The sequence below is a fragment of the Pseudomonas sp. stari2 genome, assembly GCF_040760005.1.
GTDB lineage: Bacteria > Pseudomonadota > Gammaproteobacteria > Pseudomonadales > Pseudomonadaceae > Aquipseudomonas.
Map to the genome: position 1 here is coordinate 1,447,813 of NZ_CP099760.1, position 57,671 is coordinate 1,505,483.

Below are 57,671 nucleotides of genomic sequence, written 5' to 3' on the forward strand. Positions count from 1 at the left end.
GCCACTTGGCGGATCGACAATCGAATCTCCGCAGGCAACACCCGTTTCGCTGCACCTTCAGCCAGTTCACCGAGCAGTTCGTGATAACTCAACTTGCCCGCTTCGTCGCGACGCAGAACGTCAAGATCAAGCATCGTCTGGATAAAGTGACGGAACAGGCTCTTGTCGAAAAATTCCGGCGCATTCAGGCCATGCAGGATCGACAGGCGCTGGGCCATGACCGTGCACAGGTCTTCCAGTTCTTCGGCGCTGATGGTGTTCTGGCCAGCGTTGAGCAGTAACGACACGGTCATGTAGAAGCGTTGCAGGGTCTGGGCGATGCTCTTCGACAGCAGAGTCAGCAGCACGAAATGCCGTGAGCTCGGCGCCGGGCGCAGGAACACGTCTTTCTCGAAACGCAGCAGGCCTTGTTCGACGAACGCCTCCAGCCACTGGTCGATAACCGCATCCAGCTCGTCCAGGTTCCAACGGATGAACAGTTCCGCCTGCAGATACGGATACAGCGCACGGGTGTAGCGCAGGATCTGCTCGCGGCTCATGCGCGAAGTGCTTTGGAAGAAACTCGCGAGCAACGCCGGAAGGGCGAAGATGTGCAGCACGTTGTTGCGGTAGTAGGTCATCAGGACGGCGTTCTGCTCGTCCAGATAGAGAATCTTGCCCAGTGCATCATTCTGCTCGGACAGCAGATCCATGTCTTTGACGTGTTCGATCAATGCCCGGCCATCGCCTTCCGGCAGGGTGGTGTGCGGCGAGTACGGAACCTTGCGCAACAGCGCCAGATACAGATCCAGCACCCGCGCCATGGCGCGATCATCCAGCGCCAGACGAGTGGTCGACAGCAACGCCAGCGCCACCAGATTGACCGGGTTGATCGCCGCCGCTTCGTTCAGATGCTGTGCGACTTTCTCGCCGAGGCGATTGGTGGTTTCGTTGAGCCACGCCGGTTTGAACTGCGGGCCGAGTTCCTGCTGGCGCCAGCCCGGCTGTTCACTGTCGAGGAATTCCGCGAGTTTGATCGGCTCGCCGAAGTTCACCGCCACCTGGCCGAAACGCTGCTTGAGCGCGCCGATGACTTTGAAGATGTCGAAGATCGATTCTTTCTTCTTGCTCGCGCCACGCAGCTCGCCGAGGTAGGTCCGCCCTTCGAGCACGCGCTCGTATCCGATGTACACCGGCACGAACACGATCGGCATCCGCGACGAACGCAGGAAACTGCGCATCGTGATCGCCAGCATCCCGGTTTTCGGTTGCAGCATGCGGCCGGTACGCGAGCGACCGCCCTCGACGAAGTATTCGACCGGGAAGCCTTTTGTGAACAGGGTGTGCAGGTATTCGTTGAACACCGAGGTGTACAGCGGGTTGCCCTTGAACGTGCGGCGCATGAAGAACGCACCGCCACGGCGCAGCAGGCTGCCGATCACCGGCATGTTGAGGTTGATCCCGGCGGCGATGTGCGGCGGAGTCAAGCCGTTGCGGAACAGCAAGTACGACAGCAGCAGATAGTCGATGTGGCTGCGGTGGCACGGTACGTAGATCACTTCGTGACCCTGGGCGACCTTCTGCACGCCCTCGATGTGATTGACCTTGATCCCGTCGTAGATCTTGTTCCAGAACCAGCTCAACACCACTTCCAGAAAACGGATCGCGGTGTAGGTGTAGTCCGAGGCGATCTCGTTGCCGTAGCGCAGGGCCTGGGCCTTGGCTTTTTCCGGGGAGATGTTTTCGCGCTCGGCTTCGTCGAGGATCGCTTGCTTGACCAGCGGCTGGTTGAGCAGGCCCTTGACGAGGTTACGGCGGTGGGAGATGTCCGGGCCGATCACTGCGGCTTTGAGATTGCGGAAGTGCACCCGCAGGATCCGCTGGGCCATGCGCACGGTGCGCTCGTGGCCCTTGTTGTGTTCGATCAGTTCGCGCAGATGGATCGGCGCGGAGAACTGCACGCGGGTCTTGCGGCCCAGAATCATGATGCTCAGCAGCCGACGCAGACGCCCGGTGACGGCCCAGCTGTCGGCGAACAGCAATTTCCACGGGCTGTTCTCGCTGTCCGGCGACTGGCCCCAGAACACGCTGACCGGAATGATCTGCGCGTCTTCGGCGGCATTCTGGGTGAGGGCGCTGACCAGTCGGGTCAGGGTCGGCGGCGCACCGCGCTTGTCCTGGCGGCCGAGCCAGTCCGGGTCCGGCGTCAGGTAGAAGAACGCCGCCGGTTCGATCAGCGAACCCACTGACACCGGCAGCACCGGGCGCGGCAGGCCGGCCTTGGTGCACTCGGTGTCGACCACCGCCAGATCCGTCAGCGATGGGTTTTGCAGGACGTAGAACACCGGACGACTGCGGTCGAGGTTGAGGGTGAACGACGACTGGTTGATCGTCTCGGAGCGAACCCAGAGATACAACAGTCGGCGCAAGGTGCCAAACACAAGACGGCGGAACGGGGAACGGGTCATACGGCTTCTGCATGAGTGGATAAACCGAGCGTTTGCTCGGGCGGTCGATAGTGTGCCGGATTCATGGAAAATCGGCAAAAAAGCGGCGAAGTAATCTCCTGTTGAGAGTTTTGTTGCCTGTCATATACTCGGCGCTCTGTCGCCGGGGCCCTTTTATGGACGTCGGACGCAGGCTGACGTTCCGCAAAGGCTTTCCTGCGAAAAGCCTGTTCAATAATAAAAAAGGAGTATGAACAGATGGCAACACGTGAAACCGGCAACGTGAAGTGGTTCAACGACGCCAAGGGCTACGGCTTCATTCAGCGCGAAGACGGGGTGGACGTATTCGTGCACTACCGCGCGATCCGCGGTGAAGGCCACCGTTCGCTGACCGAAGGTCAGCAGGTTGAATACGCGGTGGTGGAAGGGCAGAAGGGGTTGCAGGCCGAGGATGTTGTAGGCCTGTAATGATCGTTCCCGCGTTCTGCGTCCACCGTGGGGCACAGAGCGCGGGAGTGTTCAGCGTCAGGCCGTTTTCCAGGTGATTTCTTCTTCACCGTCTTCGCTGATCCGGATCCAGCGGTCCGCCGTTTCCTCACCTTCTTCCTCGACCCACGTCCCCGGCGCGCAGCGCACTTCGACGTTCAGCGCGGCGAACGCGGCGCGGGCGCAGGCAATGTCGTCGTCCCATGGTGTCTGGTCGCTTTCCAGGTACAGGCTGTTCCACTTGCCCACAGCTTTCGGCAGCCAGGTGACCGGGATGTTGCCGGCCTTGCATTTGTAGGTCTGACCTTTCTGTACCCAGTCGCTGCACGGGCCGAGGGCGGCGCCCAGCCAGGCGGAAATGGCCTTGTGGTCGACGTCGGCGTCTTTCAGGTAAATCTCGATGTCCGGTTGGCGCATGGATATCCTCACTGCGGGTCTGAAAAATCCATTCGCGGATTTAGCCGGCCCCGGGCTGCTTGCCCGAGTCCAAAAGTTATTGAAGAACGAAATAATCGTAGCGCATCGACACGGTGGTCACGAACGGCTCGGCCTGTTCGATCACCGCCGCACGGCGCTCGGCACTGGCTCGCCAGCCGTGGGGTGTCATCGCCAGCAGGTTGGCGCGATCCTCGGGCTTGTCCAGCGTCAGCTTGAACTCCAGGGTTTCACTGTGCGCCAGCGCCATGCCTTCCGGCACCAGGGCCAGATGCTTGTCGTCGGTGTATTCGCGCACTTCATCGTACAGGCGTTCGCGCAGTTCCATCAGATGGCCGCTGGTCGGGCCGACCTTCATCAGACCACCACCGACGCTGAGCAGGCGCTTGGCTTCTTCCCAGTCCAGCGGACTGAAGACACTGGCCAGAAACTGGCAGCTGCCGGAAGCCAATGGCACCCGGGCCATGCTGGCGATCAACCAGGTCAGCGCCGGATTGCGTTTGCAGGCGCGTTTGACCGCTTCCTTCGAGATGTCCAGCGCGTAGCCATCGGCGTCCGGCAAGGCGTCGGCGATCTGCGCGGTGTAGTAACCCTCGCCGCAACCGATATCGACCCAGCGCGCCGGCGCATAACTGGCCGCCAGTTCCGCCAGACGCTTGGCTACCGGCGCGTAATGGCCGGCGTTGAGGAAGTCGCGGCGGGCCTCGACCATCGCCTGATTGTCGCCAGGATCGCGGCTGTTCTTGTGCTGCACCGGCAGCAGGTTCAGGTAACCCTGACGCGCACGGTCGAAGCGGTGGCCGGCAGGGCAGACCACGCCGTTGTCCACCGCGTTCAGCGGTTCACTGCAGATCGGGCACGCGAGCATCAGGCGAGCAACTTGATCAGGGTCTGGTAGTAGATCTCGGTCAGCACGTCGAGGTCGGCCGCCAGTACGCGCTCGTTGACCTGGTGGATGGTCGCGTTGACCGGGCCCAGCTCAACAACCTGCGTGCCCATGGTCGCGATGAAACGGCCATCGGAGGTGCCGCCGCTGGTGGACGCCTTGGTCTCGCGACCGGTGATCTGCTTGATGCTCGACGACACCGCGTCGAGCAGCGCGCCCGGCTCGGTGAGGAACGGCAGACCGGACAGTGCCCAGTCGATGTGCCAGTCCAGGCCGTGCTTGTCGAGGATGTCGGCGACGCGTTTCTGCAGGCCTTCGACCGTCGATTCGGTGGAGAAACGGAAGTTGAACACCGCTACCAGATCGCCCGGAATCACGTTGGTCGCGCCGGTTCCGGAGTTGACGTTGGAAATCTGGAAACTGGTCGGCGGGAAGAAATCGTTGCCGTGATCCCAGTGCTCGGCGGCCAGTTCGGCCAGGGCCGGGGCAGCGAGGTGGATCGGGTTCTTCGCCAGGTGCGGATAGGCCACGTGGCCCTGCACACCGCGCACGGTCAGTTTGGCGCCGAGGGAGCCGCGACGACCGTTCTTCACTACGTCGCCCACCAGCGTGGTGCTCGACGGTTCGCCCACGATGCACCAGTCCAGACGCTCGTTGCGGGCTGCCAGACGCTCGACGACTGCCTTGGTGCCGTGATGTGCCGGGCCTTCTTCGTCGCTGGTGATCAGGAACGCGACCTTGCCCTTGTGATCCGGGTAGTCGGCGACAAAACGCTCGGCGGCGACAGTCATCGACGCCAGGCTACCTTTCATGTCCGCCGCGCCACGGCCGCAGAGCATGCCGTGTTCGTCGATCACTGCGTTGAACGGGTCGATCTGCCAGGCGGTCACCGGACCGGTCGGCACCACGTCGGTGTGACCGGCGAAGCACAGCACCGGGCCGTCGCTTTTGCCGTGAGTCGCCCAGAAGTTATCCACATCTTCGATGCGCATCGGTTCCAGCTGGAAACCGGCATCGCCCAGGCGCTGCATCATCTGCTTCTGGCAATCGGCGTCGACCGGCGTCACGGACGGACGGCGGATCAGGTCGATGGCGAGTTGGAGGGTCGGCGAAAGGTCGGCGTGGGCCGTCATGGAAAACTCCGGATGCTTGAAATTGGGCAAGGGCCAATGGGGAGCCAGCCTGCTGGCGATGGCGGTGTGTCAGTCAACATAAAGGCTGATTGTTACATTGCCATCGCGAGCCAGCTCGCTCCCACAGGGTTGGATATCACGCCAAGCCCCGCAAAATGGCGGTTATCTTAAAGCAAAACGGCGACCATTGGCCGCCGTTTAGTGCTTCGTCGAGGAATTAGACGACAGGTGCCGGCTCAGGCGCCGCCGAAGGTTTTGGCAGCGACGACAGGAACGCCATGATCAGCGCCGCCACGTACGGCAGCGACTGCACCAGCAGCATCGCCACCCAGAAGCGCATGTCGTTGCTCGGAATCCCCTGCACCAGGAAAATCCCCAGCGCCGCGCCCCACAACAGCAGCATGATGAACAGCTCTTCCCGGGCCTCGGAAATCGCCACCCAGAAGCCATGGTTGTCGGCGTTTTTCGGGGTACGGAAGAATGGAATGCTGCTGGTGAAGAAGCCATACAGCACCGCTTTGGCGATGGTGTGCGACAACGCCAGGCCGGCCAGTGCCGCGCAGAACGCATCCTTGAGGTTCACGCCCACGGCGCGACGGTACAGGAAGATGATCTTGCCGACCTTGAACACGAACAGCGCCAGCGGCGGGATCGCGAAGATCAGCAGCGGCGGATCGACCCGCTGCGGCACGATGATCATCGCCGCCGACCACAACAGTGCGCCGACGGTGAAGAAAATGTTCATGCCGTCTGCCACCCACGGCAGCCAGCCCGCGAGGAAGTGGTAACGCTGGCCGCGGGTGAGCTCGGTGTCCTTGCCGCGCAGCAGGCTGCGGGTGTGGCGCTTGATGATCTGGATCGCACCGTAGGCCCAGCGGAAACGCTGCTTCTTGAAGTCGATGAAGGTGTCCGGCATCAGACCCTTGCCGTAACTGTCGTGGTAATACGCCGCCGACAGGCCTTTCTCGAACACCCGCAGACCGAGTTCGGCGTCTTCACAGATGCACCAGTCGGCCCAGCCCAGTTCTTCCAGAACCGAGCGACGGGTCATGGTCATGGTGCCGTGCTGGATGATCGCGTCGCGGTCGTTGCGGGTGACCATGCCAATGTGGAAGAAACCTTTGTATTCGGCGTAGCAGAGCTTCTTGAAGGTGCTTTCGTTCTGGTCGCGGTAGTCCTGCGGCGACTGCACCACGGCGATTTTCGGGTCGGCGAAGTGCGGCACCATGTGCTTGAGCCAGTTCGGGTGCACGCAGTAGTCGGAGTCGATCACCGCGATGACTTCGGCGTCCTTGGCGGTGTGCGGGATCAGGTAGTTCAGTGCACCGCCCTTGAAGCCGGCCAAGGGCGAAACATGGAAGAACTTGAAGCGCGGGCCGAGGGTTTCGCAGTAGTCGCGCACCGGTTCCCAGACCGCCGGGTCCTTGGTGTTGTTGTCGATGATCAGTACTTCGAAGTCCGGGTAATCGAGGTTGGCCAGGGCGTTGAGGGTCTGTTTGACCATCTCCGGCGGCTCGTTGTAGCACGGTACGTGGATCGAGACTTTCGGGCGGTAGTCCGAATCGCCGACCACCGGCAGGAATTCACGGCGACGCTTGTGAATCCACACCGCCTCCGCCAGTTCGTGGGCCTCGGTCAGCAACACGATGAACACCCCGAGCGCACCGAGTGCCAGCAGGAAGCCCACGGTCAGGCTGAACCACGTGCTGTATTGCTGGCTGTAGTCGTAGCCGATCCACACCAGCACCGAACCGCACAGGAACGCGATAAAGGTCAGGAAGGTACGGCCACGCTGGCGCAGGGCCGAGCCGTCGATCATCAGCAGGGTCAGCGACAAGAGTGCCAGCACCACCGAACCGATGGCCAGCACGCGCCATTGCGGGATCGCCACCACCGGGCCTTCGAAGTTGAATTTCTGCTGGCGCGCGGCATTGAACACGCCCCAGTAGGCGCCGACCGAACCTTCGTCGCTGGCTTTCCACGGCTGGTCAAACGCTTCGATCACGAAGTAGTTGAAGCCCTGGCGATTGAGTTTGTTGACCAGCGTGCGCAGGTAGATCGCCTGATCCGCCGGCGACGCATCGGCGCCACCGCGCATGCGGCCGTTGCTCGGCCAGCCCACTTCGGACAGCAGCAGCGGCTTTTTCGGGAACATCTTTTTCAGGTCGCGGGCGCGGTCGAAAACGAACTGCCCGGCCTTGTCCACCGGAATGAATTCCCAGTAAGGCAGAACGTGCGCGGCGATCAGGTCGACGTGCTTGGCCAGTTCCGGGTGTTCTTCCCAGACATGCCACTGTTCGGAGGTGGTCACCGGCACTTTCACCGCAGCACGCACGCGGTCGAGCAGCACGCTGAGTTCTTTGGCGGTGATTTCCTTGCGGAAGATCGCTTCGTTACCGACCACCACACGAACCACGCTGCGTGAGGTGTTGGCCAGTTCGATGGCGCGGGTAATTTCCCGTTCGTTGCGTTCCTGGTCGGGGCTGATCCAGATCCCCAGGGTCACGCGCAGGCCGAACTCTTCAGCCAGTTTCGGGATGTCTTGCAGGGAACCGTCGACCGAGTAGATGCGGATGTTGTCCGTCAGCTTGCTCATGATCTCAAGGTCGCGGCGCATTTCGTCGTCAGTCGGATACTGATCCTTCTGCGGGAACTGTCCTTGCTGGAACGGTGAATAGGAGAAACCGGAGATCTGCTCCGGCCAGTTCGGCGCGGAGACGGGGCGGTTGATCAGCGCCCAGAAACCGGTGAACAGGGCGGCGATTGCCAGAACCACCACCAGGTTGAGTCCAAATTTACGCGATGACATAGCTGTGTCGGGTTCCAAGGTCTGTGGAACGAAGGGTCGGCTGGTTGACGCCTGAGGGCGCGCATCCTACACCGGCAGTTCGCCGAGTCCTACAACAGACAGGGAAATGCCGGACGTTGGGCAATCCAACCCGACTTAAGTTCTTTCGTTTCAGCATGTAAGGCAAATCTTTGTTACGTGCAGCTTTAATTAAAGCAGGCAGGTTCGCCGTTCATAGCGCAAAGGTGCTCTTGGCCGCCGACGGCCCTATAATGCGCGCCGGTTTTTGGGGTAATGGTCATGAGTACAGAAGATCCGCGGTTTGCAGGCATCGCCCGTTTGTATGGCATTGAAGGGATGGAGCGTTTGCGCGCCGCCCACGTGGCGATTGTCGGCGTTGGCGGCGTCGGTTCCTGGGCGGCGGAAGCCATGGCCCGTTGCGGAGTGGGCGAGATTTCCCTGTTCGACCTCGACGACGTCTGCGTCAGCAACGCCAACCGTCAGTTGCACGCGCTGGACAGCACGGTCGGCAAACCCAAGGTCGAGGTGATGGCCGAGCGTCTGCGTGGGATCAACCCGGACTGCAAGGTGCACGCTGTGGCGGACTTCGTCACCCGCGACACTATGGCCGAATACATCACGCCGAACATCGACTGCGTGATCGACTGCATCGACGCGGTCAACGCCAAGGCGGCGCTGATTGCCTGGTGCAAGCGCCGCAAGATCCAGATCATCACCACCGGCGGTGCCGGCGGGCAAATCGATCCGACGCTGATTCAGGTCTGCGACCTCAACCGCACCTTCAACGATCCACTAGCTTCGAAAGTGCGTTCTACGTTGCGTCGCGACTACGGCTTCTCGCGCACCGTGACCCGCCATTACAGCGTGCCGTGCGTGTTCTCCACCGAACAACTGCGCTATCCGAAACCGGACGGCAGCATTTGCCTGCAGAAGAGTTTTGTCGGCGACGGCGTGAAGCTGGACTGCGCCGGCGGGTTTGGCGCGGTGATGATGGTGACGGCGACGTTCGGCATGGTCGCGGCGACCAAGGCTGTGGACAAGATTGTCGCGGGCGTCCGGCGCCCGGCGGATCGGGTCAAACCTCAGGCCTGAAGCAGAGGGCTGCGCAGCAGCCCTTTAATGCGCCAGCTCGTTCATCCGCTGCAGCACGGCATTCAGGCCATTGCTGCGCGATGGCGACAGCTGCCGCGACAACCCCAGTTGATTGAACCACTCCGGCAGATCGACCTGCTGTAACTCGCCGGCGGTCAAACCGTTGACCCGCAACAGCAACAACGCCACCAATCCGCGAATCATCCGCGCATCGCTGCTCGCCGCGAACTGCCATTGGCCATCGCGCAATTCGCCCACCAGCCACACCTGGCTTTCGCAGCCATGCACACGATTGGCCTCGCACTTGTCTGCATCGCTCAAGGGCGGCAGACGATCCCCGAACTGCATCAACAGCCGCGCCCGTTGTTCCCAACCGGCGGCGTTCTGAAAGGTTTGCAGCGCTTCGGCGGCCTCGACCGGCAGGCTCATCGCAATAACTCCAGCGCCTGATCCAGCGCTTCAAAGAACCGCTCCAGGTCTTCGGAATCGTTGTACAGCGCCAGCGACACACGGATCGCCCCGGCCAGTTCAAAGCGTTTGAGTAGCGGCATCGCGCAGTGGTGCCCGGCGCGTACGGCGATGCCCTGTTCGGTCAGCAAGTGCGCCAGATCGGCGTTGTGCACCCCTTCGACGACAAAACTGGCCAGCGCCAGTTGCGGCTTGCCCAACAGACGAATGCCGTTGCGGGCGGCGAGGCCACGCAACAGATAATCGTGCAATGCGGCTTCGTGGGCGGACACGGCACCCAGATCCAGACCCGCGAGGTAGTCGAGCGTCGCACCGAGGCCGATCACGCTGGCAATCGGCGGCGTTCCGGCTTCGAAACCCAGTGGTGCCGGGCGGAAACGTGCGTCGTGGTAATTGGCCTCCAGCACCATCTCGCCACCGAACTGCCATGGGCGCAGTCGCTCGAGCGCTTCGTTGCGCCCGAACAGCACGCCGAGGCCATCGGGGCCGTACAGCTTGTGGCTGGAAAACACATAAAAGTCACAACCCAGTGCCTGTACGTCATGCCGGCCGTGAACCACGCCTTGAGCGCCATCGACCACGGTCAGCGCGTTCTGCGCCTTGGCCATCGCCAGCAGGGCCGGCAAGGGCTGCCAGGCACCGAGCACGTTGGACAACTGACTGACCGCCAGCAACCGTGTACGCGGGCTGATCAGGTGAACCGCGGCGGCGAGGTCGATCACCCCGTCATCGTCCAGCGGCAGGATCACCAGTTGCAGGTCGCGACGTTGTGCCAGTTGCTGCCACGGCAGCAGATTGGCGTGATGCTCCAGGGCGCTGATGACGATTTCATCGCCCGGATGGAAAAGATGTTCCAGGCCGTTGGCCAGGAGATTCAGCGCACTGGTGGCGCCGTGGGTGAAGATGATCTGCCCGCTGTCACCGGCATTCAGCCACTGGGCAACCTTCAGGCGACTGTCCTCGAACGCCTGTGTAGCGTGAGCGCCGGGCAGATGCTGCGCACGGTGCACGTTGGCCGCACCATTGGCGTAGTAATGCGCCAGCGCGTCGAGCAGGGCCTGGGGCTTTTGCGTGGTGGCGGCGTTGTCCAGGTAAGTCTGGTCTTGCCGTTGCAGGGCGGCGATGGCTGGAAAATCGGCGCGCCAAGGGGAGGGAATCATCATGCTTTCGAGCCCTGGTGAACTTGGGCGGGTGTACGCCAAACTTTGTGGAAGCGAGCAGACTCGCTCCCACAGAAGGATGACGCGGCGCTTAGTTGTGAGCGTGCAGCGCTTCGTTCAGTTCGATCGCCGATTTGTGGGTTTTGCATTCCACAGCGCCGGTTTCCGAATTGCGACGGAACAGCAGGTCGGTCTGACCGGCCAGTTCACGGGCCTTGACCACTTTGACCAGGTTGTTGTGCTCGTCCAGCAGCGCCACCTTGGTGCCGGCGGTCACGTACAGGCCCGACTCGACGGTGTTGCGGTCGCCCAACGGAATACCGATACCGGCGTTGGCGCCGATCAGGCAGCCTTCGCCGACCTTGATCACGATGTTGCCGCCGCCCGACAGGGTGCCCATGGTCGAACAGCCGCCGCCCAGGTCCGAACCCTTGCCGACGAACACGCCAGCGGAGACGCGACCTTCGATCATGCCCGGGCCTTCGGTGCCGGCGTTGAAGTTGATGAAGCCTTCGTGCATCACGGTGGTGCCTTCGCCCACATAGGCGCCCAGACGCAGACGTGCAGCGTCAGCGATACGCACGCCGGCCGGAACCACGTAGTCGGTCATTTTCGGGAACTTGTCCACAGAGAACACTTCCAGCAGCTCGCCGCGCAGACGGGCTTCGAGTTGCAGCTCGGCCAGTTCGCTCAGGTCGATCGCGCCCTGGCTGGTCCAGGCAACGTTTGGCAACAGCGGGAAGATCCCGGCCAGGCTTACACCGTGCGGCTTGACCAGACGATGGGACAGCAGGTGGAGCTTCAGGTAAGCCTCTGGCGTGGAGGTCAGTTGCGCGTCTTCGGCCAGCAGGGTGGCGACCAGCGGCTTGTGGCTTTCGGCCAGGCGGGTCAGCAGCTTGCCTTGTACCGCGTCGATGCCTTTCACGGCTTCTGCCAGTTGCGCAGCCTGGGCTGTGGTGAAGGTGATGGCCTGATTGCCTTCGGTGTAGCCGAGGATCGGTGCAACAGCGGCGACCAGCTCAGCCGAAGGATTGAGCAGCGGCTGGGCGTAAAACACTTCCAGCCATGCGCCTTGGCGGTTCTGGGTGCCGACGCCGAAGGCGATACTGAACAGAGAGTTGGACATGTGAATACCTCTACAAAAAGTGACGGGCTGCTTACTTGAGGGCGGCCGCGTAGATATCTGGCTTGAAGCCAATCAGGGTTCGGTCACCGAGATCGAGCACCGGGCGCTTGATCATCGAGGGTTGAGCGAGCATCAGTTCGATGGCTTTCGACTGGTCGAGATCGGCTTTGCGTTCGTCGTCGAGCTTGCGAAAGGTCGTGCCTGCGCGGTTCAACACCGTTTGCCAGCCGTGTTCGTCACACCATTGGGTCAGGTGTTCACGGTCGATGCCGGCGGTTTTGTAGTCGTGGAAGTCGTAGCTGACAGCGTGTTCATCGAGCCAGGTGCGCGCCTTCTTCATGGTGTCGCAGGCTTTGATGCCGAAAAGGTGCAACGTTTTGCTTGAAACGGTCAAGGAATCGCCCCCTTTACAGGTGCTGGAGAAAAATGGTGTCGGATTATGCCATGACAAGACGGTTTCGCGGCGCCGAGGTTGCTTCTGCTGTGGGCGCCTGCGACATAGGTGCAACGGTCAGTCACAGCCTAAGCGGCTAATATGGCAGTTCAACGCTGTCGATTGTCCGGGATTTCCGCTTTATGCAAACCGCTTATACCGTCCTGATCCTGCTGATGCTGGTCAGTGTTTCGCGCCTGGTTGGACGGGTGATTCCGATGCCGCTGCCACTGGTACAGATCGCCGCCGGTGCCTTGCTGGCCTGGCCGACCCTCGGTCTGCACGTGGCCCTTGATCCTGAACTGTTCCTGTTTCTGTTCTTGCCGCCGCTGCTGTTTTCCGATGGCTGGCGCATGCCCAAGCGTGAACTGTGGCGCTTGCGCGGGCCGGTACTCACGCTGGCGGTCGGCCTGGTGCTGTTTACCGTGGTCGGGGCCGGTTACTTCATTCACTGGTTGCTGCCGACGATTCCATTGCCGGTGGCCTTCGCGCTGGCGGCGGTGCTGTCCCCGACCGACGCCGTGGCGGTCTCGGCGATTTCGCAGAACCGCTTGCCCACGCCGCTGATGCACATGCTGCAAGGCGAGGCGTTGATGAACGATGCCTCGGGTCTGGTGACGTTCAAATTCGCGCTGGTAGCGGCGGTCACCGGTGCGTTTTCTTTGGCCAACGCCAGTCTGACGTTCGTGCTGGTCGCGGTCGGCGGGCTGGCGGTCGGTGTTGCACTCAGTTGGCTGGTGGGGCGGCTGCGGGCGTGGATGATCGCCCGGGGCTGGGACGATCCGGCGACCCATGTGGTGTTCATGTTGCTGCTGCCGTTTGCCGCTTACGTGCTGGCTGAGCGGCTCGGCGCGTCGGGCATTCTCTCGGCGGTGGCAGCGGGGATGATGCAGAGCTGGCTCGACCTGCTGCCGCGCCAGACCAGCACCCGTTTGCTCAACCGCAGCGTCTGGTCGTTGCTGGAGTTTGCTTTCAACGGTTTGATCTTCCTGCTGCTCGGCCTGCAACTGCCGGACATCATCAAGGCTGTGGTCAGTCACGAAACGTCATTGTGGCCGACGCTGTTCTACCGCTGCCTCGACGTGGTGGCGATTTTCCTGGCGCTGGTGCTGTTGCGTTTCATCTGGGTACAAAGCATCTGGCGTCTGTCGGTGCTGCTGCGCCGCTTGCGTGGCAAGGGTGAATTGACACAAGTGCCGACTGCCCGTTCGTGCTGGCTGCTGACCGTCGGTGGGGTGCGCGGTGCGGTGACGTTGGCGGGAGTGATGTCGGTGCCGATGCTGATGGGCAGCGAGGCCTTTCCCGAGCGTGACTTGCTGATCTTCATCGCCGCCGGGGTGATCCTGATGTCGCTGGTCGCAGCCTGCATCGCCCTGCCGTTGCTGCTGCGTGGAATCCAGAAAAGCCCCGACGACAAGCGCCGACAGGAAGTCCGCGATGCCTGGCGCAAGACCGCCGAAGCGGCGATCCATGCGTTGGAAGTCGAGGAGGTCAACCCGCAGGATGCTGCGCAAGCGGCACTGTCGGCGGAGCTCAAGGCGCGGATCATGTCTGAATACCGTCATCAGCTTGAGGTGTTCAACGATTCGGCCGAAGCCCAGGCGCTGGCGTTCCAGATGGATCTGCTTGAACGCCGTTTGCGCCTCAAGGCCCTGCGCGCGCAACGCCTTGAACTGTACAGCCTCAGCCGTCAGCACCAGATTGGCGATGACGTGTTGCGTGAAGTGTTGGGTGAGCTCGACCTGAGTGAGGCCAACCTGGGGCAGGTCAAATAGAAAAAACGTTACTTGGGATAGAGCAATCTCATCAGCCGTTTGTCTTTTTTACTGATCCGGCGGTTGATCGGTACCTCCCAGTTGCCCACCGTCAATGCGTTTGCCACCGGGTGGTGCATGATCGATTTCCGATCGTAGGAGGTGTAGATCGCGTCCAGTGTGTCGAAGGACGCGAACAGGTTCCTGTCGACCTGCTCCTCGGTCAGCGGGTTCATTTCGCGATTTTTGTAGAACTCATAAACCCTTGGCTTATCCCACGGAATATTGGCCTTGGGGTGCTGATGTTCGTGCATCGCACCCAATGCGTGGCCGAATTCGTGGACCACGATTACCTCAAAATCTTCATGCTCCGGTTTGACCCCCAGGTTCATGGTGGGATGGTCGGGGTGGATCAACAGTGCATCGGTGCCCAGCATCGAGCTGTTGTTATTGTTCTTTGTTGCAATCCGGATATCGCCTTTCAAATGTTCGACAAATTCAAACTTCAGGTTGATGTACGGCAACCATTGGTTGGCCGCAGCAACTATCTTGTTCTTGTGGTCGGCGTCAGGTGCATCCATGAAAGCTATTTTCAAGGTTCGGCCGTTGGCCCATAGCTTTGAGTAGTTAATGACGGAGCGTTTACGTCGGCTGCCAGTATTTGCGCCTGCATTGGCGGGGTTTTCATTGATGGCTGCCGTGTAGGCAGTTTGATCATCGGGCCATTGAACAAGTTGGCAATCCAGCAGGTCGTTCATGTTTACTTCTTCCTTGAAGTTAAAGTCTTGAGTTTGTTTTAGGCGCAGAGATATGCGCGGCTCAAGACTAACGTCTGACCGGCCGGCAAGTGGGGTAAATAGTTGGAGGATCTGTAACCCGATGTATGAGGCGCCCGTGCCGGATTGCCCGACACGAGCGTTCAGGCATTACTTGTGGCGCAGGACGAAATCGCGAATGCGCTCGGCCGCTTCCACGCATTCCGCCAGCGGCGCGACCAGCGCCATGCGCACACGGCCAGCCCCGGGGTTGACCCCGTCGACATCGCGGGACAGGTACGAACCCGGCACCACGGTCACGTGCTCTTCGGCATACAGATCACGGCAGAACACCGCGTCGTCACCTTGCACGTTTGGCCACAGGTAGAAGCTGCCGTCCGGACGCTGCACATCCATCACCGGGCTGAGGATCGCCAGTACGGCATCGAACTTCTCGCGATACAGCGCACGGTTGGCGCGTACATGCACTTCATCATTCCACGCGGCAACGCTGGCCAGTTGGGTCTGAACCGGCATCGCGCAGCCGTGGTAGGTGCGGTACAGCAGGAAACCCTTGAGGATATCGGCGTCGCCGGCAACGAAACCGGAGCGCAGACCCGGCAGGTTCGAGCGCTTGGACAGGCTATGGAACACCACGCAGCGCTTGAAATCCTTGCGACCCAGTTCGGCGCAAGCGCTGAGCAGGCCTGGCGGTGGCGTCTGTTCGTCAAAGTACAGTTCGCTGTAGCACTCGTCGGCGGCGATCACGAAGTCGTATTCGTCGGCCAGGGCGATCAGTTTTTTCAGGACGTCGACCGGAATCAGCGCGCCGGTCGGGTTGCCTGGCGAACACAGGAACAGGATCTGGCAGCGTTTCCAGATGTCTGGCGATACCGCGTCGAAGTCCGGGTTGAAGCCGTTCTCGTCCAGGCATGGCAGATAGTGCGGCTTGGCGCCGGCGAGGAACGCCGCGCCTTCGTAGATCTGATAGAACGGGTTCGGGCTGACCACCAGCGCGTCGTCGCCGCGGTTGACCACGGTTTGGGTGAAGGCGAAGAGCGCTTCACGGGTGCCGTTGACCGGCAGCACGTTGCGCGCCGGGTCGATCCAGCCGCTTGGCACGTTGAAGCGACGCTCGCACCAGGCGGCGATAGCTTCACGCAGGGCCGGGATGCCGAGGGTGGTCGGGTACACCGCCATCTGATCCAGATTGTTGGCCAGCGCCTCGGCGACAAAGCTTGGCGAACGGTGTTTCGGCTCGCCGATGGACAGCGCGATCGGGCGCTTGTCCGGGTTTGGCGTGACGCTGCCGAGCAGGGCGCGAAGCTTTTCGAACGGGTAGGGCTGGAGCTGGGACAGAGCGTTGTTCATCGGTGCTGGGTCTCGTGCAAAGCGGTTGAATCCGGGCGCTCAGTCAAATGCTGATGCGCGACAATTTGATATCGGGTTCCTGATTGACGCTGAGCTGCTCGACGATGGCATCCTGCAAACGGCTGCACAGCAGCGGGTCGGACAGCGGCTGATTGTGGGCGTCGGTGATGAAGAACACGTCTTCCACCCGCTCGCCCAGGGTGGCGATCTTGGCATTCTGCAGCGACAGATCGAACTCCAGGAAAATCCCGCCGATCCGTGCCAACAGGCCCGGACGGTCGGGTGCGGTCAGTTCCAGCACCGTCACCGGACGCTGGGCGTCGTTGTGGATCGTCACTTGTGGTGCGAACGCAAAGTGCTTGAGCTGACGCGGCACCCGACGCTGGATGATGGTCGGGTAGTCGTCCGGGTTGCGCAGGGCTTCGGTCAGGCCGTCGCGGATCTGTTTGACCCGGGTCGGATTGTCGCCAATGGATTCGCCTTCGGTGTCGAGCACGATGTAGGTGTCGAGGGTGAACTGGCTGCTGGAGGTGATGACCCGGGCGTCGTGAATGTTCAGGTTGAGCTGATCCATCGCGGCCACGGTCACAGCAAAGAAGTCATGCTGGTCCGGGGCATAAATGAAGATCTGCGTACCGCCCTCGAATTCACGCTGGGTGGTTTCCTTGATCAGCACCAGCGGTCCGCCGTCGGCCGGCTGCTGGAGAATCGCATCACTGTGCCAGGCCACGTCGCCGGCAGTGTGACGCAGGAAATAGTCATCGCCCAGTTGCGCCCACAACTGCTCGACATCGTCCGGGTCGGTGCCGCCGCGCACCAGAATATCCAGCGCTGCGCTCTGGGTCTGGCGGATCTGTTCTTCGCGATCTACCGGGTTTTCCAGGCCGCGGCGCAGGGCGCGCTTGGTCTCGGTGTAGAGCTGGCGCAACAGGCTTGCGCGCCAGGAGTTCCACAAGGTCGGGTTGGTCGCGTTGATGTCTGCCACGGTCAGTACGTACAGATAGTCGAGGCGGGTTTCGTCGCCGACAATCTGGGCGAAGTCATGGATCACCTGCGGGTCGGACAAGTCCTTGCGCTGGGCGGTGGTCGACATCACCAGATGGTTCTGTACCAGCCAGACGATCAGGCGACTGTCCCACACCGGCAGTTGATGGCGCTGGCAGAACGCCTCGGCATCCACTGCGCCGATATCCGAGTGGTCGCCGTGCCGGCCCTTGCCGATGTCGTGATACAGGCCCGCCATATAGATCAGTTCGGGTTTCGGCAGCTTGGCCATGAGCTTGGCGGCCAGCGGGAATTTTTCCGACACCTGTGAGTACTGCAATTTGCGCAGGTGTTTGATCAGATTCAGCGTGTGGGCATCGACCGTATAGATGTGGAACAGGTCGTGCTGCATCTGCCCGACAATGAAACCGAATTCAGGCAGGTAGCGTCCGAGAATGCCGTAGCGGTTCATCCGCCGCAGGTTGCGGTGGATGCCGATCTTGCACTTGAACAGTTCGATGAACAGGCTGGTATTGCGGATGTCGTTGCGGAAGTTGTCGTCGATCAGGTGACGGTTTTCCCGCAGCAGACGAATGGTGTCGGCGCGTACGCCTTTGATTTCCGGCTGCTGGGCCATCAATACGAAGATCTCGAGCATGGCGAACGGCGTGCGGCGGAACACGTTGTCGTTGCGTGCCTCGATGTAACCGTCGTGTAGCTGGAAACGCGAGTTGATCGGCTGCGGCGGCGCTTCGTCTTCCGGGGCGAGGATGACTTCCTCGAAGTGCTGGATGATCAGGTCGCTGAGCTGGGCGATGCTCATCACGACGCGGAAATACTGCTGCATGAAGTTTTCGACGGCCTGCTTGGCGTCGTCACCTTCAAACCCCAGCAACCCGGCAATGGTGCGCTGGTGATCGAACAGCAGGCGATCTTCGGAGCGGCCGGCCAGCATGTGCAGGGCGTAGCGCACTTTCCACAGGAATTCCTGAGACGACGCCAGCAGGGCGTTTTCACTCTCGACCAGGAAGCCCTCGCCTGCCAAAGCGCGCAGGTTCAGGGTGCCGTACTGGCGCCGGGCGACCCACAGAATCGTCTGAATATCCCGTAGTCCGCCGGGTGAGCCTTTGACGTTGGGTTCCAGGTTGTATTCGGTATCGTTGTACTTGTGGTGGCGGGCCTTCTGTTCGGCGCGCTTGGCCAGGAAGAACTCCTTGCTCGGCCACATGTGAGCGGTGCTGGTAACGTCCAGCATGCGCTGGCGAAGGCGTTCGGGGCCGCAGATGGTGCGGCTTTCCATCAGGTTGGTGACCACCGTCAGGTCGGCACGGGCCTCTTCGGCGCATTCGTCAACCGAACGAACGCTCTGACCGACTTCCAGGCCGATGTCCCACAACAGCGTGAGAAAACGCTCGATGGAATCGCGGAAGATTTCGTGATCGGCGCTGTCCAGCAGGATCAGCAGGTCGATATCGGAATAGGGGTGCAACTCACCGCGACCGTAGCCGCCGACCGCGACCAGCGCGATGTCGGCGTCTTCGCTCCAGTTGAACTGGTCCCAGGCCTTTTGCAGGATGTTGTCGACGAACCAGGCGCGATCCTCAATCAGTCGCCGGATGTCGCGGCCGCTTCGAAAGCGTGCATCGAGCACTTCGCGGGCCTGGCGGATCGCCTTCTTGAAGGCGGCGATAGGGCTCGCTTTCAGGGCCAGTTCAGCCTGGAACTGGCCGCGGTCGAAGAGTTCGGGATCCACCTGCGGCATCGATTGGCATTCCTTCTATAGGCTGGGAGCAGTTCCGGATCAGGCCGATACGCGCGGTATCGTGTCGTCGCTGCGCAGGGTGAAGATTTCGTAACCGGTGTCAGTGACAAGCAAAGTGTGTTCCCACTGTGCCGACAGCTTGCGGTCCTTGGTGATCGCGGTCCAGCCGTCGCCCAGCACCTTGGTATCGGCCTTGCCCTGGTTGATCATCGGTTCGATGGTGAAGGTCATGCCGGCTTTCAGTTCCATGCCGGTGCCGGCGCGGCCGTAGTGCAGGATCTGCGGCTCTTCGTGGAACACCTTGCCGATACCGTGGCCGCAGAACTCACGCACCACGGAGAAACCGTTCTTTTCAGCGTGCTTCTGGATGATCTCGCCGATGTCACCGAGACGGCAGCCGGGTTTGACGATCTCGATCGCCTTGTACATGCATTCCTGGGTAACCTGGGACAGGCGCTCGGCCCAGACCGGCACGGTGCCGACGTGGAACATGCGGCTGGTGTCGCCGTGGTAGCCGTCCTTGATCACAGTGACATCGATGTTCAGGGTGTCGCCGTTTTTCAGCGGCTTGTCGTTCGGGATGCCGTGGCAGACCACGTGGTTGATCGAGGTGCAGATCGACTTCGGGTAGCCCTTGTAGTTGAGCGGGGCAGGGATGGCCTTCTGTACGTCGACGATGTAATCGTGGCAGATCTGGTTCAGCTCATCGGTGGTCACGCCCGGCTTGACGTGTTCGGCAATCATTTCCAGCACGTCGGCGGCCAGTTTGCCGGCGACACGCATGCCAGCGATGTCCTCGGGGGTTTTGAGGGTGACGGTCATACAGGTTCTCTCTGCGCTCGGCGCTTGCTGATACGAACAGGGGCGCGGCTGTTGATTTGGCGGCCCCGAAAAACGCGATTCTAACAGACCAAAGGCGCAAATCCGCGCCTGCGTGCATCGCTTCTATCTATACAATGCGGTGCATTGTCCCGATTCCAAGGGGCTGGCGCCCATGTCCCTGACGCTATTACAGATTCCGGGTTCCGTTTGCGCCCTTCCTGTGATATAAAATGCGCCGCTTTCCGGGGATAGCCTCGAGAGCATTAACCCACACACGTGTCGACACGATGACCTGGGTGCCTTCGATCCTCGGATCAGGGGTTGGTCATTGGGATACGTGGAGGCCCAACCCGACTTATCAAGGAACTATCATGTCCCAAGTCAACATGCGCGATATGCTGAAGGCCGGTGTGCACTTCGGTCACCAAACCCGTTACTGGAATCCGAAAATGGGTAAGTACATTTTCGGCGCGCGTAACAAGATTCACATCATCAACCTTGAAAAAACCCTGCCAATGTTCAACGAAGCTCTGACTTTCGTAGAGCGTCTGGCCCAGGGCAAAAACAAGATTCTGTTCGTCGGCACCAAGCGTTCCGCTGGCAAGATCGTTGCTGAAGAAGCAGCACGTTGCGGTTCGCCGTACGTCGATCACCGCTGGTTGGGCGGCATGCTGACCAACTTCAAGACCATCCGTGCTTCCATCAAGCGTCTGCGTGACCTTGAAGTACAAGCCGAAGACGGTACTTTCGCCAAGCTGACCAAGAAAGAAGCGCTGATGCGCTCCCGTGATCTTGAGAAGCTGGATCGCTCCCTGGGCGGCATCAAGGACATGGGCGGTCTGCCAGACGCACTGTTCGTGATCGACGTTGACCACGAGCGCATCGCGATCACCGAAGCCAACAAGCTGGGCATCCCGGTCATCGGCGTTGTCGATACCAACAGCAGCCCGGAAGGCGTTGACTACATCATCCCGGGCAACGATGACGCAATCCGCGCTATCCAGCTGTACATGGGTTCGATGGCTGACGCTGTGATCCGTGGTCGCAACAATGTTGCTGGCGGCACTGTTGAGTTCGCAGCTGAAGAAACTCAGGCTGCAGCTGAGTAATTGACGCCCTGGCGTTGACTCAGTAAGCAAAAAGGGGGCTTGGCCCCCTTTTTGCCACCTCGAAAACCATCTGTCGGCAGCGCAGCTACAGCATCTGTAACGTGCAGCGGCTACAAACAGGTTCGGGAAGAATTGATCGCCCGTTCGATCGGGTGGAATGGTTGAAAACCTATCCAAGAGGAATTTGAAAATGGCAGCAATTACTGCAGCGTTGGTCAAAGAACTGCGCGAGCGTACCGGCGAAGGCATGATGGATTGCAAGAAGGCCCTGGAAAAGGCTGGCGGCGACATCGAAAAAGCCATTGATGACATGCGTGCTTCGGGCGCCATCAAGGCTGCCAAGAAGGCTGGCAACGTTGCCGCTGAAGGCGCTATCGCTGTCAAGGCTGACGGCAAGTCCGCTGTTCTGCTGGAAGTGAACTCGCAGACCGACTTCCTGGCCCTGCAGGACGACTTCAAGAACTTCGTCAGCGAAAGCCTCGAAGAAGCCTTCGCTCAGAAGCTGACCGACGCGGCTCCGCTGATCGCTTCGCGTGAAGCAGCTCGTGAAGCCCTGGTTGCCAAGTGTGGCGAAAACGTCAACATCCGTCGTCTGGCGCGTGTTGAAGGTGACGTTGTAGGCGCTTACCTGCACGGCAACAAGATTGGTGCAGTGGTTGTTCTGAAAGGCGGCGACGTCGACCTGGCCAAGAACATCGCTATGCACGTTGCAGCTTCGAACCCAGAGTTTCTGGACGCGTCGGAAATCTCCCCCGAGGCCATCGAGCGCGAGAAGAACGTATTCCTGCAGCTGAATGCCGACAAGATCGCCGGCAAGCCGGAAAACATCGTTGAGAACATGATCAACGGTCGTATCACCAAGTTCAAAGCCGAAGCCTCGCTGAAAGAGCAAGCCTTCGTCATGAATCCTGAAGTCAAGGTTGGCGAGCTGGCCAAGAAAGCCGGTGCCGAAATCGTTTCCTTCACCTACTTCAAAGTGGGCGAAGGCATCGAGAAGCCAGTTGATGACTTCGCTGCCGAAGTTGCCGCTCAAGTGGCTGCCGCCAAGCAATAAGACGGTTTTTCAACTGTCGCCCGAAAGAGGCTGCCCGCTCACGCGCGCAGCCTCTTTTCAGATAGGGTTACCAATTTTTAATTGGTTTCCCCTTGGAACTGACTTACAAAGCCATGTTCCGATGGCGCTGAAGCAGCGCCACGCTAGAGTGAACGCAGCTGCAAACAGCTCGCAAAGAATTTTTAAATACGCCGCAGGAGAGATTCGCAATGGCTCAGCAGGGCAGTGGTTATCAGGCTCGCTATAAACGCATTCTACTCAAGCTTAGCGGCGAGGCCCTGATGGGCTCGGAAGAGTTCGGGATCGATCCGAAAGTACTGGACCGCATGGCGCTGGAAGTCGGCCAACTGGTCGGCATCGGCGTTCAGGTTGGACTGGTGATCGGCGGCGGCAACCTGTTCCGCGGTGAAGCGCTGAGCAAGGCCGGCATGGATCGGGTCACCGGCGACCACATGGGCATGCTGGCCACTGTGATGAACGCCCTGGCCATGCGCGATGCGCTGGAACGTGCCAATATCTCGGCCATCGTGATGTCGGCCATTTCCATGGTGGGGGTGACCGATCACTATGATCGTCGCAAGGCCATGCGCCACCTGAACTCCAAGGACGTGGTGATTTTCGCGGCCGGTACCGGCAATCCGTTCTTTACCACGGATTCGGCGGCCTGCCTGCGTGCCATCGAGATCGATGCGGACGTCGTGCTCAAAGCGACCAAGGTCGATGGCGTCTACACCGCTGACCCGTTCAAAGACCCGCATGCCGAGAAGTTCGATCATCTGACTTATGATGAAGTACTGGATCGCAAGCTGGGTGTAATGGATCTGACGGCCATTTGCCTGTGCCGCGACCACAAGATGCCGCTGCGCGTATTCAACATGAACAAGCCTGGTGCCCTGCTGAACATCGTTCATGGCGGCGCTGAAGGCACCCTGATCGAGGAAGGTCAACAATGATCAACGAAATCAAGAAAGACGCTCAAGAGCGCATGAAAAAGTCGATCGAGTCGCTGAGCCATGCATTCGGCCAGATTCGTACCGGCAAGGCTCACCCGAGTATTCTGGGTAGCGTGATGGTTCCTTACTACGGTGCTGATACCCCTTTGAGCGGTGTTGCCAACGTCACGGTGAAAGACTCCCGTACCCTGCAAGTCGTGCCTTTCGAGCGCAACATGCTCACGGCAGTCGACAAGGCGATCATGAACGCCGGCCTGAACCTGAACCCGACCAACCTGGGTGAGTTGCTGCTGGTTTCCATGCCGGCTTTGACTGAAGAAACCCGAAAGGGCTTCACCAAGCAGGCCCGTGCTGCCGCTGAAGACGCTCGTGTCGCGGTACGCAACATTCGTCGCGATGCGCTGGGCGATCTGAAGAAACTGGTCAAGGACAAGGAAATCAGCGAAGACGAAGAGCGCCGTGCAGCGGCTGATATCCAGAAACTGACCGATAAGGCTGAAGCGGATATCGACGCGGCTACCAAGGAAAAAGAAGCGGATCTGATGGCCGTTTAAGGGTCGAGTTTTAATGGACAAGACCAAGCAGACTGCGCCGTCCGCGGTGCCGCGCCATGTCGCGATCATCATGGATGGTAACAATCGCTGGGCGAAAAAACGCTTTATGCCGGGTGTCGCCGGGCATAAAGCGGGCGTGGACGCTGTTCGGGCGGTGATCGAGGTGTGTGCCGAGGCCGGGGTCGAGGTGCTGACCCTGTTCGCCTTCTCCAGTGAAAACTGGCAGCGTCCGGCTGATGAGGTCAGTGCCTTGATGGATCTGTTCTTCAAGGCGTTGCGTCGTGAGGCCAAGCGCCTCAACGACAACAACATCAGTTTGCGCATCATTGGCGACCGCTCGCGTTTTCATCCAGAGCTTCAGGCTGCCATGCGCGAGGCTGAGGCCATGACTGCAGGCAGCAATCGCTTCATTCTGCAGATCGCCGCCAACTACGGCGGTCAGTGGGATATCGCGCAAGCTGCGCAGCGTCTGGCTCGCGAGGTTCAGGCCGGGCATCTGCGTCCGGAAGACATCACGCCGGATCTGCTGCAAACCTGTCTGGCGACCGGTGACCTGCCGCTGCCGGATCTGTGCATCCGCACTGGCGGCGAGCACCGCATCAGCAACTTCCTGCTGTGGCAACTGGCTTATGCCGAGTTGTACTTCTCCGACCTGTTCTGGCCGGACTTCAAACACGATGCCATGCGTACTGCGCTGGCCGATTTCGCTTCGCGTCAGCGTCGCTTCGGTAAAACGAGCGAGCAGATCGAAGCTGGAGCCCGGGTTTAATGCTTAAACAACGAATCATCACTGCGCTGATCCTGCTGCCGATCGCTCTGGGCGGTTTTTTTCTGCTTGAGGGCTCCGGTTTTGCGCTGTTTATCGGGCTGGTCGTGACGCTTGGTGCCTGGGAATGGGCGCGTCTGGCCGGTTTTACCGCGCAACCGTTTCGTGTCGGCTATGCGACGGTAGTCGCGCTGATGCTGTTCATCATGTACATCTTGCCGGGGCTGGCACCTTGGGTGCTGGGTGCCTCGGTGATCTGGTGGGCGGTAGCGACGTGGCTGGTGCTGACGTATCCGCGCTCCAGTGAGCGCTGGGCCAGTGCCGCCAGCAAGCTGGTGATCGGTTTGTTGATTCTTCTGCCTGCCTGGCAAGGTCTGATCCAGATCAAGCAATACCCGCTCGGCAACTGGCTGATCATGGCGGTGATGGTGCTGGTCTGGGGCGCTGATATCGGTGCCTATTTCTCCGGCCGTGCTTTCGGCAAGCGCAAGCTTGCCCCGCAAGTCAGCCCTGGAAAAAGCTGGGAAGGCGTGTATGGCGGTCTGGCACTGAGTCTCGTGATCACGACACTGGTAGCCCTGTTTCGTGACTGGACGGTGGCGCAACTGTTCAAGGGGCTGATCGGTGCCGCATTGATCGTGTTCATCTCGGTGGTGGGCGATCTGACTGAAAGCATGTTCAAGCGTCAGTCCGGTATCAAGGACAGCAGCAATCTGCTGCCGGGCCATGGCGGCATACTGGACCGCATTGACAGCCTGACGGCCGCGATCCCGGTATTCGCCGTGCTGTTGTGGATGGCAGCACCGTGAGCCGCCCACAGCAGGTCACTGTTCTGGGGGCGACCGGCTCGATCGGTCTGAGCACGCTGGATGTCATCGCTCGTCACCCTGAGCGTTATCAGGTGTTTGCGCTCAGTGGCTTTACACGTCTGAGTGAGCTGTTTGCCTTGTGCGTGCGCCATGTGCCGCAGTTTGCGGTGGTGCCAGAAGTCGCTGCTGCTCGTGGTTTGCAGGACGACTTGCGTGCCGCTGGTTTGTCGACTCGGGTGCTGGTGGGGGAGGAGGGGCTGTGCCAGGTCGCGGCTGCTCCTGAGGTGGATGCTGTGATGGCGGCCATTGTCGGCGCCGCCGGCTTGCGTCCGACCCTTGCGGCCGTCGAGGCGGGCAAGAAGATTCTCCTGGCCAACAAGGAGGCGCTGGTGATGTCCGGCGCCTTGTTCATGGAGGCGGTGCGCAAGAGCGGTTCGGTCTTGCTGCCCATCGACAGTGAGCACAACGCGATTTTTCAGTGCATGCCGCAGGATTTCGCTCGTGGACTGAGCAATGTCGGCGTGCGTCGGATTTTGCTGACAGCCTCTGGTGGTCCTTTCCGGCAGACGCCGATGGCTGAACTGGCGCATGTTTCTCCCGATCAGGCCTGTGCTCATCCTAACTGGTCCATGGGTCGCAAGATTTCCGTGGATTCGGCCAGCATGATGAACAAGGGGCTCGAGCTGATCGAAGCCTGCTGGCTGTTCGATGCCCGGCCGTCGCAAGTCGAAGTGGTGATCCATCCACAGAGCGTGATTCACTCTCTGGTCGACTACGTAGATGGCTCGGTACTGGCGCAGCTGGGTAATCCCGACATGCGTACACCGATCGCCAATGCGCTGGCCTGGCCTGAACGCATTGATTCTGGCGTGGCGCCACTGGACCTGTTTGCCATCGCACGCCTGGACTTCGAGGCGCCCGATGAGGAACGCTTCCCGTGTCTGCGGCTTGCCCGTCAGGCAGCCGAGGCTGGCAACAGTGCACCTGCCATGCTCAATGCCGCGAATGAAGTCGCGGTGGCGGCGTTTCTCGACGGGCGGGTTCGCTATCTCGAAATCGCGAGTATCATCGAGGAGGTGTTGAATCTCGAGCCGGTGGTTGCGCTGAATGATCTCGATGCGGTGTTCACGGCGGACGCGGCAGCACGTACGCTCGCCGGGCAATGGCTGGCTCGTCACGGTCGATAGGCCCAGCGGTACATGGCTTCATGCGGCATAGAACAGGATTGCGGAGAAAGTAGATGAGCGCGCTCTATATGATTGCCGGCACCCTGATCGCCCTGGGTGTGCTGGTCACCTTTCACGAATTCGGCCACTTCTGGGTCGCGCGTCGCTGTGGCGTCAAGGTTCTGCGCTTTTCCGTGGGCTTCGGCATGCCGTTGCTGCGCTGGCATGACAAGCAGGGGACCGAGTTTGTCGTCGCAGCCATTCCGCTGGGTGGCTACGTCAAGATGCTCGATGAGCGTGAAGGTGAAGTGCCCGCTGATCAGCTTCATTTGTCTTTCAATCGCAAGTCCGTTCGCCAGCGTATTGCTATCGTGGCGGCTGGTCCGGTCGCCAACTTCCTGCTGGCCATGGTGTTCTTCTGGGTGCTGGCCATGCTCGGCAGTGAACAGGTCCGTCCGGTCATCGGAGCAGTCGAGTCCGGCAGCATTGCAGCGAAAGCCGGCCTTAATGCAGGTCAGGAAATCGTCGCCATCGACGGTGAACCGACTTCGGGCTGGGCGGCGGTCAATCTGCAGCTGGTACGTCGCCTGGGGGAAAGCGGCTCCCTGCAGGTGCTGGTGCGTGAGCAGGGCTCTACGGCCGATTCACCGCGTGAGCTTGCACTGGATCACTGGCTCAAGGGTGCCGACGAGCCGGATCCGATTCGCTCCCTGGGTATCCGCCCATGGCGTCCTGCTTTGCCGCCGATTCTCGCTGAGCTCGATCCGAAAGGCCCGGCCCAGGCAGCCGGGTTGAAGACCGGTGATCGTCTGCTGGCGCTGGATGGCAAGGCGCTGGATGACTGGCAACAAGTGGTCGACACCGTTCGTACGCGTCCTGATACCAAAATCATGCTGCACGTCGAGCGCGACGGTGCTCAAATCGACGTCCCCGTGACGTTGGCCGCACGCGGCGAGAGCAAGTCGCCAAGTGGTTATCTTGGGGCGGGAGTGAAAGCTGTCGACTGGCCGCCGGAGATGATCCGCGAGGTCAGCTACGGTCCTTTGGCCGCGATTGGCGAGGGTGCGCGTCGTACCTGGACCATGAGCGTCCTGACGCTGGATTCACTGAAGAAAATGCTGTTCGGCGAGCTCTCGGTAAAAAACTTGAGTGGACCGATAACCATTGCTAAAGTGGCGGGCGCTTCTGCCCAGTCGGGTGTCGCTGATTTCCTGAATTTCCTTGCTTATCTGAGTATTAGCCTGGGGGTTCTGAATTTGCTGCCCATTCCTGTACTGGATGGGGGGCATTTGTTGTTTTATCTGATCGAGTGGGCGCGTGGTCGTCCCTTGTCGGATCGGGTGCAAGGTTGGGGGATACAGATCGGTATCAGTTTGGTGGTCGGGGTGATGTTGCTTGCTCTGGTCAACGATCTGGGTCGACTGTAACGCTTCGCTGAATTGCGAATCTGCCGCATTTTGCGGCAGTTTGTTTATTGCCAGTTGGAATAAGAAAGGACTTCATGAAACGTCTGCTGCTAACTGCGGTTCTCACCGTATTGATGATCGCCGAAGTTCACGCCGAGTCCTTCACTATCTCTGATATTCGCGTCAATGGCCTCCAGCGGGTCTCCGCGGGTAGCGTCTTTGGTGCCTTGCCGTTGAACGTCGGCGAGCAGGCGGATGATCGTCGCCTGGTGGAATCCACTCGTGCGTTGTTCAAAACCGGTTTCTTTCAAGATATCCAGCTGGGCCGCGAAGGCAACGTTCTGGTGATCACCGTCGTCGAACGTCCATCGGTCGCGAGCATCGAGATCGAAGGCAACAAGGCGATCTCCACCGAAGACCTGATGAAAGGCCTCAAGCAATCCGGTCTGGCCGAAGGCGAGATCTTCCAGCGCGCCACCCTCGAAGGTGTGCGTAACGAGCTGCAGCGTCAGTACGTTGCGCAAGGTCGCTACTCGGCTACCGTCGATACCGAAGTGGTATCGCAGCCGCGTAACCGTGTCGGCCTGAAAGTGAAGATCAACGAAGGCACCGTTGCTGCCATTCAGCACATCAACGTGGTGGGCAACACGGTTTTCCCTGAAGAAGACCTGACCGACCTGTTCGAACTGAAAACCACCAACTGGTTGTCGTTCTTCAAGAACGATGACAAGTACGCCCGTGAAAAGCTTTCCGGTGACCTGGAGCGTCTGCGTTCCTACTACCTGGACCGCGGCTATATCAACATGGATATCGCTTCGACCCAGGTGTCCATCACCCCGGACAAGAAACACGTCTATATCACCGTCAACGTGACTGAAGGCGAGAAGTACACCGTTCGTGACGTCAAGCTCAGCGGTGACCTGAAAGTCCCTGAAGACCAGGTCAAGTCGCTGCTGCTGGTGCAAAAGGGCCAGGTGTTCTCGCGCAAGCTGATGACCACCACCTCCGAACTGATCACTCGTCGTCTGGGTAACGAGGGTTACACCTTCGCCAACGTCAATGGCGTTCCGCAGCCGCACGATGATGACCACACCGTGGACATCCTGTTCGCTGTCGATCCGGGCAAGCGTGCCTACGTCAACCGCATCAACTTCCGTGGCAACACCAAGTCCGAAGACGAAGTGCTGCGCCGTGAAATGCGTCAGATGGAAGGTGGCTGGGCTTCGACCTACCTGATCGACCAGTCCAAGACCCGTCTGGAGCGTCTGGGCTTCTTCAAAGAGGTCAACGTTGAAACCCCGGCTGTTCCGGGCGTCGACGACCAGGTTGACGTTAACTATGCAGTTGAAGAGCAGGCTTCCGGTTCGATCACCGCCAGCGTTGGTTTCGCCCAGAGCGCCGGTCTGATCCTCGGTGGTTCGATCACCCAGAACAACTTCCTGGGTACCGGTAACCGCGTCAGCGTCGGCCTGACCCGCAGTGAATACCAGAGCCGTTACAACTTCGGTTACGTTGACCCCTACTGGACCGCCGATGGCGTGAGCCTGGGTTACAACGCGTTCTATCGCACCACCGACTACAAAGACCTCGACGTCGACGTAGCAAGCTATGCCGTAGACAGCCTGGGCGCTGGTGTGAACGTTGGCTACCCGATCAGCGAGACTTCGCGTCTGACCTTCGGCTTGTCCGCACAACAAGACAAGATCAAGACTGGTCAGTATACCGTCGACGAAATCTTCGACTTCGTGAACCGTGAAGGTGATCAGTACCTGAACTTCAAGGCCTCGGCCGGCTGGTCCGAGTCGACCCTGAACAAAGGCGTGCTGCCGACCCGTGGTCGCTCCCAGAGCCTGACCCTGGAAACCACCATTCCGGGCAGCGACCTGTCGTTCTACAAACTCGATTACCGTGGCCAGCTGTTCCAGCCGATCACCGAGAACTACACCCTGCGTCTGCACACCGAGCTGGGGTATGGTGATGGTTACGGTTCGACCGATGGCTTGCCGTTCTATGAAAACTACTATGCTGGTGGTTTCAACTCGGTTCGCGGTTTCAAGGACAGCACCTTGGGTCCACGCAGTACACCTAGCCGGGGTAAAGATCAGACCGGTAACGTCGGCACAATCGCAGATCCGGACCAGGATCCGCTGCCGTTCGGTGGCAACGTCCTGATCCAGGGTGGTATGGAAGTCCTGTTCCCGATGCCGTTCGTCAAGGATCAGCGTTCGCTGCGTACTTCCGTGTTCTGGGATGTGGGTAACGTTTTCGACTCCAAGTGCCAGCAGACACTCAACACTGACGGCATCACCAAGTCCAAGACGCAGTGCAACGACGTCAGCTTCAGCAACATGGCCAGCTCTGTCGGTGTCGGCGTGACCTGGGTTACCGCACTGGGTCCTTTGAGCTTCGCGTTGGCCACACCGATCAAGAAGCCGGATAACGCTGAAACTCAAGTGTTCCAATTCTCCCTCGGCCAGACGTTCTAAGCGTCTGACCCAAGATAACGACAATGGATTTTGTAGGAGTGCATCGTGCGTAAGTTGACTCAATTGGTTCTCCTGGCCTCTGTACTGGTGGCAGGCCCGGCATTTGCCGACATGAAAATCGCTGTTCTGAACTATCAGATGGCTCTGCTGGAGTCCGATGCGGCCAAGAAGTACGCTGTGGATGCCGAGAAGAAGTTCGGTCCTCAACTGACCAAACTGAAGACGCTGGAAAGCAGCGCCAAGGGTATCCAGGATCGTCTGATGGCTGGCGGCGACAAGATGCAGCAGGGCGAGCGTGAGCGTCTGGAGCTGGAATTCAAGCAAAAGGCCCGTGACTTCCAGTTCCAGTCCAAGGAACTGAACGAAGCCAAAGCTGTTGCTGACCGTGAAATGCTCAAGCAGCTCAAGCCGAAGCTGGATAGCGCAGTGGAAGAAGTCATCAAGAAAGGTGGTTTTGACCTGGTGTTCGAGCGTGGCGCAGTGATCGATGTCAAGCCTCAATACGACATCACGCGCCAGGTTATCGAGCGCATGAATCAGCTGAAGTAACCCATGACCGTGACTATCAAACTCGGCCAGTTGGCCGAGTTCCTCGGTGCCACCCTGAGTGGCGATCCCGAGAAGCAAATTACTGGGCTAGCCACCTTGCAGGAGGCTGGCCCAGCTCAGTTGAGCTTTCTGGCAAACCCCCAATACCGCAAATACCTGGCTGGCTCGCAGGCGGCAGCATTGTTGCTCAAGGCCGCTGATGCAGAAGGTTATGCCGGTAATGCGTTGGTGGTGCCGGATCCTTATCTGGCTTACGCACGCATTTCCCACCTCTTCGATCCGAAACCGAAATCCGCAGCCGGTATCCATCCGTCCGCAGTGATCGCTCCGGACGCCGTGGTCGATCCGACTGCCAGCATTGGTCCCTTTGTCGTGATCGAGGCAGGTGCGCGGGTCGGTGCCGGCGTAACGCTTGGCGCGCATTGCGTTGTCGGCGCCCGCAGTGAAATCGGCGAAGGCGGCTGGCTTGCTCCGCGGGTCACGCTGTATCACGACGTGCGAATCGGCAAGCGTGTGGTGATCCAGTCCGGTGCCGTACTTGGCGGTGAAGGCTTCGGCTTTGCCAATGAAAAAGGCATCTGGCAGAAAATCGCTCAGATCGGTGGCGTCACCATCGGCGACGATGTGGAGATCGGCGTGAATACCGCCATCGACCGCGGCGCGTTGGCCGACACCGTGATCGGTAACGGCGTCAAGCTCGACAACCAGATTCAGATCGCCCACAACGTTCAGGTCGGTGATCACACTGCCATGGCCGCTTGCGTGGGGATTTCCGGCAGTACCAAAATCGGCAAGCACTGCATGCTCGCCGGTGGTGTCGGCCTGGTAGGGCACATCGATATTTGCGACAACGTATTCCTGACCGGGATGACCATGGTGACTCACTCGATTACCGAGCCGGGCGCCTATTCTTCCGGTACGGCCATGCAGCCGGCTGCCGAGTGGCGCAAAAGCGCGGCACGCATCCGTCAGCTCGATGACATCGCGCGACGGTTGAAACAGCTGGAAAAGCGGGCAGGGGAAGTGACCCCTGGCGGTAATGCTTCATCTGAAGGCTGATACCATTTCCATATCAAGTGTGCACAGCCTCTGGACTGCCTCCTTGATTTGCTAGAGGAGTGCGCGTCAGTCGCGCTCCCAATCTTTACATAGGCTTCCCCCCGAAATGATGGACATCAACGAGATTCGCGAATACCTGCCTCACCGCTACCCGTTCCTGCTGGTGGACCGGGTGGTGGAACTGGATACTGAAGGCAAGCGCATTCGCGCCTACAAGAATGTCAGCATCAACGAACCGTTCTTCAATGGCCACTTCCCTGCGCACCCGATCATGCCGGGCGTGTTGATCATTGAAGCGATGGCTCAGGCTGCCGGGATCCTCGGTTTCAAGATGCTCGATGTGAAACCGGCCGATGGCACCCTCTACTATTTCGTCGGTTCCGACAAACTGCGTTTCCGTCAGCCAGTGCTGCCGGGTGACCAGTTGATCCTCGAAGCCAAGTTCATCAGCTGCAAGCGTCAGATCTGGAAGTTCGAATGTCAGGCTTCGGTCGATGGCAAGCCAGTCTGCTCCGCTGAAATCATCTGTGCGGAACGCAAGCTATGAGTTTGATTGACCCTCGCGCAATCATCGATCCTTCGGCCGTACTGGCCGAAGGTGTCGAGGTCGGCCCGTGGTCGATCATCGGCGCAGGTGTGGAAGTCGGCGAGGGAACAGTGATCGGGCCTCACGTGATCCTCAAAGGTCCGACCCGAATCGGCAAGCACAACCGCATCTACCAGTTTTCCTCGGTAGGCGAAGACACGCCGGATCTCAAGTACAAGGGTGAAGAAACCCGTCTGGTCATCGGTGACCATAACGTTATCCGTGAAGGCGTGACGATTCACCGTGGTACGGTTCAGGATCGTTCCGAGACCACCCTGGGTGATCACAACCTGATCATGGCTTACGCCCACATCGGTCACGACAGTGTCATCGGCAACCATTGCATCCTGGTCAACAACACGGCACTGGCCGGCCACGTGCATGTCGAGGACTGGGCGATCCTGTCCGGCTTCACGCTGGTGCACCAGTATTGCCACATTGGCGCCCACAGCTTTTCCGGCATGGGAACGGCCATCGGCAAGGACGTTCCGGCGTTCGTCACTGTGTTCGGCAACCCGGCGGAAGCGCGCAGCATGAACTTCGAAGGCATGCGCCGTCGTGGGTTCAGCGAGGATGCCATTCATGCCTTGCGCCGCGCCTACAAAACCGTCTACCGCCAGGGATTGACAGTCGAGCAAGCCCTGGCCGAACTGGCTGAGCCTGCCGCCCAGTTCCCGGAAGTTGCGGTGTTCCGTGACTCCATCCAGTCGTCGTCTCGCGGCATCACCCGCTGATCATGGCCAATCTGCGTATTGCGCTGGTGGCGGGTGAGGCTTCCGGTGACATCCTGGGTGCCGGTCTGATGCGTGCCCTCAAGGCACAGCATCCTGCGGTCGAGTTCATCGGCGTCGGCGGCCCGTTGATGCAGGCCGAAGGCCTGAGCTCCTACTTCCCCATGGAGCGTCTGTCGGTCATGGGGCTGGTGGAGGTCCTCGGGCGATTGCGTGAACTGCTCAAGCGCCGCAAGGACCTGATCGCCATGCTGATCGCTGAAAAGCCGGATGTGTTCATCGGCATCGACGCCCCTGATTTCAACCTCAATATCGAACTCAAGCTGCGTCAGGCCGGAATCAAGACCGTGCACTACGTCAGCCCCTCGGTATGGGCGTGGCGGCAGAAGCGGGTGCTGAAGATTCGCGAAGGCTGTGACCTGATGCTCACGCTGCTGCCGTTCGAAGCCAGATTTTACGAAGAGAAAGGTGTACCGGTGCGGTTCGTCGGCCATACGCTGGCCGATACCATTCCACTGGAAGCCGATCGCAGCGCTGCGCGCGCCGAACTGGGTCTACCGGACGGTCCGCTGGTGGCGTTGATGCCCGGTAGCCGTGGTGGTGAAGTCAGTCGTCTGGGTGCACTGTTCCTCGATACCGCCGAGCACCTGCGCGCCATGCGTCCGGGATTGCGCTTCGTCATTCCATGTGCCAACCCAGAACGTCGTGCCCAGTTGGAAGAGCTGCTGGCCGGTCGTGACCTGCCGGTGACCCTGCTTGACGGCAAGTCCCATCTGGCGCTGGCAGCGTGCAACGCGGTCCTTATTGCGTCAGGAACGGCGACCCTTGAGGCGCTGCTCTACAAGCGCCCGATGGTCGTAGCCTATCGTCTGGCACCGCTGACGTTCTGGATTCTCAAACGCATGGTCAAGAGCCCGTACGTCTCTCTGCCTAACCTGCTGGCCCAGCGACTGCTGGTGCCGGAATTGTTGCAGGATGATGCGACGGTCGAGGCGCTCGCGCAGACCTTGTTGCCGTTGATCGACGGCGGTGAAGAACAGACTCGTGGCTTCGACGAAATCCACCGTACCCTGCGCCTGGATGCCTCCAATCAGGCGGCTGACGCCGTTCTGAACCTGATCGGTCAAACACGATGAGCAAGACAAGCATGCAGATGGGTCTGGATTTCACTTTGGTCGCCGAAGTCGAAGAATTGGTGGCCGGCGTTGATGAAGTCGGTCGCGGCCCTTTGTGCGGCGCGGTTGTCACGGCGGCAGTCATCCTCGATCCGAACCGGCCGATTCTTGGTCTCAACGACTCGAAAAAGCTGACCGAAGCCAAGCGTGAAAAGCTCTACGACGAAATCTGCGAAAAGGCTTTGAGCTGGTGCATCGCCCGCGCCGAAGTCGAAGAAATCGACGAGCTGAACATCCTTCACGCTACCATGCTGGCCATGCAGCGCGCCGTCGCGGGTCTGCATATCCAGCCGAAACTGGCGATGATCGACGGCAACCGCTGCCCGAAACTGCCGATGCGTTCCGAAGCAGTGGTCAAGGGCGATAGCAAGGTCCCGGCCATCGCCGCCGCGTCGATTCTGGCCAAGGTCAGCCGCGACCGCGAAATGGCAGCGTTCGAATTGATCTACCCGGGTTACGGCATCGGCGGTCATAAAGGCTACCCGACGCCCGTTCATCTGGAAGCGCTCGTGCGTTTGGGGCCGACGCCGATTCATCGGCGTTCTTTTGCCCCGGTTCGGCAGGCTTATGAAGCGCTGGAAGGCCTGACGCCGGTTTAGCGGCGAGGCTGATGTTTTATTCGGGGCCCGGTACAATCCGGGCCTTGTTGTCTCTATGTAACTGGACAGGATCACTATGCCGGCTTCATTCGTTCATCTACGCCTGCACACTGAATACTCCCTGGTCGACGGGCTGGTGCGGATCAAGCCGCTGGTTAAGGCCTTGACCGGCATGGGCATGCCGGCCGTTGCGGTTACCGACCAGAACAACATGTGTTCGCTGGTCAAGTTCTATAAAAACACCATGGGCGCCGGGATCAAGCCGATCTGCGGCGCCGACCTGTGGCTGTCGAACAAGGACCCCGATGGTCCGCTGAGCCGCATCAGCCTGCTGGTCATGAATGCCCAGGGCTATCGCAACCTGACCGAGCTGATTTCCCGTGGCTTCATCGAAGGTCAGCGCAACGGCATGATCATCATCGAGCGCGAATGGGTCGCCGAGGCCAACGAAGGCCTGATCATGCTGTCCGCCGCCAAAGAGGGCGAGATCGGCATGGCCATGATCGGCGGCAATCCCGCCGAGGCCGAAACCCTGACACGCGAATGGATGGCGGTGTTCCCGGATCGTTTTTATCTGGAAGTCCAGCGCACCAACCGTCCGAACGATGAAGAACAGCTGCACGGCGCCGTTGCTCTGGCCGACAAGCTTGGTGCTCCGCTGGTCGCCACCAACGATGTGCGCTTCATCAAACAGGAGGATTTCGAGGCTCACGAAACCCGCGTCTGCATCGGCGAAGGCCGGGCCCTCGACGACCCGCGTCGTTCGAAGAACTACAGCGATCAGCAGTACCTGAAAAGCGCCGAGGAAATGGCCGAGCTGTTCAGCGACCTGCCGGATGCGGTGGAAAACACCGTCGAGATCGCCAAACGCTGCAACATCGACGTGAAACTGGGCAAGCACTTCCTGCCGGACTACCCGATTCCCGATGGCATGACCATCGACGAGTATTTCCGCAAGGTGTCGTTCGATGGTCTGGAAGAGCGACTCAGCGTGCTGCTGCCCAAGGACACCACCGAAGATTACGAGGCCAAGCGTCAGGTCTATGTCGACCGGCTGAATTTCGAGCTGGATATCATCATTCAGATGGGATTCCCCGGTTACTTCCTGATCGTGATGGACTTTATCCAGTGGGCCAAGAACAACGGCGTGCCGGTGGGCCCGGGCCGGGGGTCGGGTGCCGGATCGCTGGTGGCCTATGTGCAGAAGATCACCGACCTTGACCCGCTGGAATATGACCTGCTGTTCGAACGTTTCCTCAACCCGGAACGGGTATCCATGCCCGACTTCGACGTCGACTTCTGCATGGATGGTCGCGATCGGGTGATCGATTACGTGGCCGAAAAATACGGCCGCAACGCCGTAAGCCAGATCATCACTTTCGGTTCCATGGCGGCGAAGGCTGTGGTCCGCGATGTGGCGCGGGCCCAGGGCAAGTCGTTCGGCCTGGCGGATCGCCTGTCGAAGATGATTCCGTTCGAAGTCGGCATGACCCTGGAAAAAGCCTACGAGCAGGAAGAAATCCTGCGCGACTTCATCAAGGTCGATGAAGAAGCGGCAGAAATCTGGGAGATGGCGCGCAAGCTCGAGGGCGTGGTGCGTAACGTCGGTAAACACGCCGGTGGTGTGGTGATCGCACCGACCAAACTGACCGACTTCTCGCCGATCTATTGCGACGAGGCCGGCGATGGTCTGGTGACCCAGTTCGACAAGGACGACGTGGAGGCGGCCGGTCTGGTGAAGTTCGACTTCCTCGGCCTGCGGACCCTGACGATCATCGACTGGGCGCTGAAAACCATCAATCGCGACCGCGCCAAGGTCAACGAGCCGCCGCTGGACATCGCGTTCATCCCGCTGGATGACAAGCCGACCTATCAGCTGCTGCAAAAAGCTGAAACCACCGCGGTGTTCCAGCTTGAATCCCGCGGCATGAAAGAGCTGATCAAAAAGCTCAAGCCCGACTGCCTCGAAGACCTTATCGCACTGGTGGCCCTGTTCCGTCCGGGCCCGCTGCAGTCCGGCATGGTGGATGACTTCATCAACCGCAAGCACGGTCGCGCGGAGCTTGCGTATCCGCACCCGGATTACCAGTACGAAGGCTTGCAGCCGGTGCTGGCACCGACGTACGGCATCATTCTGTATCAGGAACAGGTGATGCAGATCGCTCAGGTCATGGCCGGTTACACCCTCGGTGGTGCGGACATGCTGCGCCGGGCGATGGGTAAGAAGAAACCCGAGGAAATGGCCAAACAGCGCGGCGGTTTCATTGAAGGTTGTGCGTCGAACAATATCGATGCGGATCTTGCCGGTAACATTTTCGACCTGGTGGAGAAATTCGCCGGTTACGGCTTCAACAAATCCCACTCCGCCGCCTACGGCCTGGTGTCGTACCAGACTGCCTGGCTGAAGGCTCACTACCCGGCGCCGTTCATGGCCGCGGTGCTATCGGCGGATATGCACAACACCGACAAGGTCGTGACCTTGATCGAGGAAGTGCGCACGATGAAGCTGCGTCTTGATGCGCCGGACGTGAACACGTCGGAGTTCAAGTTCACGGTGAACGACGAGGGCCGCATCGTGTACGGCCTGGGCGCGATCAAAGGCGTCGGCGAAGGTCCGGTGGAAGCGATCACCGAGGCCCGTCAGGCCGGTCCGTTCAAGGATCTGTTCGACTTCTGCGCCCGGGTCGACCTCAAACGCATCAACAAGCGCACGCTGGACGGCCTGATCCGCAGCGGCGCACTGGATCGCCTTGGCCCGTATTTCCATGACGAGCAAAAGGCGTATCAGGCCAACATCGACCGCAACCGCGCGGTCTTGCTGGCGGCGATGGAAGAGGCGATCAAGTCTGCCGAACAGACTGCGCGTACCCGCGACAGCGGTCACGCCGACCTGTTCGGCGGGTTGTTCGTCGAGGAAGACGCAGACGTTTACGCGCTGCATCGCAAGGCCAAGGAGCTGACCCTCAAGGAACGCTTGAAGGGTGAAAAAGACACCCTCGGCCTGTACCTGACCGGTCACCCGATCGATGAATACGAAGGTGAAATCCGCCGTTTCGCCCGCCAGCGCATCATTGACCTGAAACCGGCCCGCGACACCCAGACCGTGGCGGGGATGATCATCGCCCTGCGGGTGATGAAGAACAAAAAGGGCGACAAGATGGGCTTCATCACCCTCGACGACCGCTCCGGGCGGATCGAGGCGTCGCTGTTCGCCGATGCGTTCCACTCCGCGCAATCGCTACTGCAGACCGATGCGATGGTGGTGGTCGAAGGTGAGGTCAGCAACGATGACTTCTCCGGTGGTCTGCGGCTGCGGGTCAAGCGGGTGATGAGCATGGAAGATGCGCGCACCAACCTCGCCGAGAGCCTGCGCTTGAAGCTGCAGACCCAGGATCTGAAAGGCGATCAGCTACGCTGGTTGGGTGATTTGCTCAAGCGTCATCGCGGGGCGTGTCCGATCACCATGGAATACACCAGTCCCGATGCGAAGACCTTGCTGCAGTTTGGCGAGACCTGGCGGATCGACCCGGCTGATGCCTTGATTCAAGCCCTGCGTGACCAGTTCGGGCGAGACAACGTCTTCCTCCAATACCGTTGACCGGCAGGTGACATCAAAGCGCCTGCCCACAACCTGAATTTTTAATCTCGACCTCAGCGCGCCTCTCCCTTAAGGTAGGGCGCGAATAGACAACCGGCCGGCCCAAGCTCATTTGGGACACGACCCAAGACGGACGCCTATGAACCCGAATTTTCTAGATTTCGAACAGCCGATCGCCGACCTGCAAGCCAAGATCGAAGAGTTGCGCTTGGTCGGTAATGACAATTCGCTGAATATCGGCGATGAGATCTCCCGCCTGCAGGACAAGAGCAAAACGCTCACCGAAGACATTTTCGGCAAGCTGACCAGCTGGCAGATCGCACGTCTGGCGCGTCACCCGAAACGTCCATACACCCTGGACTACATCGAACACATCTTCACCGAGTTCGACGAGCTGCACGGTGATCGTCACTTCTCCGACGACGCGGCCATTGTGGGCGGCGTGGCACGTCTGGAAGACCAGCCAGTGATGGTGATCGGTCACCAGAAGGGCCGTGAAGTGCGCGAAAAGGTGCGCCGCAACTTCGGCATGCCGCGTCCGGAAGGCTACCGCAAGGCCTGCCGCCTGATGGAAATGGCCGAACGTTTCAAGATGCCGATCCTGACCTTCATCGATACCCCGGGCGCTTACCCAGGCATCGATGCTGAAGAGCGTAACCAGAGCGAAGCGATCGCCTGGAACCTGCGCGTCATGGCTCGTCTGAAAACCCCGATCATCGCCACCGTGATCGGTGAAGGTGGTTCCGGCGGTGCACTGGCAATCGGTGTCTGCGACCAGCTGAACATGCTGCAGTACTCGACCTACGCAGTGATCTCGCCGGAAGGCTGCGCTTCGATTCTGTGGAAAACCGCAGAAAAGGCGCCGGATGCTGCTGAAGCCATGGGCATCACCGCCGAGCGTCTGAAAGGCCTGGGCATCGTCGACAAAGTGATTGGCGAGCCTCTGGGCGGTGCCCACCGCGATCCGGCGGCTGCCGCGGCCTTGATCCGCGCCGAGCTGAGTTCGCAACTGGCGATGCTGAAGAAGTTTGACAACGAAGCGCTGCTCAAGCGTCGTTACGATCGTCTGATGAGCTACGGCCTCTGATCGAACGCCGTTTTGGCTGACGGCAAAACACTGTGGGAGCGGGCTTGCCCGCGATTGCGATGTAACATTCAACGACTGTGTTGGCTGTTTCACCGCTTTCGCGAGCAAGCCCGCTCCCACATTTGGTTTGTGAAAAGGTAGAAAAATGGGTCAGCCCTCGATTGATTTGCCTTACAGGCTTCTGCGCAATCTCAAGCCCTGGCTCAATGCGGCCCATTGGCGCATCGCCTTCTCGGGTGGGCTCGACTCCACCGTTCTGCTGCACCTTCTGGCCAGTCTCGCCAAAACCGAATCCCTTCCGGCGCTAAGCGCCATCCATGTCCATCACGGCCTTCAGGCTGCGGCCGACGCGTGGCCGGCGCATTGCCAGGCTGTATGCGATGAGCTGGCGGTGCAGTTACAAGTGGTGCGTGTGCAGGTGCAACCGGGGGCGAGCCTGGAGCGGGCGGCGCGGGATGCTCGCTATGCAGCGTTCAGTGCGTCGACTCAGGTCAACGACGTCTTATTGACCGGGCAACACCGTGACGACCAGGCCGAAACGCTGCTGTTTCGTCTGTTGCGCGGCGCTGGTGTGCGTGGTCTGTCAGGCATGCCGGCCCTGCGCGCGCTGGGGCAGGGCAGTCTGGTCAGGCCCTTGCTCGATGTCACGCGTGCCGAGCTGGAAGCCTATGCGCAGGACCATGGTCTGCGCTGGGTAGAGGATCCGTCGAATCAGGATCGACAGTTTTCGCGCAATTACCTGCGCCATCAGGTCATGCCGCTGCTGACCCGGCGCTGGCCGCAGGCTCACGCCAGCATGGCCCGCAGTGCTGCACATTTGCGTGAGGCGCAAGGCTTGCTCGATGAGCTGGCGCAGATTGATCTGGCTCAAGCGACCTTGTCAGATGATTTCGAGTGGCTGGGTTTGCCATCACTGGCGTTTGCGGCAATCGCCGGATTGTCCGTTGCCCGTCAGCGAAATGCGCTCAGTCACTGGCTTGAACCGCTCACTCGACTGCCGGATACCGACCATTGGTCGGGTTGGATCGATTTGCGTGATGCCGGCAACGATGCTTCTCCGGTCTGGCGTCTGGCGGATGGCGAGTTGCACCGTAGCGCCGGTCGCCTGTGGTGGCTCGGTGGGCAATGGTTGTGCGCGCCAGTGGTCAGCGGCGACTGGCATGAGCCGTCGCTGGCACTACGCTTGCCCGATAACGGGCGTGTCATGTTCAGCGGTCAGACTCCCGCAGGGCCGCTGCGGATTCGCTATCGACAGGGCGGCGAGGTGATGCATCTGGCGGATCGCGGTCATCGTGATCTCAAGCGCTTGCTCAATGAACGCGCGGTGCCGGGCTTCGTGCGTGGCAGATTGCCGCTGCTGTTTCGCGGTGAGGAATTGCTCGCCGTGGCGAACCTGCCGGGGCTTGATGGCAATGCGTTGGAAGGCTGGCGTTTGCATTGGCAGCCTTCTGACGAAGATCAAGGTTTGAGATGAAGGGGGCATTCCGGTAGACTACGCTCCCTTCTTGATACAACTTCTGTGGATTCGCCTGAATTGCAGGAGTTGCCGATTACCAAGCAGTCTTTGCTGGGCGATTCCAAAAAATGTGTAGCGAGCAACGTACCGGTGTTTTCACTTCCGGTCTGTCCCAACGCGGCGGTTTTTTTGAAAGGTGCACTGTGATTCATGCAGGTGATCGGGGGCTTCGGCCTTCCTTCGCTTTCCCCGGCGGCTCGGACCGCTTTAACGCAGACTTCTAGGGTTTTTCATGACGCGCTACATATTCGTCACGGGCGGTGTTGTTTCTTCTTTGGGGAAAGGCATTGCATCGGCTTCATTGGCGGCCATCCTGGAGGCGCGGGGGCTTAAGGTCACCATGCTGAAGCTGGATCCGTACATCAACGTCGACCCGGGCACCATGAGCCCGTTCCAGCACGGTGAAGTGTTCGTCACCCACGACGGCGCCGAGACCGACCTGGATCTGGGCCACTACGAGCGGTTCATCCGCACGACCATGACCCAGAACAACAACTTCACCACTGGCCGTGTCTACGAGCACGTGCTGCGCAAAGAGCGCCGTGGTGACTACCTGGGTGCAACCATTCAGGTGATTCCGCACATCACCGACGAAATCAAGCGTCGCATCATCAAGGGCGCCGGCGATGCCGACGTGGCCCTGGTGGAAATCGGCGGTACCGTTGGCGACATCGAATCGCAACCGTTCCTCGAAGCCATCCGCCAGTTGCGTGTGGAAGTCGGTTCCAAGCGCGCGATGCTGATGCACCTGACCCTGGTTCCGTACATCGCCACCGCCGGCGAGACCAAGACCAAGCCAACCCAGCACTCCGTAAAAGAGCTGCGTTCGATTGGTCTGCAACCAGACGTGCTGATCTGCCGCTCCGACCATCCAGTGGATGTGTCGTCGCGTCGCAAGATCGCGCTGTTCACCAACGTTGAAGAGCGTGCGGTGATTTCCCTGGAAGACGTCGACACCATCTACAAGATCCCGGCCGTGCTGCACGCCCAGGGTCTGGACGATTTCGTCGTAGAGCGTTTCGGCCTGCAATGCAATGGCGCCGACCTGTCCGAGTGGGAAAAGGTCGTCGATGCCAAGCTCAATCCAGAGCACGAAGTCACCATCGCGATGGTCGGCAAGTACATGGAGCTGCTGGACGCCTACAAGTCGCTGATCGAAGCGATGAGTCACGCCGGCATCACCAACCGTACCAAGGTCAACCTGCGCTATATCGATTCCGAAGATATCGAGAACCAGGGCACCGCGCTGCTGGAAGGCGTTGACGCGATCCTCGTACCGGGCGGCTTCGGTCTGCGTGGCGTGGAAGGCAAGATCACTGCCGTTCAATACGCTCGCGAAAACAAGGTTCCGTACCTGGGTATCTGCCTGGGCATGCAAGTGGCGGTCATCGAGTTCGCCCGTAACGTGCTGGGCTGGAAAGACGCCAACTCCACCGAGTTCGATCGTGCCAGCGGCCATCCGGTTGTTGGTCTGATCACCGAGTGGGAAGACGCCACCGGCGCCGTTGAAGTGCGTACCGAAGCGTCCGATTTGGGCGGCACCATGCGCCTCGGCGCTCAGGAGTGCCTGCTCGAAGCCGGCTCCAAGGTGCACGATTGCTACGGCAAGGACGTGATTGTCGAGCGTCACCGTCACCGTTACGAAGTGAACAACAACCTGCTGCCGCAGATCATCGAGGCCGGCCTGAAGATCTCCGGTCGCTCTTCCGATGCCGCGCTGGTTGAAGTGGTCGAAGCACCGGATCATCCTTGGTTCGTCGCTTGCCAGTTCCACCCAGAGTTCACCTCGACGCCACGCGATGGCCATCCGCTGTTCAGCGGCTTCGTCAAAGCAGCATTGGCTCAACACCAGAAGAAGGCGTAACCCCGATGGCACAGAAGATCATCCGCGTCGGCGACATCGAGATTGCCAACGACAAACCCATGGTGCTGTTCGGTGGCATGAACGTGCTGGAAAGCCGTGACATGGCCATGCAGGTTTGCGAAGAGTATGTGAGGGTCACCGAAAAACTCGGTATCCCTTACGTGTTCAAGGCCAGCTTCGACAAGGCCAACCGTTCTTCTGTGACCTCCTATCGCGGTCCTGGCCTGGAAGAGGGTATGCGCATCTTCCAGGACATCAAACAAGCCTTCGGCGTACCGATCATCACCGACGTCCACGAGCCTGAACAGGCCGCGGTCGTCGCTGAGGTCTGCGACATCATCCAGTTGCCGGCCTTCCTGTCGCGCCAGACCGACCTCGTGGTCGCTATGGCCAAGACCAATGCCGTCATCAATATCAAAAAAGCCCAGTTCCTCGCGCCTCAGGAAATGAAACACATCCTGAACAAGTGCGTGGAAGCGGGTAACGATCAATTGATCCTCTGCGAGCGCGGTTCGAGCTTCGGCTACAACAACCTCGTGGTCGACATGCTCGGCTTCGGCATCATGAAGCAGTTCGAGTACCCGGTATTCTTCGATGTGACCCATTCGCTGCAAATGCCTGGCGGTCGTTCCGACTCCGCCGGCGGTCGCCGCGCCCAGGTCACCGACCTGGCCAAGGCTGGCATGAGCCAGTCGCTGGCGGGCCTGTTCCTCGAAGCCCACCCGGATCCGGACAACGCCAAATGCGACGGCCCTTGTGCCTTGCGTCTGGACAAACTGGAGCCATTCCTGGCCCAGCTCAAAGCCCTGGACGAACTGGTGAAGAGTTTTCCGACGGTAGAAACCGCGTAAACCTCAATTCTCCGGTAAAGTACCGCACGATTTGTCGCTCATGCCCTCGGGTATGAGCGTTGTCGTCTGCAAGCTGCCCGTTGCACAACACTTGCCGACGGTAAAAAGATTTCCTCTAGCTGCGTCGTTTTCGTCAACTTTGGAGTGTTTACAACAATGGCAAAAATCGTCGACATCAAAGGTCGTGAAGTTCTCGACTCCCGTGGCAATCCCACCGTGGAAGCGGACGTGCTTCTCGACAACGGCATCATCGGCAGCGCTTGCGCGCCGTCCGGTGCATCCACTGGCTCGCGTGAAGCGCTCGAGCTGCGTGATGGCGACAAGAGCCGTTACCTGGGCAAGGGCGTGCTCAAGGCGGTAGCCAACATCAACGGTCCGATCCGCGATCTGCTGCTGGGCACCGACCCAAGCGACCAGAAAGCTCTGGATCACGCGATGATCAAGCTGGACGGTACTGAAAACAAAGCGACCCTGGGCGCCAACGCCATCCTCGCCGTCTCCCTGGCTGCGGCCAAGGCGGCTGCACAGGATCAGGACCTGCCACTGTACGCACACATCGCCAACCTGAACGGCACCCCGGGTGTCTACTCGATGCCGGTTCCGATGATGAACATCATCAACGGTGGCGAGCATGCCGACAACAACGTCGACATCCAGGAATTCATGGTGCAGCCGGTTGGCGCCAAGTCTTTCTCGGAAGGTCTGCGCATGGGCACCGAGATTTTCCATCACCTGAAAGCTGTGCTGAAGGCCCGTGGCCTGAGCACTGCTGTCGGTGACGAAGGCGGTTTCGCGCCGAACCTGGCTTCCAACGAAGACGCGCTGAAAGTGATCTCCGAAGCCGTTGCCAACGCTGGTTACAAGCTGGGCACCGACGTGACTCTGGCTCTGGACTGCGCGGCCAGCGAGTTCTTCGAAGACGGCAAGTACAACCTGTCTGGCGAAGGCCAGGTGTTCACCGCTGAAGGTTTCGCCGACTACCTCAAAGGCCTGACCGAGCGTTATCCGATCATCTCGATCGAAGACGGTCTGGACGAGTCCGACTGGGCTGGCTGGAAGATCCTCACCGACAAGATCGGCGCCAAGACCCAACTGGTTGGTGACGACCTGTTCGTGACCAACACCAAGATTCTGAAAGAGGGCATCGATAAAAAGATCGCCAACTCGATCCTGATCAAGTTCAACCAGATCGGCACCCTGACCGAAACCCTGGAAGCCATCCAGATGGCCAAGGCTGCCGGTTACACCGCGGTGATCTCGCACCGTTCGGGCGAAACCGAAGATTCGACCATTGCCGACCTGGCCGTGGGCACTTCGGCTGGCCAGATCAAGACCGGTTCGCTGTGCCGTTCCGACCGCGTGTCCAAGTACAACCAACTGCTGCGTATCGAAGAGCAGTTGAATGGCAAAGCCAAGTACAACGGTCGCAGCGAGTTTCGCGGCTGAGCAGTAAATGATAGAAAGACACCGGATTGTGTCGGAAAAGTCGTGACAGCGATGGATTTGCCACTAATCTGATGCCTTATATGCACAAGCCTGGATATTCCAGGCTTCGTGCTATCAGATGCTTCAAGTTTTTGCGTGGCTGTCTTTTTTCACTGGATACCTGATATTCGATGCGCAGTCCTTACTGGTTGTTTCTCGTCTTGCTCTTGCTGCTGGCCGGTCTGCAGTACCGCCTGTGGGTGGGTAATGGCAGTCTGGCGCAGGTTGCCGAACTGAATCAGCAGATCGCTGATCAACACGCCGAGAACGAAGCCCTGCTGGAGCGCAACCGGGTGATGGACGCTGAAGTCAGCGAGTTGAAGAAAGGCATGGAGACCGTTGAAGAACGGGCTCGTCACGAACTGGGCATGGTCAAGGACGGTGAAACCCTTTACCAGTTGGCCCAATGATCGATTCCCTGCCGGCCTTCTGGGCCGTGATCCCTGCCGCGGGCGTCGGTGCCCGTATGGCCGCGGACCGTCCCAAGCAATATCTGCAACTGGGCGGGCGTACAATTCTCGAACACAGTCTCGGCTGTTTCCTCGATCATCCGAGCCTCAAGGGGCTGGTGGTCAGTCTTGCTGTCGATGATCCTTATTGGCCGAACCTGGCCAGCGCCAGCGATCCGCGAATTCAACGGGTCGATGGTGGCGCCGAGCGTTCCGGTTCGGTGCTCAACGCCTTGCTGCATTTGCACGCGCAAGGTGCCGACGATGAGGATTGGGTGCTGGTACACGATGCGGCACGGCCCAATCTGAGCCGTGACGATCTCGATAAATTACTTTCAGAACTTGCCGATGACTCAGTGGGCGGTCTGCTGGCCGTGCCGGCGCGCGACACTCTCAAGCGGGTCGACAAGCACGGTCGTGTGATCGAAACCGTGGATCGCAGCGTGATCTGGCAGGCCTACACCCCGCAGATGTTCCGCCTCGGAGCATTGCACCGCGCACTGGCGGACAGTCTGGTGGCCGATGCGCTGATTACCGACGAAGCCTCGGCGATGGAGTGGGCCGGCATGGCGCCGCGTCTGATCGAGGGCCGTGCGGATAATCTGAAAGTTACCCGCCCGGAAGACCTCGAATGGTTGCGCCAGCGCTGGGCGAACCGTCGTTAAATCCGGTAATCAGGCCGTTCGGCCAAGCCCTCCTTGAGAAAATCCACCAGTTTGCGCACCTTCGGCGAAAGGTGCCTTTGCTGTGGGTACAACGCCCATACCGCTGTATTCGGCGGTTGATGCGCCTCCAGCAAAGAAATCAACGCACCGCTGTGCAGATGTTCAAGCACGTAATAGTCCGGCAACTGACACAAACCAACGCCTTGTAGCGCCGCATCCAGCACCGCTTGCCCACTGTTACAGCGCCAGTTTCCCTGTACTCGCTGGGAAAATTCCCGCCCGTTCTGTTCCAACTGCCAGATATCCGAGCTGCCGATCAGGCAATTGTGCCGGCTCAGTTCCGACAAACTGTGTGGCCGACCGTACCGTTCGAGGTAGGACGGCGACGCGCAGAGGTACATCCGCCGTGGCGCCAGGCGGGTCGCCACCAACCGAGAATCCTGAAGACGCCCGAGGCGAATCGCCAGGTCCAGGCCTTCATGCACCAGATCAAGTTGCCGGTTGGTCAGTTCGATATCGATGCGCAGTTGTGGGTAGTGCCCCATGAACCGGGTCACCAGCGGCACGATAAAGCGCTCGCCGTAGGCCACGGCGCAGGTCATGCGCAACATGCCTTTGGGTTCGCTGGTCAGATCACCGACCGCACGCAATGCCTCTTCGCGACCGTCCTGCAACCGCTGACAATGTTGCAGGAAGGTCTGGCCGGCTTCGGTCAGGGTGACGCGCCGGGTGCTGCGGTAGAGCAGACGCGTCTGCAAACGTTCTTCCAGTCGTACGATTTGTCGACTGATGTGCGAGGAAGAAACGCCCAGGCGTTCGGCAGCAGCGGTGAACTGGCTGCATTCGGCAACGGCAACGAACTCGTCGATACCTTCCCAGCGGTTTTCGGACATCGGGATTATCCCTGTGTGGCAATAATGTTTTGCTTTTGTCCGGATTATTCATCAAGCAGCGCTGGACTACACTCCTTGTCTGGTTTTTATTCAATGGATTCACTGGAGAGTCAGCATGATCAAGTCGCGCGCCGCCGTTGCCTTCGAGGCCAAGAAGCCGCTGGAAATCGTAGAAGTCGATGTCGCCATGCCCAAGGCCGGTGAAGTGTTGCTGCGCGTGGTGGCTTCCGGGGTTTGCCACACCGATGCCTATACCCTGTCCGGTGCTGACCCGGAAGGTATCTTCCCGTCGATCCTCGGCCACGAGGGTGGTGCCATCGTTGAAGCGATCGGCGAAGGCGTAACTTCCGTGGCCGTCGGCGACCACGTCATTCCGCTGTACACCCCGGAATGCGGCCAGTGCAAGTTCTGCAAATCGGGCAAGACCAACCTGTGTCAGGCGATTCGCGCCACCCAGGGCAAGGGCCTGATGCCGGATGGCACCTCGCGCTTTTCCTACAAGGGCCAAACGATTTTCCACTACATGGGTACCTCGACGTTTTCCGAGTACACCGTGCTGCCGGAAATCTCCGTGGCCAAGATCTCCAAGGATGCACCGCTGGAAAAGGTCTGCCTGCTCGGTTGCGGCGTGACCACCGGTATCGGTGCAGTGATCAACACAGCCAAGGTCAAACCGGGTGACACCGTGGCCATCTTCGGTCTCGGCGGTATCGGTCTGTCGGCCGTGATTGGCGCGGTAAAGGCCAAGGCCTCGCGCATCATCGCCATCGACATCAATCCGGCCAAGTTCGAAATCGCCAAACAACTGGGTGCCACTGACTGCGTGAATCCGAAAGACTTCGATCGTCCGATCCAGGAAGTGATCGTCGACATGACCGATGGTGGTGTCGACTTCTCCTTCGAATGCATCGGCAACGTGCAATTGATGCGCGCAGCTCTGGAGTGCTGCCATAAAGGCTGGGGCGAGTCGGTGATTATCGGCGTTGCCGGTGCCGGCCAGGAAATCGCCACCCGTCCGTTCCAGCTGGTGACCGGTCGCGTCTGGCGCGGTTCGGCGTTCGGTGGCGTGCGTGGCCGTACCGAGTTGCCAAGCTACGTCGACATGGCGCAAAGCGGCGAAATCCCGCTGGATACTTTCATCACCCACACCATGGGTCTGGAAGACATCAACAAAGCCTTCGACTTGATGCACGAAGGCAAGAGCATCCGCACCGTCATTCATTTCTGATCAATCGCGATGCCACGGTTGCGAATGTGCAACCGTGGTTGCGTAGGAGTCCTACATGAGTCTGGAAAATATCTCCTGTCAGAAGAGTTTCGGCGGCTGGCACAAGCGCTATCGCCATCGCTCCGAAGTGCTGGGGTGCGACATGGTGTTCGCCGTGTACCTGCCGCCGCAGGCAGAGCAGGGCGGCAAGTTGCCGGTGCTGTACTGGCTGTCGGGCCTGACCTGCACGGATGAAAACTTCATGCAGAAGGCCGGCGCCATGCGCATGGCGGCTGAACTGGGGTTAATCATCGTGGCGCCGGACACCAGTCCCCGTGGCGTCGATGTACCGGGTGATCCGGATGGTGCGTGGGATTTTGGCCTGGGTGCCGGGTTCTATCTGAATGCCACGCAGGAACCGTGGTCGCGGCACTATCGGATGCATGACTACGTCGTGCAGGAATTGCCTTCACTGGTTGAAGCGCATTTCCCGGCGTCGAATAAGCGCAGCATCAGCGGCCACTCCATGGGCGGTCACGGTGCATTGGTCTGTGCATTGCGCAATCCTGGACGTTACCAATCGGTGTCAGCATTTTCGCCAATCAACAACCCGATCGATTGTCCATGGGGTCAGAAGGCATTCTCCCGTTATCTGGGCGAAGACCGTTCGAAATGGCGCGAGTGGGATGCCTGTGCGCTGATTGCCGAGGCGGACGAGAAACTGCCGTTGCTGGTCGATCAGGGTGACCGCGACGACTTCCTGGCCACCCAGCTCAAGCCGGAAGCGCTGCAGCAAGCGGCCAAACAGGCGGGGCATCCGCTGACGTTGCGTCTGCAACCGGGCTACGACCACAGCTATTTCTTCATCGCCAGCTTCATTGACGACCACTTGCAGCATCACGCACGCGCTCTAAAGTGCTAATGCAGGTAGAATCACGCCCTGACAAAATTCGGGGCGTTTTTTTATGCGTATTGGCCACGGCTATGATGTGCACCGTTTCGCTGAAGGCGATTTCATTACTCTGGGCGGCGTGCGAATCGCACACGGCTTCGGGCTGCTCGCTCACTCCGACGGTGACGTCCTGCTGCATGCCTTGAGCGATGCCTTGCTCGGCGCGGCGGCGCTGGGTGATATCGGCAAGCATTTCCCGGACACCGACCCGCAATTCAAGGGCGCCGACAGTCGTGTGCTGCTGCGTCATGTGGTCAGCCTGATCCACGCCAAAGGCTGGAAGGTCGGCAACGTCGACAACACCATCGTTGCTCAGGCGCCAAAAATGGCCCCCCATATCGAATCGATGCGCGCGCTGATTGCCGCGGATCTGCAAGTAGAACTGGATCAAGTGAACGTGAAAGCCACCACCACCGAGAAGCTCGGTTTCGTCGGTCGCGAAGAGGGCATTGCCGTTCATTCCGTTGCCTTGTTGCTGCGCGCATGAACGAAGTGCAACTGCTCGGCCCGCGGGCCTATGGCGACGCCCTCGGCACCGCGGTACTGAAAGCCATCGCCGAAGATTTCCAGGTCGATGAAGTGCTCGACATCCCGTTCAGCGGTGATGGTGAGCATCTGTGGATCTGGGTGGAAAAGCGCGGTCTGAACACCGAAGAAGCGGCACGACGCATCGCCAAGGCTGCCGGCGTGCCATTGCGCACGGTCAGCTATGCCGGCCTGAAGGATCGTCAGGCGCTGACCCGCCAGTGGTTCAGCGTGCAACTGCCGGGCAAGGCTGATCCGGATCTGTCGGCGGCGGAAAACGATACGCTGAAAATCCTCAAGACCACTCGACACAAGCGCAAGCTGCAACGCGGCGCGCATTCGGCCAACGGTTTCACCTTGCGCCTGACCCAGTTCAACGGCGATAAAGCCGCCATCGACGAGCGTCTGCAGCTGATCGCCAAACAAGGTATCCCGAACTACTTCGGCGCCCAGCGTTTCGGCCATGATGGCGGCAACGTCGTCGATGCCCGTTCGTGGGCGGCGCGCAAGGCACTGCCGGAGCAGCGCAATGTGCGTTCGCGCCTGCTGTCGACTGCGCGCAGTTTTCTGTTCAATCAGGTACTCGCGGCGCGGGTGGCCGATGGCACCTGGCAACGTGCCCAGGTCGGCGATCTGCTGGCGTTCACCGACAGCCGCAGCTTTTTTCCGGCAGGTGTTGCCGAGTGCAGCGACCCGCGTCTGGCGATTCTCGATCTGCACCCGACAGGACCGCAGTGGGGCGAAGGTGACTCACCGGCCGCCGGCGCTGTCCATGATCTGGAGCAGGCAATTGCCGCACGCGAGGCGGATCTGCGCGATTGGTTGATTAATGCCGGTATGAGCCACGAACGTCGTATCCTGCGGCTGCCCATTGGCGGGTTGACGTGGCATTATCCCGAGCCTGACATTCTGCAACTGGAATTCGTCCTCCCGGCCGGATGCTTCGCCACCGTATTGGTGCGCGAACTCGTTGATCTGGTACCGGTGGGGCAGACGGACAGCCCATGCGTATTCTGATTTCTAACGACGATGGGGTGACTGCGCCCGGTCTTGCCGCGCTTTATGCTGCGCTGGCGGATTACACCGAGTGCGTGGCTATCGCCCCGGAACAGGACAAGAGCGGTGCCAGCAGTTCGCTGACACTCGACCGTCCGTTGCATCCGCAATACCTGGACAACGGTTTTATCAGCCTCAATGGCACGCCGACCGACTGCGTCCATCTGGGGCTCAACGGTTTGCTGGAACGCGAGCCGGACATGGTGGTTTCGGGCATCAACCTCGGCGCCAACCTGGGTGATGACGTGCTGTATTCCGGAACGGTGGCAGCCGCCCTCGAGGGCCGCTTTCTTGAGCGCCCGTCGTTTGCCTTCTCGCTGGTTTCGCGGCTGGTCGACAACCTGCCTACGGCGGCCTACTTTGCGCGCAAACTGGTCGAAGCCCACGCCGGGCTCGATCTGCCACCGCGCACGGTGTTGAACGTGAACATTCCTAATCTGCCGATCGATCGCATTCGCGGCATTCAACTGACCCGTCTCGGCCATCGCGCCCGTGCGGCGGCACCGATGAAAGTCGTGGACCCGCGTGGCAAGGCCGGTTACTGGATTGCGGCGGCAGGTGACGCGGAAGACGGCGGGCCGGGTACCGATTTCCATGCGGTAATGCAGGGTTACGTATCCATCACTCCGTTGCAGCTCGATCGCACCTTCAATGATGCCTTCAGAAGTCTCGACGGCTGGCTGGAGGGGCTCAATTAATGGCTCGTGAACAAGACGACAGGCTGCGCAGCGGCATCGGGATGACGTCCCAGCGAACCCGAGAGCGCCTGATCCAGCGTCTATACGAAGAGGGTGTTTCCAACGCCAGCGTGCTGGAAGTGATCCGTCGGACCCCGCGACACCTTTTCGTCGATGAAGCGCTGGCGCACCGTGCCTATGAGGACACCGCACTGCCGATCGGCAACAACCAGACCATTTCCCAGCCTTATATGGTGGCGCGCATGAGCGAGCTGCTGCTCGAGGCGGGACCGCTGGACAAGGTGCTGGAGATCGGCACCGGTTCCGGTTACCAGACGGCGGTGTTGTCGCAACTGGTCGAGCGTGTGTTCTCTGTAGAGCGGATCAAGGTACTGCAGGATCGGGCCAAGGAACGCCTGGTCGAACTCAACTTGCGCAACGTGGTGTTCCGCTGGGGCGATGGCTGGGAAGGCTGGCCGGCGCTGGCGCCGTACAACGGCATCATTGTCACTGCGGTGGCGACCGATGTTCCTCAGGCTTTGCTTGATCAACTGGCACCGGGCGGGCGGATGGTAATCCCGGTCGGCTCGGGTGAAGTCCAGCAATTGATGCTGATCGTGCGCGAAGAAAACGGCTTCTCCCGACACGTGCTCGGGGCTGTTCGTTTCGTGCCATTGCTCAACGGGCCGCTGGCCTGAGCATTTATTTGCTCACGCTGAATTCCTTGCCAGAGCGCCTGTCTTACAGCGGCACCGATTGTTTCAACAGGATTTATCGTCGATGAGCAAACGTGTGCGTCGAGCGATATAGCTTCATTAAAGGTAAACCCTGTTTCGCCCGTTATACTTGCGAAGCTACGTGCCGAAATCGGCATTCCACATTTTTTCAGCCACCACAAAGGGAGCGGCGGGTGAGTCTCACAGTCATTGCGCAGCGTATGGGTAACACGAGCTTTCAGCGCCTGGTGACTGGCCTTGTCTTGAGCACCTTGCTGGTCGGTTGCTCCAGCACCAAATCGAGCAACGTGCGGGTCGTCGATCGCAACAATGCGGTGGCCCAGCGTCCTACAGTGACGACCGGGCAGTATGTAGTCCGTCCGGGCGACACGATGTTTTCCATCGCGTTTCGCTACGGTTGGGACTACAAAGCCCTCGCTGCCCGGAACAATATTCCTACGCCGTATACGATCCACCCGGGTCAGACAATTCGCTTCGACGGGCGTCCTGGTTCAACGTCGACTGCCGAGGTGAGCAACAGCGGATCTGCACCGTCTTCGTCGAGCAAAACCACGATAATCCGGCGCCAGGCGAATGGTACGACGACCACCACAACCACCGGTTCCGGGGCGGCTTCTGCGGCTGTTGTACCGTCCGTCGCCAACAAGCCGGCGCCGGCTCCATTGCCTCCACCGGGCCCGGCCCCGACCGGCTGGGGATGGCCATCTAATGGCATTCTGATTGGTAAATTCTCTTCAAACGGTAGTTTGAATAAAGGAATTGATATCGCCGGAGATTTGGGACAGCCTGTTTTAGCTGCGTCTGATGGGACGGTGGTTTACGCCGGGAGTGGCTTAAGGGGCTACGGCGAATTGGTCATCATCAAACACAGCGAAACCTACGTCAGTGCTTACGGACACAACCGTCGGCTGTTGGTACGGGAGGGGCAGCAGGTCAAGGTCGGACAGACAATTGCCGAAATGGGGTCAACGGGTACAGACCGGGTGAAACTGCATTTTGAGATTCGCCGACAAGGTAAACCTGTGGATCCGCTGCAGTTCCTGCCAAGACGTTGATTTGCAGACCAGCCTGTTCCTTCACGTAGAGGGGACAGGCTCCAGCGTTGCCAAGGATAAAGGCGCCGCTTGAGCTTGGGGTCGAACTCACCAAAGGACTATAACAATGGCTCTCAGTAAAGAAGTGCCGGAGTTTGACATCGACGATGAGGTTCTCCTGATGGAGACCGGCATCGATTCGGATTCGATGTCGAATGATGAAGGGGCTGCTCCACCTTCCGTTCGTGCCAAATCCAAACACTCCGCTTCACTTAAACAACACAAGTACATCGATTACACTCGGGCACTCGATGCCACGCAGCTGTACCTCAACGAAATCGGCTTTTCCCCACTGCTCTCCCCGGAAGAAGAAGTTCATTTTGCGCGCTTGTCGCAAAGTGGCGACCCTGCCGGGCGCAAGCGCATGATTGAAAGTAACCTGCGGCTGGTGGTCAAAATCGCCCGGCGTTACGTCAATCGGGGGCTGTCGCTGCTGGATCTGATCGAAGAGGGCAACCTCGGACTGATCCGCGCGGTGGAAAAGTTCGATCCCGAGCGCGGCTTCCGCTTCTCGACCTACGCGACCTGGTGGATTCGTCAGACCATCGAACGCGCGATCATGAATCAGACCCGGACCATCCGGCTGCCGATCCATGTGGTCAAGGAGCTCAACGTGTACCTGCGGGCTGCACGGGAGCTTACGCAAAAGCTCGATCACGAACCTTCACCCGAAGAAATCGCCAACCTGCTGGAAAAACCGGTGGGCGAGGTCAAGCGCATGCTGGGCCTGAACGAGCGGGTTTCTTCGGTCGACGTCTCGCTGGGTCCGGATTCGGATAAAACCCTGCTGGACACCCTCACGGATGACCGTCCGACCGATCCATGCGAACTGCTGCAGGACGACGATCTGTCGCAGAGCATCGATCAATGGCTGTCGGAGCTGACCGACAAGCAACGCGAGGTGGTGGTCCGCCGCTTCGGCCTGCGCGGTCACGAGAGCAGCACGCTGGAAGATGTAGGCCTGGAGATCGGCCTGACCCGGGAACGGGTGAGACAGATCCAGGTGGAAGGCCTCAAGCGCCTTCGGGAAATCCTCGAGAAAAACGGCCTGTCGAGCGAGTCGCTGTTTCAATAAGCGCCGTGCATGATCGCCCGCAAAAAGCCCCGACTGGTTCGGGGCTTTTTGTTTTCTGCGGCAAAGCGGTTTGCTTCCCCGGGTTTTTAGTCTCGCGTTGTAAGCCCTGGCTTACTCTTTCGTAAGTGTTCGCTATTTTTACACTGCGGCAGACGTCCATTGCGCTTGCTGAAGATGCTCAAGCTATTGATTTATTTAATTATTTTTAAATATTTAGTGCATATGACAGCGTGTTTTAGCCGAGGAGGCCGGTTGCGGCTGTCAGGGAAATCTCTAGTATCTGGGTTGTGTCGACGGACAGACACGCCCTTCATGGAAGAGGGGAATGGACATCGCAGGACGCGATTCATCAGGACGATGAAAAGGAACACAGGGAATAGGGAAAAAATGTGGGCGGGTCAAACCGCCCCTTTTTTTTGCCCGAAGAAAAGCAGAACTCGAAAAAACAAAAAGGCCCGCAGGGGGCCTTTTCTTCAAACGCGGGACAGATCAGCGTTCGAGGTCTTTGATCTTGCCTTTGACGCCATCCCACTCTTCGGCGTCCGGCAGCGATTCTTTCTTCTCGGTGATGTTTGGCCAGATCTCGGCCAGTTCCACGTTCAGTTGAATGAACTCCTGCATTTCTTCCGGAACTTCGTCCTCGGAGAAAATGGCGACGGCCGGGCATTCCGGTTCGCACAGGGCGCAGTCGATGCACTCATCCGGGTGAATCACCAGGAAGTTCGGGCCTTCGTAAAAGCAGTCCACCGGACAGACTTCTACGCAGTCGGTGTACTTGCACTTGATGCAGTTGTCGGTGACGACGAAGGTCATTTCTAATTTTCTCCTCAGGCGGCGGCAGCGTTGCCCCTTCACGGTTGGGGTCGCCAGGTTCGGGAGCGATGTCTGCCAGCCAGGCTATTAGCCAGCAGCATCCCGAACCGCGCGAGATTCTAACAGCTTGAAGCCGTTTGCGTTATATCCGGTTCTTCGGTGCTTAGATCCGGTTCTTAAGTGCATATAACATTTCGAGTGCCCGGCGCGGCGTCATTTCATCGAGATCCAGTTTGGCCAGTTCGTCCAGTACCGGGTGCGGCAGGCTGGCAAACATGTCGCTTTGCTGCGGCGTAGCCGGTTTGCCTTTGGCGGCAGGCTTTGGCGCCTCATGGGGCAGTGCGGTGTCCTCCAGGCGACTCAAATGCTCGCGTGCGCGCACGATCACTTCGCTCGGTACACCGGCCAGTTGTGCTACCGCCAGGCCATAGCTCTGACTGGCCGGCCCCGGCAACACATGGTGCAGGAACACGATGCGTTCGTTGTGCTCGGTAGCGTTGAGATGCACGTTGGCTACCAGAGGCTCGGCTTCCGGCAACACGGTCAGTTCGAAATAGTGCGTTGCAAATAGAGTATAGGCACGCAAATGTGCCAGTCGCTCAGCCGCCGCCCAGGCCAGGGACAAACCGTCAAAGGTGCTGGTGCCGCGGCCGACCTCGTCCATCAGCACCAGACTGCGCTCGGTGGCGTTGTGCAGGATATTGGCGGTTTCGCTCATTTCCACCATGAAGGTCGAGCGCCCGCCGGCCAGGTCGTCGCTGGACCCGATCCGGGTGAAGATTCGGTCTACCAGCGACAGTTCGCAGCTGGCCGCCGGCACGAAGCTGCCGATATGCGCCAGCAACACAATCAGTGCAGTCTGGCGCATATAGGTGGATTTACCGCCCATGTTCGGGCCGGTGATCACCAGCATCCGCGTGTTGTCGTCCAGGCTCAGGTCGTTGGCCACGAAGGGCGTGGTCAGCACCTGCTCGACTACCGGGTGACGACCCTGGGTGATGCGCATGCACGGTTCGCTGACGAAAGTCGGGCAGTTCAGATCCAGATTCAATGCACGCTCGGCAAGGTTGCTCAGCACATCCAGTTCAGCCAGTGCACCAGCAGTGTCCTGCAGCGGCGGCAACTGACTGATCAGATCTTCCAGCAGCGCTTCGTAAAGCATCTTCTCGCGAGCCAGGGCACGGCTCTTGGCCGACAGTGCCTTGTCTTCGAACTCTTTCAGCTCTGGCGTGATGAAGCGCTCGGCGCCCTTGAGGGTCTGACGGCGAATGTAGTCTGCCGGTGCCGATTCCGCCTGCTTGCTCGGCAGCTCGATGAAGTAGCCGTGGATACGGTTGTAGCCGACTTTCAGGTTGGCCAGGCCGGTGCGGGCCTTTTCCCGGGCTTCCAGATCGATCAGGAACTGACCGGCGTTTTCGCTCAGCGATTGCAGTTCGTCGAGCTCGCTGTCGTAACCGGTTTTCAGCACGCCGCCGTCACGGATCACGGCTGGCGGGTTGTCGATAATGGCTTTTTCCAGCAGCGCCGCCAGTTCCGGGTAAGTGCTGGTGGTGGTCGCCAGACGTTGCAGGTGCGGCGCCTCAAGATCGGTCATCGCCGCTTGCAGTTCAGGCAGTGCGCCGAGCGCGTCACGCAGACGGGCGAGGTCACGAGGGCGGGCATTGCGCAGGCCGATCCGCGCCAGAATCCGCTCGATGTCGCCGATTTCCTTGAGCTGCGGTTGCAGGTTTTCAAAGCGGTAGCGGTCGAGCAGGCAAGTGATCGAGCTCTGGCGAGCCAGCAACACGGTCAGGTCGCGCAGCGGGCGATTGAGCCAGCGGGTGAGCAGACGGCTGCCCATGGCGGTCTGGCAACGGTCGACCACCGATTGCAGGGTGTTGTCGCGGCCACCGGCCAGGTTGGTATCGAGTTCGAGGTTACGACGGCTGGCGCCGTCCAGCACCACGGTGTCGTCCAGCCGCTCATGGCGCAGGCTGCGCAGATGGGGCAGGGCGGTGCGTTGGGTTTCCTTGGCATACGCCAGCAGGCAACCGGCGGCACCGATGGCCAGGGTCAGGGTTTCGCAACCAAAGCCTTTCAAATCTTGGGTGGAGAATTGCTGGCAGAGACTCTTAAGCGCCGAATCACGCTCGAAATCCCACGGCGCACGGCGACGAACGCCACGGCGTTTTTCCGCCGGCAGATCCTTCGGCCAGTCATCCGGGATCAACAGCTCGACCGGGT

General features: G+C 59.8%; 50 protein-coding genes (2 of these 50 only partly in view). 34 read left to right on the forward strand and 16 right to left on the reverse strand.

What is annotated here, in order from left to right; genetic code table 11:
* A protein-coding gene (gene plsB, locus NH234_RS06445) for a glycerol-3-phosphate 1-O-acyltransferase PlsB (RefSeq protein ID WP_367256017.1) crosses the window boundary here: on the reverse strand, positions 1–2,447 show its 5' portion. Its footprint begins 52 nt before the window's first position; only the first 2,447 of its 2,499 coding nucleotides appear in the window; its start codon is at positions 2,445–2,447; its stop codon lies off the left edge, out of view.
* A 237-nt stretch (positions 2,448–2,684) separates the two neighbouring features.
* Between plsB and NH234_RS06450 the strand changes: the two genes are divergently transcribed.
* Complete coding sequence (locus NH234_RS06450; protein WP_007954750.1) at positions 2,685–2,894, forward strand: cold shock domain-containing protein; 210 nt, start codon at positions 2,685–2,687, stop codon at positions 2,892–2,894.
* Positions 2,895–2,951: 57 nt separating this feature from the next.
* Here NH234_RS06450 and NH234_RS06455 read toward each other — a convergent pair whose 3' ends face one another.
* The 4 genes from NH234_RS06455 to NH234_RS06470 all read right to left on the reverse strand — a co-directional run bounded on the left by NH234_RS06455 (position 2,952) and on the right by NH234_RS06470 (position 8,175).
* A complete protein-coding gene (locus NH234_RS06455) occupies positions 2,952–3,329 on the reverse strand; it encodes a hypothetical protein (RefSeq protein ID WP_085729795.1) in 378 nt (125 codons plus the stop codon).
* 76 nt (positions 3,330–3,405) lie between these two features.
* Entirely contained in the window at positions 3,406–4,215 is an 810-nt protein-coding gene (locus tag NH234_RS06460; protein WP_367256019.1) for a putative RNA methyltransferase, read from the reverse strand.
* Complete coding sequence (dapE, locus tag NH234_RS06465; protein WP_085729796.1) at positions 4,215–5,366, reverse strand: succinyl-diaminopimelate desuccinylase; 1,152 nt, start codon at positions 5,364–5,366, stop codon at positions 4,215–4,217. The genes NH234_RS06460 and dapE overlap by 1 nt, the downstream gene beginning before the upstream one ends.
* Before the next feature lie 217 nt (positions 5,367–5,583).
* Complete coding sequence (locus NH234_RS06470) at positions 5,584–8,175, reverse strand: glycosyltransferase (protein ID WP_085729797.1); 2,592 nt, start codon at positions 8,173–8,175, stop codon at positions 5,584–5,586.
* A 273-nt stretch (positions 8,176–8,448) separates the two neighbouring features.
* On the opposite strand from NH234_RS06470, the gene tcdA reads away from it, so the two are divergent.
* Complete coding sequence (gene tcdA / locus NH234_RS06475; protein WP_085702578.1) at positions 8,449–9,267, forward strand: tRNA cyclic N6-threonylcarbamoyladenosine(37) synthase TcdA; 819 nt, start codon at positions 8,449–8,451, stop codon at positions 9,265–9,267.
* Between the two features lie 24 nt (positions 9,268–9,291).
* Here the strand turns inward: tcdA and NH234_RS06480 are convergent, their stop codons facing one another.
* The 4 genes from NH234_RS06480 to NH234_RS06495 form a co-directional block, all read right to left on the reverse strand.
* Complete coding sequence (locus tag NH234_RS06480; RefSeq protein ID WP_367256021.1) at positions 9,292–9,696, reverse strand: SufE family protein; 405 nt, start codon at positions 9,694–9,696, stop codon at positions 9,292–9,294.
* Positions 9,693–10,898, reverse strand: a complete 1,206-nt coding sequence (locus tag NH234_RS06485; RefSeq protein ID WP_367256022.1) for an aminotransferase class V-fold PLP-dependent enzyme — start codon at positions 10,896–10,898, stop codon at positions 9,693–9,695. Before NH234_RS06485 ends, NH234_RS06480 begins: the two co-directional genes overlap by 4 nt.
* Positions 10,899–10,986: 88 nt before the next feature.
* A complete protein-coding gene (gene dapD, locus NH234_RS06490; protein WP_007954762.1) occupies positions 10,987–12,021 on the reverse strand; it encodes a 2,3,4,5-tetrahydropyridine-2,6-dicarboxylate N-succinyltransferase in 1,035 nt (344 codons plus the stop codon).
* Between the two features lie 31 nt (positions 12,022–12,052).
* The gene (locus NH234_RS06495; RefSeq protein ID WP_003222107.1) at positions 12,053–12,415 is read right to left on the reverse strand and encodes an ArsC family reductase; all 363 of its coding nucleotides are present in this window, start codon (positions 12,413–12,415) and stop codon (positions 12,053–12,055) included.
* Between the two features lie 182 nt (positions 12,416–12,597).
* Here NH234_RS06495 and NH234_RS06500 point away from each other — a divergent pair, with 182 nt between their 5' ends.
* The gene (locus NH234_RS06500) at positions 12,598–14,229 is read left to right on the forward strand and encodes a Na+/H+ antiporter (protein WP_367256023.1); all 1,632 of its coding nucleotides are present in this window, start codon (positions 12,598–12,600) and stop codon (positions 14,227–14,229) included.
* Between the two features lie 8 nt (positions 14,230–14,237).
* On the opposite strand, the gene NH234_RS06505 is transcribed toward NH234_RS06500, so the two are convergent.
* The 4 genes from NH234_RS06505 to map form a co-directional block, all read right to left on the reverse strand.
* A complete protein-coding gene (locus NH234_RS06505) occupies positions 14,238–14,966 on the reverse strand; it encodes a M12 family metallopeptidase (RefSeq protein ID WP_085729802.1) in 729 nt (242 codons plus the stop codon).
* Positions 14,967–15,134: 168 nt separating this feature from the next.
* On the reverse strand, positions 15,135–16,334 hold the full coding sequence (dapC, locus tag NH234_RS06510) for a succinyldiaminopimelate transaminase (protein WP_367256024.1): 1,200 nt from the start codon (positions 16,332–16,334) through the stop codon (positions 15,135–15,137).
* Between the two features lie 43 nt (positions 16,335–16,377).
* Positions 16,378–19,080 (reverse strand): [protein-PII] uridylyltransferase, encoded by a 2,703-nt coding sequence (locus NH234_RS06515; protein ID WP_085729804.1) that lies wholly within the window; start codon positions 19,078–19,080, stop codon positions 16,378–16,380.
* A 39-nt stretch (positions 19,081–19,119) separates the two neighbouring features.
* Positions 19,120–19,902, reverse strand: coding sequence for a type I methionyl aminopeptidase (map, locus tag NH234_RS06520; RefSeq protein ID WP_085729805.1), 783 nt, complete (start codon positions 19,900–19,902; stop codon positions 19,120–19,122).
* 371 nt (positions 19,903–20,273) lie between these two features.
* On the opposite strand from map, the gene rpsB reads away from it, so the two are divergent.
* From rpsB to ispD, 23 genes are all read left to right on the forward strand, one after another.
* Complete coding sequence (rpsB, locus tag NH234_RS06525; protein ID WP_003222119.1) at positions 20,274–21,011, forward strand: 30S ribosomal protein S2; 738 nt, start codon at positions 20,274–20,276, stop codon at positions 21,009–21,011.
* Between the two features lie 190 nt (positions 21,012–21,201).
* Positions 21,202–22,065 carry a translation elongation factor Ts gene (tsf, locus tag NH234_RS06530; protein WP_085729806.1) on the forward strand — a complete coding sequence of 288 codons (864 nt, stop codon included), beginning with the start codon at positions 21,202–21,204 and terminating at the stop codon, positions 22,063–22,065.
* Between the two features lie 209 nt (positions 22,066–22,274).
* Complete coding sequence (gene pyrH / locus NH234_RS06535) at positions 22,275–23,018, forward strand: UMP kinase (RefSeq protein ID WP_003222124.1); 744 nt, start codon at positions 22,275–22,277, stop codon at positions 23,016–23,018.
* Positions 23,015–23,572, forward strand: a complete 558-nt coding sequence (frr, locus tag NH234_RS06540) for a ribosome recycling factor (protein ID WP_085688727.1) — start codon at positions 23,015–23,017, stop codon at positions 23,570–23,572. Before pyrH ends, frr begins: the two co-directional genes overlap by 4 nt.
* 13 nt (positions 23,573–23,585) lie before the next feature.
* Positions 23,586–24,341 carry a polyprenyl diphosphate synthase gene (gene uppS / locus NH234_RS06545; RefSeq protein WP_085729807.1) on the forward strand — a complete coding sequence of 252 codons (756 nt, stop codon included), beginning with the start codon at positions 23,586–23,588 and terminating at the stop codon, positions 24,339–24,341.
* The gene (locus tag NH234_RS06550; RefSeq protein ID WP_367256026.1) at positions 24,341–25,147 is read left to right on the forward strand and encodes a phosphatidate cytidylyltransferase; all 807 of its coding nucleotides are present in this window, start codon (positions 24,341–24,343) and stop codon (positions 25,145–25,147) included. The genes uppS and NH234_RS06550 overlap by 1 nt, the downstream gene beginning before the upstream one ends.
* Positions 25,144–26,334 carry a 1-deoxy-D-xylulose-5-phosphate reductoisomerase gene (ispC, locus tag NH234_RS06555; RefSeq protein ID WP_367256028.1) on the forward strand — a complete coding sequence of 397 codons (1,191 nt, stop codon included), beginning with the start codon at positions 25,144–25,146 and terminating at the stop codon, positions 26,332–26,334. Before NH234_RS06550 ends, ispC begins: the two co-directional genes overlap by 4 nt.
* 53 nt (positions 26,335–26,387) lie before the next feature.
* Positions 26,388–27,740: a sigma E protease regulator RseP gene (rseP, locus tag NH234_RS06560; RefSeq protein WP_085729810.1), complete on the forward strand. Its 1,353-nt coding sequence runs from the start codon at positions 26,388–26,390 to the stop codon at positions 27,738–27,740.
* 74 nt (positions 27,741–27,814) lie between these two features.
* Positions 27,815–30,205 (forward strand): outer membrane protein assembly factor BamA, encoded by a 2,391-nt coding sequence (bamA, locus tag NH234_RS06565; RefSeq protein ID WP_367256029.1) that lies wholly within the window; start codon positions 27,815–27,817, stop codon positions 30,203–30,205.
* A 45-nt stretch (positions 30,206–30,250) separates the two neighbouring features.
* A complete protein-coding gene (locus NH234_RS06570; RefSeq protein WP_003222140.1) occupies positions 30,251–30,754 on the forward strand; it encodes an OmpH family outer membrane protein in 504 nt (167 codons plus the stop codon).
* 3 nt (positions 30,755–30,757) lie between these two features.
* Positions 30,758–31,813 carry a UDP-3-O-(3-hydroxymyristoyl)glucosamine N-acyltransferase gene (lpxD, locus tag NH234_RS06575; protein WP_085729812.1) on the forward strand — a complete coding sequence of 352 codons (1,056 nt, stop codon included), beginning with the start codon at positions 30,758–30,760 and terminating at the stop codon, positions 31,811–31,813.
* A gap of 106 nt (positions 31,814–31,919) precedes the next feature.
* Positions 31,920–32,360, forward strand: coding sequence for a 3-hydroxyacyl-ACP dehydratase FabZ (gene fabZ / locus NH234_RS06580; RefSeq protein ID WP_003222142.1), 441 nt, complete (start codon positions 31,920–31,922; stop codon positions 32,358–32,360).
* Positions 32,357–33,133, forward strand: a complete 777-nt coding sequence (gene lpxA, locus NH234_RS06585; RefSeq protein WP_085729813.1) for an acyl-ACP--UDP-N-acetylglucosamine O-acyltransferase — start codon at positions 32,357–32,359, stop codon at positions 33,131–33,133. Before fabZ ends, lpxA begins: the two co-directional genes overlap by 4 nt.
* Positions 33,134–33,135: 2 nt before the next feature.
* Positions 33,136–34,266 carry a lipid-A-disaccharide synthase gene (gene lpxB, locus NH234_RS06590; protein WP_367256032.1) on the forward strand — a complete coding sequence of 377 codons (1,131 nt, stop codon included), beginning with the start codon at positions 33,136–33,138 and terminating at the stop codon, positions 34,264–34,266.
* 11 nt (positions 34,267–34,277) lie between these two features.
* The gene (rnhB, locus tag NH234_RS06595) at positions 34,278–34,904 is read left to right on the forward strand and encodes a ribonuclease HII (RefSeq protein WP_085729815.1); all 627 of its coding nucleotides are present in this window, start codon (positions 34,278–34,280) and stop codon (positions 34,902–34,904) included.
* Between the two features lie 76 nt (positions 34,905–34,980).
* Positions 34,981–38,502 (forward strand): DNA polymerase III subunit alpha, encoded by a 3,522-nt coding sequence (dnaE, locus tag NH234_RS06600; protein WP_367256034.1) that lies wholly within the window; start codon positions 34,981–34,983, stop codon positions 38,500–38,502.
* Between the two features lie 139 nt (positions 38,503–38,641).
* On the forward strand, positions 38,642–39,589 hold the full coding sequence (locus NH234_RS06605; RefSeq protein WP_085729817.1) for an acetyl-CoA carboxylase carboxyltransferase subunit alpha: 948 nt from the start codon (positions 38,642–38,644) through the stop codon (positions 39,587–39,589).
* Between the two features lie 145 nt (positions 39,590–39,734).
* Positions 39,735–41,063, forward strand: coding sequence for a tRNA lysidine(34) synthetase TilS (gene tilS / locus NH234_RS06610; RefSeq protein WP_367256036.1), 1,329 nt, complete (start codon positions 39,735–39,737; stop codon positions 41,061–41,063).
* 274 nt (positions 41,064–41,337) lie between these two features.
* A complete protein-coding gene (locus tag NH234_RS06615; RefSeq protein WP_011332696.1) occupies positions 41,338–42,969 on the forward strand; it encodes a CTP synthase in 1,632 nt (543 codons plus the stop codon).
* A gap of 5 nt (positions 42,970–42,974) precedes the next feature.
* Positions 42,975–43,820 carry a 3-deoxy-8-phosphooctulonate synthase gene (gene kdsA / locus NH234_RS06620; RefSeq protein WP_085729819.1) on the forward strand — a complete coding sequence of 282 codons (846 nt, stop codon included), beginning with the start codon at positions 42,975–42,977 and terminating at the stop codon, positions 43,818–43,820.
* Positions 43,821–43,976: 156 nt separating this feature from the next.
* Positions 43,977–45,266, forward strand: coding sequence for a phosphopyruvate hydratase (gene eno / locus NH234_RS06625; RefSeq protein WP_085697340.1), 1,290 nt, complete (start codon positions 43,977–43,979; stop codon positions 45,264–45,266).
* 170 nt (positions 45,267–45,436) lie between these two features.
* The gene (gene ftsB, locus NH234_RS06630) at positions 45,437–45,715 is read left to right on the forward strand and encodes a cell division protein FtsB (protein WP_003222158.1); all 279 of its coding nucleotides are present in this window, start codon (positions 45,437–45,439) and stop codon (positions 45,713–45,715) included.
* Positions 45,712–46,419 carry a 2-C-methyl-D-erythritol 4-phosphate cytidylyltransferase gene (gene ispD / locus NH234_RS06635; protein WP_085729820.1) on the forward strand — a complete coding sequence of 236 codons (708 nt, stop codon included), beginning with the start codon at positions 45,712–45,714 and terminating at the stop codon, positions 46,417–46,419. The genes ftsB and ispD overlap by 4 nt, the downstream gene beginning before the upstream one ends.
* Here the strand turns inward: ispD and NH234_RS06640 are convergent.
* Entirely contained in the window at positions 46,416–47,312 is an 897-nt protein-coding gene (locus NH234_RS06640; RefSeq protein WP_367256037.1) for a LysR substrate-binding domain-containing protein, read from the reverse strand. The genes ispD and NH234_RS06640 overlap by 4 nt on opposite strands.
* A 115-nt stretch (positions 47,313–47,427) precedes the next feature.
* Here NH234_RS06640 and NH234_RS06645 point away from each other — a divergent pair, with 115 nt between their 5' ends.
* The 8 genes from NH234_RS06645 (at position 47,428) to rpoS (ending at position 54,635) form a co-directional block, all read left to right on the forward strand.
* Positions 47,428–48,540 carry an S-(hydroxymethyl)glutathione dehydrogenase/class III alcohol dehydrogenase gene (locus tag NH234_RS06645; RefSeq protein ID WP_007954819.1) on the forward strand — a complete coding sequence of 371 codons (1,113 nt, stop codon included), beginning with the start codon at positions 47,428–47,430 and terminating at the stop codon, positions 48,538–48,540.
* A 55-nt stretch (positions 48,541–48,595) separates the two neighbouring features.
* Positions 48,596–49,441, forward strand: a complete 846-nt coding sequence (fghA, locus tag NH234_RS06650; protein ID WP_367256038.1) for an S-formylglutathione hydrolase — start codon at positions 48,596–48,598, stop codon at positions 49,439–49,441.
* 43 nt (positions 49,442–49,484) lie between these two features.
* On the forward strand, positions 49,485–49,958 hold the full coding sequence (gene ispF, locus NH234_RS06655) for a 2-C-methyl-D-erythritol 2,4-cyclodiphosphate synthase (RefSeq protein ID WP_007954821.1): 474 nt from the start codon (positions 49,485–49,487) through the stop codon (positions 49,956–49,958).
* Positions 49,955–51,013: a tRNA pseudouridine(13) synthase TruD gene (truD, locus tag NH234_RS06660; RefSeq protein WP_367256039.1), complete on the forward strand. Its 1,059-nt coding sequence runs from the start codon at positions 49,955–49,957 to the stop codon at positions 51,011–51,013. The genes ispF and truD overlap by 4 nt, the downstream gene beginning before the upstream one ends.
* Positions 51,001–51,750: a 5'/3'-nucleotidase SurE gene (surE, locus tag NH234_RS06665; protein ID WP_367256040.1), complete on the forward strand. Its 750-nt coding sequence runs from the start codon at positions 51,001–51,003 to the stop codon at positions 51,748–51,750. Before truD ends, surE begins: the two co-directional genes overlap by 13 nt.
* A 41-nt stretch (positions 51,751–51,791) precedes the next feature.
* Complete coding sequence (locus NH234_RS06670; protein WP_170844894.1) at positions 51,792–52,427, forward strand: protein-L-isoaspartate(D-aspartate) O-methyltransferase; 636 nt, start codon at positions 51,792–51,794, stop codon at positions 52,425–52,427.
* A gap of 212 nt (positions 52,428–52,639) precedes the next feature.
* On the forward strand, positions 52,640–53,521 hold the full coding sequence (locus NH234_RS06675) for a peptidoglycan DD-metalloendopeptidase family protein (RefSeq protein ID WP_367256042.1): 882 nt from the start codon (positions 52,640–52,642) through the stop codon (positions 53,519–53,521).
* 106 nt (positions 53,522–53,627) lie between these two features.
* Positions 53,628–54,635, forward strand: coding sequence for an RNA polymerase sigma factor RpoS (rpoS, locus tag NH234_RS06680; protein WP_007954831.1), 1,008 nt, complete (start codon positions 53,628–53,630; stop codon positions 54,633–54,635).
* A 489-nt stretch (positions 54,636–55,124) separates the two neighbouring features.
* On the opposite strand, the gene fdxA is transcribed toward rpoS, so the two are convergent.
* Both fdxA and mutS read right to left on the reverse strand, forming a co-directional pair.
* Complete coding sequence (gene fdxA / locus NH234_RS06685) at positions 55,125–55,448, reverse strand: ferredoxin FdxA (protein WP_007908827.1); 324 nt, start codon at positions 55,446–55,448, stop codon at positions 55,125–55,127.
* 163 nt (positions 55,449–55,611) lie between these two features.
* Positions 55,612–57,671 carry the 3' portion of a DNA mismatch repair protein MutS gene (gene mutS, locus NH234_RS06690; RefSeq protein WP_367257131.1) on the reverse strand. The gene runs 484 nt beyond the window's last position, so the window shows 2,060 of its 2,544 coding nt (coding positions 485–2,544); its start codon lies beyond the right edge, outside the window; its stop codon occupies positions 55,612–55,614.

Bases quoted from the DNA above. Each gene is read 5' to 3' on its own strand.
- NH234_RS06480 (WP_367256021.1), bottom strand. From the start codon at position 9,696: ATGAGCCTGCCGGTCGAGGCCGCCGAAGCGCTGCAAACCTTTCAGAAC.
- fabZ (WP_003222142.1), top strand. From the start codon at position 31,920: ATGATGGACATCAACGAGATTCGCGAATACCTGCCTCACCGCTACCCG.
- NH234_RS06645 (WP_007954819.1), top strand. From the start codon at position 47,428: ATGATCAAGTCGCGCGCCGCCGTTGCCTTCGAGGCCAAGAAGCCGCTG.
- NH234_RS06550 (WP_367256026.1), top strand. From the start codon at position 24,341: ATGCTTAAACAACGAATCATCACTGCGCTGATCCTGCTGCCGATCGCT.
- ispD (WP_085729820.1), top strand. From the start codon at position 45,712: ATGATCGATTCCCTGCCGGCCTTCTGGGCCGTGATCCCTGCCGCGGGC.
- lpxA (WP_085729813.1), top strand. From the start codon at position 32,357: ATGAGTTTGATTGACCCTCGCGCAATCATCGATCCTTCGGCCGTACTG.
- NH234_RS06485 (WP_367256022.1), bottom strand. From the start codon at position 10,898: ATGATGATTCCCTCCCCTTGGCGCGCCGATTTTCCAGCCATCGCCGCC.
- lpxB (WP_367256032.1), top strand. From the start codon at position 33,136: ATGGCCAATCTGCGTATTGCGCTGGTGGCGGGTGAGGCTTCCGGTGAC.
- truD (WP_367256039.1), top strand. From the start codon at position 49,955: ATGAACGAAGTGCAACTGCTCGGCCCGCGGGCCTATGGCGACGCCCTC.
- map (WP_085729805.1), bottom strand. From the start codon at position 19,902: ATGACCGTCACCCTCAAAACCCCCGAGGACATCGCTGGCATGCGTGTC.
- rpsB (WP_003222119.1), top strand. From the start codon at position 20,274: ATGTCCCAAGTCAACATGCGCGATATGCTGAAGGCCGGTGTGCACTTC.
- rseP (WP_085729810.1), top strand. From the start codon at position 26,388: ATGAGCGCGCTCTATATGATTGCCGGCACCCTGATCGCCCTGGGTGTG.
- NH234_RS06470 (WP_085729797.1), bottom strand. From the start codon at position 8,175: ATGTCATCGCGTAAATTTGGACTCAACCTGGTGGTGGTTCTGGCAATC.
- rnhB (WP_085729815.1), top strand. From the start codon at position 34,278: ATGCAGATGGGTCTGGATTTCACTTTGGTCGCCGAAGTCGAAGAATTG.
- NH234_RS06640 (WP_367256037.1), bottom strand. From the start codon at position 47,312: ATGTCCGAAAACCGCTGGGAAGGTATCGACGAGTTCGTTGCCGTTGCC.
- dnaE (WP_367256034.1), top strand. From the start codon at position 34,981: ATGCCGGCTTCATTCGTTCATCTACGCCTGCACACTGAATACTCCCTG.
- tcdA (WP_085702578.1), top strand. From the start codon at position 8,449: ATGGTCATGAGTACAGAAGATCCGCGGTTTGCAGGCATCGCCCGTTTG.
- NH234_RS06670 (WP_170844894.1), top strand. From the start codon at position 51,792: ATGACGTCCCAGCGAACCCGAGAGCGCCTGATCCAGCGTCTATACGAA.
- NH234_RS06505 (WP_085729802.1), bottom strand. From the start codon at position 14,966: ATGAACGACCTGCTGGATTGCCAACTTGTTCAATGGCCCGATGATCAA.
- NH234_RS06615 (WP_011332696.1), top strand. From the start codon at position 41,338: ATGACGCGCTACATATTCGTCACGGGCGGTGTTGTTTCTTCTTTGGGG.
- ftsB (WP_003222158.1), top strand. From the start codon at position 45,437: ATGCGCAGTCCTTACTGGTTGTTTCTCGTCTTGCTCTTGCTGCTGGCC.
- dapC (WP_367256024.1), bottom strand. From the start codon at position 16,334: ATGAACAACGCTCTGTCCCAGCTCCAGCCCTACCCGTTCGAAAAGCTT.
- ispF (WP_007954821.1), top strand. From the start codon at position 49,485: ATGCGTATTGGCCACGGCTATGATGTGCACCGTTTCGCTGAAGGCGAT.
- NH234_RS06460 (WP_367256019.1), bottom strand. From the start codon at position 4,215: ATGCTCGCGTGCCCGATCTGCAGTGAACCGCTGAACGCGGTGGACAAC.
- frr (WP_085688727.1), top strand. From the start codon at position 23,015: ATGATCAACGAAATCAAGAAAGACGCTCAAGAGCGCATGAAAAAGTCG.
- lpxD (WP_085729812.1), top strand. From the start codon at position 30,758: ATGACCGTGACTATCAAACTCGGCCAGTTGGCCGAGTTCCTCGGTGCC.
- pyrH (WP_003222124.1), top strand. From the start codon at position 22,275: ATGGCTCAGCAGGGCAGTGGTTATCAGGCTCGCTATAAACGCATTCTA.
- NH234_RS06605 (WP_085729817.1), top strand. From the start codon at position 38,642: ATGAACCCGAATTTTCTAGATTTCGAACAGCCGATCGCCGACCTGCAA.
- dapE (WP_085729796.1), bottom strand. From the start codon at position 5,366: ATGACGGCCCACGCCGACCTTTCGCCGACCCTCCAACTCGCCATCGAC.
- surE (WP_367256040.1), top strand. From the start codon at position 51,001: ATGCGTATTCTGATTTCTAACGACGATGGGGTGACTGCGCCCGGTCTT.
- bamA (WP_367256029.1), top strand. From the start codon at position 27,815: ATGAAACGTCTGCTGCTAACTGCGGTTCTCACCGTATTGATGATCGCC.
- NH234_RS06500 (WP_367256023.1), top strand. From the start codon at position 12,598: ATGCAAACCGCTTATACCGTCCTGATCCTGCTGATGCTGGTCAGTGTT.
- NH234_RS06515 (WP_085729804.1), bottom strand. From the start codon at position 19,080: ATGCCGCAGGTGGATCCCGAACTCTTCGACCGCGGCCAGTTCCAGGCT.
- NH234_RS06450 (WP_007954750.1), top strand. From the start codon at position 2,685: ATGGCAACACGTGAAACCGGCAACGTGAAGTGGTTCAACGACGCCAAG.
- tilS (WP_367256036.1), top strand. From the start codon at position 39,735: ATGGGTCAGCCCTCGATTGATTTGCCTTACAGGCTTCTGCGCAATCTC.
- dapD (WP_007954762.1), bottom strand. From the start codon at position 12,021: ATGTCCAACTCTCTGTTCAGTATCGCCTTCGGCGTCGGCACCCAGAAC.
- fdxA (WP_007908827.1), bottom strand. From the start codon at position 55,448: ATGACCTTCGTCGTCACCGACAACTGCATCAAGTGCAAGTACACCGAC.
- rpoS (WP_007954831.1), top strand. From the start codon at position 53,628: ATGGCTCTCAGTAAAGAAGTGCCGGAGTTTGACATCGACGATGAGGTT.
- uppS (WP_085729807.1), top strand. From the start codon at position 23,586: ATGGACAAGACCAAGCAGACTGCGCCGTCCGCGGTGCCGCGCCATGTC.
- NH234_RS06455 (WP_085729795.1), bottom strand. From the start codon at position 3,329: ATGCGCCAACCGGACATCGAGATTTACCTGAAAGACGCCGACGTCGAC.
- eno (WP_085697340.1), top strand. From the start codon at position 43,977: ATGGCAAAAATCGTCGACATCAAAGGTCGTGAAGTTCTCGACTCCCGT.
- tsf (WP_085729806.1), top strand. From the start codon at position 21,202: ATGGCAGCAATTACTGCAGCGTTGGTCAAAGAACTGCGCGAGCGTACC.
- kdsA (WP_085729819.1), top strand. From the start codon at position 42,975: ATGGCACAGAAGATCATCCGCGTCGGCGACATCGAGATTGCCAACGAC.
- fghA (WP_367256038.1), top strand. From the start codon at position 48,596: ATGAGTCTGGAAAATATCTCCTGTCAGAAGAGTTTCGGCGGCTGGCAC.